The 57671-nt window shown below is 60.3% G+C and carries 50 protein-coding genes, 2 pseudogenes and 1 riboswitch (1 of these 53 running past the window's edge); of the genes and pseudogenes, 32 read left to right on the top strand and 20 right to left on the bottom strand.

The window, feature by feature from the left end; all coding sequences use genetic code 11:
* The 4 genes from VF672_RS18225 to VF672_RS18240 form a co-directional block, all read left to right on the top strand.
* The coding region (locus tag VF672_RS18225; RefSeq protein ID WP_331106005.1) for a carbamoyltransferase C-terminal domain-containing protein at positions 1-163 on the top strand (163 nt) is incomplete at its 5' end.
* Positions 147-1277, top strand: coding sequence for a glycosyltransferase (locus VF672_RS18230; protein ID WP_331105953.1), 1131 nt, complete (start codon positions 147-149; stop codon positions 1275-1277). The genes VF672_RS18225 and VF672_RS18230, both read left to right, overlap by 17 nt.
* A gap of 78 nt (positions 1278-1355) precedes the next feature.
* Complete coding sequence (locus tag VF672_RS18235; protein WP_331105954.1) at positions 1356-2564, top strand: O-antigen ligase family protein; 1209 nt, start codon at positions 1356-1358, stop codon at positions 2562-2564.
* Positions 2551-3444 (top strand): lipopolysaccharide core biosynthesis protein, encoded by an 894-nt coding sequence (locus VF672_RS18240; protein ID WP_331105955.1) that lies wholly within the window; start codon positions 2551-2553, stop codon positions 3442-3444. Before VF672_RS18235 ends, VF672_RS18240 begins: the two co-directional genes overlap by 14 nt.
* Here the strand turns inward: VF672_RS18240 and VF672_RS18245 are convergent.
* Positions 3413-4054: a lipopolysaccharide kinase InaA family protein gene (locus VF672_RS18245; protein WP_331105956.1), complete on the bottom strand. Its 642-nt coding sequence runs from the start codon at positions 4052-4054 to the stop codon at positions 3413-3415. The two genes, VF672_RS18240 and VF672_RS18245, sit on opposite strands and share 32 nt — an antisense overlap.
* A gap of 121 nt (positions 4055-4175) precedes the next feature.
* On the opposite strand from VF672_RS18245, the gene msbA reads away from it, so the two are divergent.
* The 7 genes from msbA to VF672_RS18280 all read left to right on the top strand — a co-directional run bounded on the left by msbA (position 4176) and on the right by VF672_RS18280 (position 12460).
* On the top strand, positions 4176-5996 hold the full coding sequence (gene msbA, locus VF672_RS18250) for a lipid A export permease/ATP-binding protein MsbA (protein ID WP_331105957.1): 1821 nt from the start codon (positions 4176-4178) through the stop codon (positions 5994-5996).
* Positions 5990-6886: a GNAT family N-acetyltransferase gene (locus VF672_RS18255; RefSeq protein WP_331105958.1), complete on the top strand. Its 897-nt coding sequence runs from the start codon at positions 5990-5992 to the stop codon at positions 6884-6886. The genes msbA and VF672_RS18255 overlap by 7 nt, the downstream gene beginning before the upstream one ends.
* Before the next feature lies 1 nt (position 6887).
* Positions 6888-8291: a PIG-L deacetylase family protein gene (locus VF672_RS18260; protein WP_331105959.1), complete on the top strand. Its 1404-nt coding sequence runs from the start codon at positions 6888-6890 to the stop codon at positions 8289-8291.
* Between the two features lie 103 nt (positions 8292-8394).
* Complete coding sequence (hldE, locus tag VF672_RS18265; protein WP_331105960.1) at positions 8395-9819, top strand: bifunctional D-glycero-beta-D-manno-heptose-7-phosphate kinase/D-glycero-beta-D-manno-heptose 1-phosphate adenylyltransferase HldE; 1425 nt, start codon at positions 8395-8397, stop codon at positions 9817-9819.
* 75 nt (positions 9820-9894) lie between these two features.
* Complete coding sequence (locus VF672_RS18270) at positions 9895-10869, top strand: glycosyltransferase family protein (RefSeq protein WP_331105961.1); 975 nt, start codon at positions 9895-9897, stop codon at positions 10867-10869.
* Positions 10869-11579 (top strand): hypothetical protein, encoded by a 711-nt coding sequence (locus VF672_RS18275; RefSeq protein WP_331105962.1) that lies wholly within the window; start codon positions 10869-10871, stop codon positions 11577-11579. Before VF672_RS18270 ends, VF672_RS18275 begins: the two co-directional genes overlap by 1 nt.
* A 68-nt stretch (positions 11580-11647) precedes the next feature.
* Positions 11648-12460: a hypothetical protein gene (locus tag VF672_RS18280; protein ID WP_331105963.1), complete on the top strand. Its 813-nt coding sequence runs from the start codon at positions 11648-11650 to the stop codon at positions 12458-12460.
* Between the two features lie 7 nt (positions 12461-12467).
* Here the strand turns inward: VF672_RS18280 and VF672_RS18285 are convergent, their stop codons facing one another.
* The 4 genes from VF672_RS18285 to VF672_RS18300 all read right to left on the bottom strand — a co-directional run bounded on the left by VF672_RS18285 (position 12468) and on the right by VF672_RS18300 (position 15859).
* Positions 12468-13445, bottom strand: coding sequence for a metal ABC transporter ATPase (locus VF672_RS18285; RefSeq protein ID WP_331105964.1), 978 nt, complete (start codon positions 13443-13445; stop codon positions 12468-12470).
* Positions 13446-13481: 36 nt separating this feature from the next.
* Entirely contained in the window at positions 13482-14291 is an 810-nt protein-coding gene (locus VF672_RS18290; RefSeq protein ID WP_331105965.1) for an aldo/keto reductase, read from the bottom strand.
* Positions 14288-15463 (bottom strand): NAD(P)/FAD-dependent oxidoreductase, encoded by a 1176-nt coding sequence (locus tag VF672_RS18295; RefSeq protein ID WP_331105966.1) that lies wholly within the window; start codon positions 15461-15463, stop codon positions 14288-14290. The genes VF672_RS18290 and VF672_RS18295 overlap by 4 nt, the downstream gene beginning before the upstream one ends.
* Before the next feature lie 63 nt (positions 15464-15526).
* Positions 15527-15859: a DMT family transporter gene (locus VF672_RS18300; RefSeq protein ID WP_133774590.1), complete on the bottom strand. Its 333-nt coding sequence runs from the start codon at positions 15857-15859 to the stop codon at positions 15527-15529.
* A 164-nt stretch (positions 15860-16023) separates the two neighbouring features.
* Here VF672_RS18300 and waaA point away from each other — a divergent pair, with 164 nt between their 5' ends.
* Entirely contained in the window at positions 16024-17298 is a 1275-nt protein-coding gene (gene waaA / locus VF672_RS18305) for a lipid IV(A) 3-deoxy-D-manno-octulosonic acid transferase (protein WP_331105967.1), read from the top strand.
* A gap of 264 nt (positions 17299-17562) precedes the next feature.
* Here the strand turns inward: waaA and VF672_RS18310 are convergent, their stop codons facing one another.
* Entirely contained in the window at positions 17563-19002 is a 1440-nt protein-coding gene (locus VF672_RS18310) for a TolC family outer membrane protein (protein ID WP_331105968.1), read from the bottom strand.
* A gap of 182 nt (positions 19003-19184) precedes the next feature.
* Positions 19185-19289: riboswitch (TPP riboswitch) on the top strand.
* 170 nt (positions 19290-19459) lie between these two features.
* On the opposite strand from VF672_RS18310, the gene thiC reads away from it, so the two are divergent.
* Positions 19460-21370: a phosphomethylpyrimidine synthase ThiC gene (gene thiC, locus VF672_RS18315; RefSeq protein ID WP_331105969.1), complete on the top strand. Its 1911-nt coding sequence runs from the start codon at positions 19460-19462 to the stop codon at positions 21368-21370.
* Positions 21371-21518: 148 nt separating this feature from the next.
* On the top strand, positions 21519-22811 hold the full coding sequence (gene cytX / locus VF672_RS18320; protein WP_331105970.1) for a putative hydroxymethylpyrimidine transporter CytX: 1293 nt from the start codon (positions 21519-21521) through the stop codon (positions 22809-22811).
* Between the two features lie 53 nt (positions 22812-22864).
* On the opposite strand, the gene VF672_RS18325 is transcribed toward cytX, so the two are convergent.
* From VF672_RS18325 to VF672_RS18340, 4 genes are all read right to left on the bottom strand, one after another.
* The gene (locus tag VF672_RS18325; RefSeq protein ID WP_331105971.1) at positions 22865-23431 is read right to left on the bottom strand and encodes a GAD-like domain-containing protein; all 567 of its coding nucleotides are present in this window, start codon (positions 23429-23431) and stop codon (positions 22865-22867) included.
* A 135-nt stretch (positions 23432-23566) separates the two neighbouring features.
* Positions 23567-24193 (bottom strand): GAD-like domain-containing protein, encoded by a 627-nt coding sequence (locus VF672_RS18330; protein WP_331105972.1) that lies wholly within the window; start codon positions 24191-24193, stop codon positions 23567-23569.
* Positions 24194-24201: 8 nt separating this feature from the next.
* Positions 24202-25560: a DUF6861 domain-containing protein gene (locus VF672_RS18335; protein WP_331105973.1), complete on the bottom strand. Its 1359-nt coding sequence runs from the start codon at positions 25558-25560 to the stop codon at positions 24202-24204.
* Between the two features lie 234 nt (positions 25561-25794).
* Entirely contained in the window at positions 25795-26541 is a 747-nt protein-coding gene (locus VF672_RS18340) for an RsiV family protein (RefSeq protein ID WP_331105974.1), read from the bottom strand.
* Positions 26542-26760: 219 nt separating this feature from the next.
* Here VF672_RS18340 and VF672_RS18345 point away from each other — a divergent pair, with 219 nt between their 5' ends.
* From VF672_RS18345 to VF672_RS18385, 9 genes are all read left to right on the top strand, one after another.
* The gene (locus VF672_RS18345) at positions 26761-27378 is read left to right on the top strand and encodes an NUDIX domain-containing protein (RefSeq protein ID WP_331105975.1); all 618 of its coding nucleotides are present in this window, start codon (positions 26761-26763) and stop codon (positions 27376-27378) included.
* Positions 27369-27821 (top strand): DUF1249 domain-containing protein, encoded by a 453-nt coding sequence (locus tag VF672_RS18350; RefSeq protein WP_065987826.1) that lies wholly within the window; start codon positions 27369-27371, stop codon positions 27819-27821. Before VF672_RS18345 ends, VF672_RS18350 begins: the two co-directional genes overlap by 10 nt.
* A gap of 178 nt (positions 27822-27999) precedes the next feature.
* Complete coding sequence (gene cpdA, locus VF672_RS18355) at positions 28000-28809, top strand: 3',5'-cyclic-AMP phosphodiesterase (RefSeq protein ID WP_331105976.1); 810 nt, start codon at positions 28000-28002, stop codon at positions 28807-28809.
* A gap of 142 nt (positions 28810-28951) precedes the next feature.
* Positions 28952-29569: a YqiA/YcfP family alpha/beta fold hydrolase gene (locus tag VF672_RS18360; protein ID WP_331105977.1), complete on the top strand. Its 618-nt coding sequence runs from the start codon at positions 28952-28954 to the stop codon at positions 29567-29569.
* A gap of 101 nt (positions 29570-29670) precedes the next feature.
* A complete protein-coding gene (parE, locus tag VF672_RS18365) occupies positions 29671-31575 on the top strand; it encodes a DNA topoisomerase IV subunit B (RefSeq protein WP_331105978.1) in 1905 nt (634 codons plus the stop codon).
* A complete protein-coding gene (locus VF672_RS18370; protein ID WP_331105979.1) occupies positions 31575-32552 on the top strand; it encodes an esterase-like activity of phytase family protein in 978 nt (325 codons plus the stop codon). The genes parE and VF672_RS18370 overlap by 1 nt, the downstream gene beginning before the upstream one ends.
* Before the next feature lie 35 nt (positions 32553-32587).
* On the top strand, positions 32588-33070 hold the full coding sequence (locus VF672_RS18375; RefSeq protein WP_414705630.1) for a retropepsin-like aspartic protease family protein: 483 nt from the start codon (positions 32588-32590) through the stop codon (positions 33068-33070).
* 10 nt (positions 33071-33080) lie between these two features.
* Positions 33081-35339, top strand: a complete 2259-nt coding sequence (gene parC / locus VF672_RS18380) for a DNA topoisomerase IV subunit A (RefSeq protein ID WP_331105981.1) — start codon at positions 33081-33083, stop codon at positions 35337-35339.
* Between the two features lie 180 nt (positions 35340-35519).
* Positions 35520-36227, top strand: a complete 708-nt coding sequence (locus tag VF672_RS18385; protein WP_331105982.1) for a PqiC family protein — start codon at positions 35520-35522, stop codon at positions 36225-36227.
* A 54-nt stretch (positions 36228-36281) separates the two neighbouring features.
* Here VF672_RS18385 and VF672_RS24695 read toward each other — a convergent pair.
* Positions 36282-36986 (bottom strand): annotated as a pseudogene (locus tag VF672_RS24695) (histidine kinase); the annotation flags it as partial.
* Between the two features lie 98 nt (positions 36987-37084).
* Positions 37085-37811: pseudogene (locus VF672_RS24700) on the bottom strand (AhpA/YtjB family protein); the annotation flags it as partial.
* Between the two features lie 130 nt (positions 37812-37941).
* Here VF672_RS24700 and serB point away from each other — a divergent pair.
* Complete coding sequence (serB, locus tag VF672_RS18395) at positions 37942-39159, top strand: phosphoserine phosphatase SerB (protein WP_331105984.1); 1218 nt, start codon at positions 37942-37944, stop codon at positions 39157-39159.
* A gap of 42 nt (positions 39160-39201) precedes the next feature.
* On the opposite strand, the gene VF672_RS18400 is transcribed toward serB, so the two are convergent.
* From VF672_RS18400 to VF672_RS18415, 4 genes are all read right to left on the bottom strand, one after another.
* Positions 39202-40986, bottom strand: coding sequence for a molecular chaperone (locus VF672_RS18400; protein ID WP_331105985.1), 1785 nt, complete (start codon positions 40984-40986; stop codon positions 39202-39204).
* 277 nt (positions 40987-41263) lie between these two features.
* On the bottom strand, positions 41264-42133 hold the full coding sequence (gene asd, locus VF672_RS18405) for an archaetidylserine decarboxylase (RefSeq protein ID WP_331106006.1): 870 nt from the start codon (positions 42131-42133) through the stop codon (positions 41264-41266).
* A 54-nt stretch (positions 42134-42187) separates the two neighbouring features.
* Positions 42188-43003, bottom strand: a complete 816-nt coding sequence (locus tag VF672_RS18410; protein ID WP_331105986.1) for a rhodanese-like domain-containing protein — start codon at positions 43001-43003, stop codon at positions 42188-42190.
* A 46-nt stretch (positions 43004-43049) separates the two neighbouring features.
* Complete coding sequence (locus VF672_RS18415; RefSeq protein WP_331105987.1) at positions 43050-44585, bottom strand: HDOD domain-containing protein; 1536 nt, start codon at positions 44583-44585, stop codon at positions 43050-43052.
* Positions 44586-44798: 213 nt separating this feature from the next.
* Between VF672_RS18415 and motA the strand changes: the two genes are divergently transcribed.
* The gene (motA, locus tag VF672_RS18420) at positions 44799-45650 is read left to right on the top strand and encodes a flagellar motor stator protein MotA (RefSeq protein WP_037015764.1); all 852 of its coding nucleotides are present in this window, start codon (positions 44799-44801) and stop codon (positions 45648-45650) included.
* 3 nt (positions 45651-45653) lie between these two features.
* Entirely contained in the window at positions 45654-46709 is a 1056-nt protein-coding gene (motB, locus tag VF672_RS18425) for a flagellar motor protein MotB (RefSeq protein WP_331105988.1), read from the top strand.
* A gap of 106 nt (positions 46710-46815) precedes the next feature.
* Here the strand turns inward: motB and VF672_RS18430 are convergent, their stop codons facing one another.
* The 3 genes from VF672_RS18430 to rsgA all read right to left on the bottom strand — a co-directional run bounded on the left by VF672_RS18430 (position 46816) and on the right by rsgA (position 50334).
* Entirely contained in the window at positions 46816-47070 is a 255-nt protein-coding gene (locus tag VF672_RS18430) for a bacteriocin immunity protein (RefSeq protein WP_331105989.1), read from the bottom strand.
* A gap of 9 nt (positions 47071-47079) precedes the next feature.
* On the bottom strand, positions 47080-49011 hold the full coding sequence (locus VF672_RS18435; protein ID WP_331105990.1) for an S-type pyocin domain-containing protein: 1932 nt from the start codon (positions 49009-49011) through the stop codon (positions 47080-47082).
* A gap of 291 nt (positions 49012-49302) precedes the next feature.
* Positions 49303-50334, bottom strand: coding sequence for a small ribosomal subunit biogenesis GTPase RsgA (gene rsgA / locus VF672_RS18440; protein ID WP_331105991.1), 1032 nt, complete (start codon positions 50332-50334; stop codon positions 49303-49305).
* A gap of 110 nt (positions 50335-50444) precedes the next feature.
* On the opposite strand from rsgA, the gene orn reads away from it, so the two are divergent.
* Together orn and VF672_RS18450 are read left to right on the top strand one after the other, a co-directional pair.
* Positions 50445-50981 (top strand): oligoribonuclease, encoded by a 537-nt coding sequence (gene orn, locus VF672_RS18445; RefSeq protein ID WP_331105992.1) that lies wholly within the window; start codon positions 50445-50447, stop codon positions 50979-50981.
* A gap of 117 nt (positions 50982-51098) precedes the next feature.
* Positions 51099-51710 carry a trimeric intracellular cation channel family protein gene (locus VF672_RS18450; protein WP_331105993.1) on the top strand — a complete coding sequence of 204 codons (612 nt, stop codon included), beginning with the start codon at positions 51099-51101 and terminating at the stop codon, positions 51708-51710.
* Between the two features lie 11 nt (positions 51711-51721).
* On the opposite strand, the gene queG is transcribed toward VF672_RS18450, so the two are convergent.
* Entirely contained in the window at positions 51722-52840 is a 1119-nt protein-coding gene (gene queG, locus VF672_RS18455; protein WP_331105994.1) for a tRNA epoxyqueuosine(34) reductase QueG, read from the bottom strand.
* A 62-nt stretch (positions 52841-52902) separates the two neighbouring features.
* Between queG and VF672_RS18460 the strand changes: the two genes are divergently transcribed.
* The 4 genes in view from VF672_RS18460 to mutL are tightly spaced (at most 34 nt apart) and all read left to right on the top strand, a layout consistent with a single transcriptional unit that may run on beyond the window.
* Positions 52903-54399 carry an NAD(P)H-hydrate dehydratase gene (locus VF672_RS18460; RefSeq protein ID WP_331105995.1) on the top strand — a complete coding sequence of 499 codons (1497 nt, stop codon included), beginning with the start codon at positions 52903-52905 and terminating at the stop codon, positions 54397-54399.
* On the top strand, positions 54387-54848 hold the full coding sequence (gene tsaE / locus VF672_RS18465; RefSeq protein ID WP_331105996.1) for a tRNA (adenosine(37)-N6)-threonylcarbamoyltransferase complex ATPase subunit type 1 TsaE: 462 nt from the start codon (positions 54387-54389) through the stop codon (positions 54846-54848). The genes VF672_RS18460 and tsaE overlap by 13 nt, the downstream gene beginning before the upstream one ends.
* Positions 54849-54882: 34 nt before the next feature.
* Complete coding sequence (locus VF672_RS18470) at positions 54883-56322, top strand: N-acetylmuramoyl-L-alanine amidase (protein WP_331105997.1); 1440 nt, start codon at positions 54883-54885, stop codon at positions 56320-56322.
* Positions 56323-56348: 26 nt separating this feature from the next.
* Positions 56349-57671: the 5' portion of a DNA mismatch repair endonuclease MutL gene (gene mutL / locus VF672_RS18475; RefSeq protein ID WP_331106007.1), read on the top strand. It continues 633 nt past the right edge of the window; 1323 of the gene's 1956 nt are visible here — the first part of the coding sequence; the start codon lies at positions 56349-56351; the stop codon falls past the right edge of the window.

Below are 57671 nucleotides of genomic sequence, written 5' to 3' on the forward strand. Positions count from 1 at the left end.
CGGCGTTTCGCTCAACACCTCGCTCAACCGTCGTGGCGAGCCGATGATCTGCTCGCCTACCGATGCGCTGAACATGTTCTTCGGCTCCGACCTGGAGTACCTGATCATGGAAGACATTCTGGTGGTCAAAGACGGCGTGGACACTCATGACACGCTCAGCTGAGCGTCATGTTTTACAGTTCTGCCACGGCTATGACGGGCCGTTCCTCGACTGCGCCCGTCAATATGCCAGCCTGTTCGTGGGCAGGGGATACCGCGTCACAACGGTATTCCTGACCGGCGCCGCCGATGCCGAGGTCGCAGCCATCTGCGCATCGGACGAAGTGTTATTCATGGAGTACAGCTCCAAGGCGATCGGCGGCATGAAGCTGGCGGCGATCCGCGATCTGCGCAAGATCGTGGCTTCGCGCAGCTTTCAATTCTGCATCGCCCACCGTTTCAAGCCGACGTACATTGCATTGGTCGCGACTCGATTGCCGGTGATCGGTGTCCATCATGCGTTTGGTGATTATCGACGCCGCAGCCGCAAAGTACTGGCTAATCTGTTCCGCTCCCGTCTGAGCCTGCTGGGCGTGTCCGATGCGGTGCGCGACGACATTCGCGCGTGCCTGCCGAAATGGCCGGCCGACCGTATCCAAACCCTTTATAACCGTATCGATGTCGATCAACTGAGCGCCACGCTGCTGTCCCGAGAGGAGGCCCGCGACGCGCTGGGTTTGCCCCAGGATGCCTGGGTGGTCGGCAATGTTGGCCGGCTGCATCCCGACAAGGACCAGTCGACGCTGCTCCGCGGATTCGCCCAGGCATTGCCCGGCCTGCCCGCCGATAGCCAACTGGTGATTCTCGGTCAAGGCCGGCTGGAGCGGGACCTCAAGCACCTGGCGGCCGAGTTGGGAATCGGCCACGAGGTCATGCTGGCCGGCCAGGTAATTCAGGCCAGCCGTTACTTCAAGGCCTTCGACGTGTTCGCCCTGAGTTCCGACCACGAGCCCTTCGGCATGGTGCTGCTGGAAGCCATGGTGGCTGGCGTGCCCTTGTTGGCGACCGCCTGTGGCGGGGCGAAAGAAGTCGTTGAAGACGTAGGAATATTGTTCCCTCTGGGCGGTGCCGAGCCTTTGGCCCAAGGGCTGATACACCTTTCGCGGATGGACCGCGAGCTGCGTCAGGCTTGCGCCGATGCAATGTTGCAGCGTCTTAACGAACGCTTCAGCGACCAGGCGGTGCAAGCTGTGTTCTGGCAATTGCCGCAGGTTGTCGCGCTCACTTCGCAAACCTGATTTGATACGAACTGCTGACAGCCATTGGCCTCTGATAGCAATGAATACCCGGCTGCATAGCACAGGATATGGATTGGAATGGCTGTAAAAAATTTGCCGGCGCGTGCGCAGTACATTGCAGGTTTACTGCTTGCAGTGGTGATGGTGATTCTTTTTCTGGGGCCGTTCTGGTGGCCCGGTGAGTCAAGTTCATGGGCGGCGTTCATTCGCGCAGCGCTGGTGATTGCCTTGCTCTGCGCAGCCCCGGCGCTCAGCCGGCACTCATTTTCCCTCAGTCCGCTGACGTATACCGTCCTGCTGTTGTTTGCTTATTTGCTGATCAATAGCGTCATGGCAGACGACGCCATGAAATCCCTGCGGCGGATCCTTCTCATCATTGTCTTTTTCATCGCGGTTGGCCTGATCAGGGGGCGCGGCAACTTCGACTGGGAAAAAATTCTCAAGATATCGGTGGTCGTCGTTGCGCTGTTCGCGGCGTTTTCCATGCTCAATCTGGCGCTCCATGGCGCGTTCGTCCTGGGCTATCGCCGGATGTTGCTGGCGAGCTCGGGCGTGACTGATGTCGCCGACTTCGGCAATACCATCGTGGCCGGCATGAACTACGGATTGTTTCTATTGGTCGGGGTCTGGCTGACGCTGCGTGCCAGGCGTCGCGCCGAGATTGCCCTATGGATGGTGTGCTGCGCTCTGGTGGCCACCTACATCTACTTCACGTTTGCACGAAGTGCCTGGCTGGCGTCAGTGGTCGGCGGGCTGGTGCTGATCGGTACGATGACCCACGGCAAGCTGCGTCGAAATATCCTGATCCCGACTGCCGTCATCGTGGCGCTCGTGCTTCTGTTTGGTTTCAGCGAGCTGGCTTACGAAGTCCAGACCCGTGGCGTGACGGGGCGCAATGAAGTCTGGCTCGCCGTGTTCGAACGGCTGGCAGGCCATTGGTGGTTCGGGGTTGGCGCGGGCACGCCGCTTGGCGAGGTTCAGCTCTCAACGGGCCAGATCGTGCGCAACACCCATGGGCTGTATTTTGAAGTGCTTTATCAGTTTGGCATCGTCGGTCTGGTCCTGTTGCTTGCGACCATGCTGCACGCCGGCGCGTGCCTGTTCCGCGCGCGCCAGACGTCTGAGATCGCCCGGCTCTGGCTTGCGATTCTCTGTTCCGTCGGCGTGGTGATGACCGTCGAGCTGCACACCTTCGTCGGGTCGCCCAATCTGATCTGGGAGTGGCTATGGCTGCCGCTGGCCGGCGCGGTGGCGATCTCGCGGGAGGCGCGGCGTGCTGAAGGTTGAAGCGCGGGGCGAGCAGCGCTGGCTGATAGCGCAGGATCTGGAGGTCTGCCTTCAGGACTTTGCGCAATCGCGGCGCACTGTCTCCGGGCCTGTATTGTTGCTGGCCTCCGGGCCCTCGGCGAATGAATTCCCGCTTGAACGTTACCGGAGCCTACCAATCGTCGCCATGAACGGCTCGATTGTCCGCTGTGTCGACGAGGGCATACGGCCGTTCTACTACCTGTGTGACGACCCGAACTTCGTCATCGGCCGGCCCGCGCTGGCGCTGATGGGCGTCAGCCACGCCGAGCATCTGGCGATGAGTCTGGATGTGCTGCAGGCGATTCACTCCGCTGACGCCACGGCCCTCAACGGCAAGAACATTTATCTGCTGGAGCGGGTCAATCGCCAGGATGGCAAGGCAGTGATGTCGGACCGAGCCTATGCGTGGTCTATCCGCAACGACGACGAGCTGATCTCCAACTTTTCCCTGCTGCGACGTAAGCCAAACCGCATCGGCTTCAGCCTTAACCTTCAACGAGGCTATTTCGGCAGCCGGACCATCCCTTTCGGCGCCTTGCAGCTGGCCTGCCACTTGGGATTTGGTCAGGTGTTCGTGGTCGGTATGGACCTGCGCCAGAGCGGTGGGCGCTTTTACGAAAAAGGAGAAGCGGCATTACCCAGCAGCCTCGACGAAGATTTCGAGCGATACATCCTCCCTAGCTTCGAGCTGATGGCCCGCAAGGTCCTGCCCAGAACCGCCATGCAGGTCTTCAATCTATCCAGCGTGAGCCGCATGCCGGAGCGGGTCATTCCCAAAATCACGCTGGAACGCCTTGATGAGCTGTTGGGCGTTCATCATGACGCGCCTACGCAAACAGCGCCTTCAAGCGCGCAGTGAAGCGGGCAGTCTGGCCTCGGGTATAAGCCGAAACAAAGGCTGCGCCCGCATCGCTGTCCACCAGCCAGGCGCGATCTTCTTTGTAGCGCAGCAGGTGCTGGAAATTGCGCAATCGCTTCGAGTCGCTCAGCGCGCGGCGTTGACACTTCATGTCAGAGATATCGATCAGCCCCAGTTTTGACGCCGGGGTAAGAATGACGTTTCCTAGATGGAGCGAGCGGAAGTAAACGCCGCGATCATGCAACTTAGCGATAAACGTACCCAGCTCAGCCCGCAGTGGCGCACTTTCACCGTGTTCTTTAAGCACTTGGCGAATGGTCAGGCCTGGCAACGGTGTGTAGCGCACGGCGTCGCGGCTGATGCTGGCAATGCGGTAGGTGGCGATGACGTCGGGGCAGGGAATGTCGCGCTTCTTCAGGGCGTCGATGTTGTCGGCGAAGCGTTGCGCGTAGGGGAACAGCAAGGCCGAGCTGATCAGGCGCTTGCGGCGGAACAGTTTGAGAATGGTGCCGTCCTCAAGCAACAGAACCTTGTCCCCGGATCCGTCCGCTTCGAGCACGGTGGCGTTTTCTCGCAAGGCCAGATAGGCGCTGTGTTCCATTGGGTGCATCGGCATACTTACCTGAACAAATGCGGCATGTTACCCGAGTCGGCCCGGCTTGGGTCGCAGCAGGGGTCGACAAATATGGGTTGTGCTAACATGCCCGCCTAATTTTTTCGTGCGGATTCCCATGAGCAGTCCTGATCCTCAAGCTAAAACGACCCTGGCGATTTACTTCCGCCTGCTGACCTATGTGCGGCCGTATATAGGCCTTTTCTGCTTGAGCATTGTCGGCTTTCTTATCTTTGCCTCCACCCAGCCGATGCTCGCCTACATCCTCAAGTACTTCGTTGACGGATTGGCCAATCCCGAAGCCAGTCTGTTCCCTGGCAATCCGTATATTGGTCACCTGCAATTGCTGCAGGCCGTGCCGCTGATGATCGTGTTGATCGCAGCCTGGCAAGGCGCCGGCTCGTACCTGGGCAACTTCTTCCTGGCCCGCGTTTCCCTTGGGCTGGTGCATGACCTGCGTGTCGTGCTGTTCAACAAATTGCTCACCCTGCCCAACCGCTTTTTCGACAACAGCAACTCCGGGCATCTGATTTCGCGCATCACGTTCAACGTAACCATGGTCACGGGCGCTGCCACCGACGCGATCAAGGTCGTCATCCGCGAGGGCATGACGGTCATCTTCCTGTTCGGCGCACTGCTATGGATGAACTGGAAACTGACCCTGGTGATGCTGGCGATACTCCCGCTCATCGCGGTCATGGTGAACAGCACCAGCAAGAAGTTTCGCAAGCAGAGCAAGAAAATTCAGGTGGCCATGGGCGACGTCACCCACGTTGCGTCTGAAACCATCCACGGTTACCGCGTCGTCCGCAGCTTCGGCGGCGAAGACTATGAAAAGGCCCGCTTCGAAAAGGCCAGCCGCAGCAACACCAAAAAGCAGCTGGCGATGACCAAGACCGGCGCCGTATACACGCCGATGCTGCAATTGGTGACCTACAGCGGCATGGCCATCGTGATGTTCCTCGTGCTTTATCTGCGCGGCGATTCTTCGGCGGGCGATCTGGTGGCTTACATCACCATGGCCGGCCTGCTGCCCAAGCCGATCCGCCAGTTGTCCGAGGTCAGTTCCACTATCCAGAAAGGCGTCGCCGGTGCGGAAAGCATTTTCGAACAGCTGGACGAGCCGACCGAGCAGGATCTTGGCAGCGTAGAGCGCGACAAGGTCTCGGGCCGACTGGAGGTCAAAAACCTCACGTTCACTTATCCGGGCACGGAAAAGCGCGTGCTGGATGACGTGAGTTTTGTTGCCGAGGCCGGTCAGATGGTGGCGCTGGTAGGCCGCTCCGGCAGTGGCAAATCGACCTTGGCGAGCCTGATTCCGCGTTTCTACGATCACGTGCAGGGCCAGATTCTGCTCGATGGGGTCGAGACTCAGGACTACACCCTGCGCAGCCTGCGTCGCCAGATCGCACTGGTGAACCAGAATGTCACGCTGTTCAACGACACCATCGCCAACAACATCGCTTACGGCGATCTGGCGGGCGTGCCGCTGGAAGAAATCAAGAAAGCCTCGGCCGACGCTTATTCGGACGAATTCATCGACAAGCTGCCTCAGCAGTACCAGACTCTGGTCGGGGAGAACGGCGTGCTGCTGTCCGGCGGCCAGCGCCAGCGTTTGGCAATTGCCCGCGCGCTGCTGAAAAACGCGCCGCTGCTGATCCTCGACGAAGCGACCTCGGCGCTGGATACCGAATCCGAACGCCATATCCAGAAGGCGCTGGAGAAGGTCATGCAGGGCCGTACGACGTTGGTGATCGCCCACCGGCTGACCACCATCGAAAAAGCCGATGTCATCCTTGTGATGGACGAAGGCCGTATCGTGGAAAGCGGTTCCCATGCCGAGTTGCTGGCCAAAAACGGCTACTACACGCGTTTGCATGCCAAACAGTTCGAAGAAGACGAGCCTGCCGAAATCAACCGGGCAGTCGATGCATGCTGAGTCACTTGCGCGCATGGCGTGAGCGAGGCTGGACCCCGATCGATGTACAGACTTACGCCATGACGTGGCAGCGGTTCGGCGGCAGCGTTGCCACGCACCCGCAAGTGGTCGAACGTCTGGCTGAGCTGGCAGGTATTCCGGTTCGTTACCTGGGTTGGCTGCAAGACGGCAACGTCGTCGCTGCGGTGGCCTGTTGGGGCCCGGATCTGGCATTGGCTAAGAAGGTGCTCAAACAGCGTGATCGACGCGTGTTCGACTTGGGCAACGCTGAGATTATCCTGCCGATTGCGCCCGGTGTGACGGTGCCGGTGCGCCAGCGCATGAGCTACGTGTCTGAGCTGAACGCCAGCCAGATCGACACCCTCAAGCCACAGGCCGAAAGCCTGGCGATTGCCCGCGCGCCCGAGGACTATTCCAAGAAGTTTCGCTACAACCAGCGCCGAGAGCAGCGTTTGCTTGAAGAGGCGGGCGGGGTGGTGCAGCCCATGCTGGATTTCACGGCCCAAGAGCAGGCCCGCATCTATGCCGCCCTGTTTCATGCCCGCTGGGGCTTCGACGTGCCGGGCAAGGACCACTTGGCGAGGGTGTTCGAGCTGATGCGCGAGTTCATGACCGGCTCGATGATTCTTCTTGATGGCAAACCCATCGCGGCTCAGGTGCTGTACAGGGTCGAGTCGCCACACTGGGTGTCCGTGGAATATATCAATGGCGGTGTCGATCCGGCCCATCAGGCCTTGAGCGCCGGCAGCGTGTTGAGCTTCGTCAATACTCAGAACGCCTGGGCCGATGCCAGGGCAGTGAACAAGCCTTTGCGCTATTCCTTCGGCCGCTCTGATCGCGAATACAAAGACCGCTGGTGCCAGACGGTGCCTGTCTACAAGGTTGGATGACATGTCCGGGCGCAAGCAGCAGCTTCTAAAACGACATCGGCGCAACAAGCGTCTGGCGCTGATCATCGGTCTGGTGCTGCTTGTCGGCATCGGCATTTGGGTCGCGTGGTGGCTGGTGCCGTTGCTGATCGTTGCGGGCTGGGTGGCCCACGAAGCCTGGTTCTCCGACCATTTGTTTTATTCGCCAAAAAGCGATTACAACTATCAGTTCTCCGAGGCGGCCCAGGTTCAGGCTGTTTCGGTCGTCAACGGCATGCTCCAACTGAGCGAGCCGCTGGGCGAGGGTGAAACGCTGCTGCTTGAACTCGATCTGCGCAGCACCTGGCTGGGTCGCTGGCTGGATCCGTACGTATTGGCAGGCGACGACCGCCAGGATTTCGAACGAGGGTTTGCGGGTCGCCGCTACGTCAATCTGACCGGGCAGCGGGACGTTGTGGCCGACAGTACGCTGCGCCTCAAAGGCGGATTCTGCCGCATTGGCAATGCCGCCCGTTTGTACGTGCTGAGCAACCCGGATTATCGCCAGCAACGGCTGATGATCCTCGCGCCCCACGCCGACGACGCCGAGCTGGCCGCGTTCGGCCTGTACAGCCAAGCGGCCGATTGCAGCATCGTCACGCTGACTCAGGGCGAAATCGAGGCCGAACGCTACGAGCAGCTTGGACTGAGCCGTGCCGACGCGGCGCGACTCAAAGGCCGCCTGCGCACATGGGACAGCCTAGCCATTCCGTTGTGGGGCGGTGTGCCGCAGAGTCAGTGCGTGCAGTTGGGCTACTACTGCCTGCAACTACCGGCGATGGCGCAGTCCCCGGATCAGCCATTCGGCTCCCGCGACGCTTCAGAAACCGACATCCGCAGTGCGCGACGGCACAACCCCTTGGCGCTGCCGGGGGATCAGGACGGGGCGCCGACCTGGAACAATCTGGTGGCTGATCTCGCGGCATTGCTCGACGCCTTTCGCCCGGATGTCATCGTCATGCCGCACCCGGAACTCGACCCTCACGCTGACCACATTGCCACGACCCAGGCCTTGTACCAGGCCGTGAGCAAAAGCGCGCACACCCCCGAGGTGGCGCTCTTCTACGCCAATCATCTTCACGACAACGACCGCTGGCCCATGGGCCTGGCCGGTAAAGGCGTCGCGCTGCCACCGTTTGTTGAAGCACCGTCGGTTGATCCACTTTGGAGCACGTCCCTCAGTTCAGACGCGCAACTTGATAAGGCGATGGCGCTGGGGATGCAGCATGACCTCCAGGGGCCGCTGCCACTGAAGAAGCGCCTGCGCCGACAGATTCAGCGCTGGCTGGCCGGTCGCGAATGGCCGTTGACGGGAGACGACGAATTCTTTCGCAAGGCCGTTCGTCGTCATGAGGTGTTCTGGGTCCGCCGCTTTCCGCGCCCGTAGTTGCAACATCTGATGCGCCATTCGATTCAAGGCCAACCGGCCAGCCAGCGCTGATCGCTGTGCTAAGATTCCGTCCTTGTCCATTTCTGCCACGGGTTGTTCGATGAAGTTGTCCATGCCGCGTTTTGATCAGGCTCAAGTGTTAGTTGTCGGCGATGTCATGCTCGACCGCTACTGGCACGGTGGCACTTCAAGAATCTCCCCTGAAGCGCCGGTTCCGGTGGTCAAAGTTGACCAGATCGAAGACCGTCCGGGCGGCGCTGCCAACGTGGCTCTCAACATTGCAGCACTGGGCGCCAAGGCGTCCCTCGTCGGTGTCACCGGCATGGACGAAGCCGCCGACAGCTTGAGCAACAGCCTGGAGGCCGCCGGGGTCATTGCCTGTTTCCAGCGCATCGCCGATCAGCCCACCATCGTCAAATTGCGCGTCATGAGCCGGCACCAGCAGCTGTTGCGTATCGACTTCGAAGAGCCCTTCGCCACTGACCCCGTGGCGCTGAGCCGCGAAGTCGATGCCTTGCTCGACGGCGTCAAAGTGCTGGTCCTTTCCGACTACGGCAAAGGCGCGCTGAAGAATCACCAGGTCCTGATCAACGCTGCCCGGGATCGTGGCATCCCCGTGCTGGCCGACCCGAAAGGCAAAGACTTCGCGATCTATCGCGGCGCCAGCCTGATCACCCCCAACCTCAGTGAGTTCGAGGCCATCGTCGGTCATTGTGTCGACGAAGCAGAACTGGTCGCCAAAGGCGCGTCGCTGATGGCGGACCTTGATCTGGGCGCGTTGCTGGTCACCCGTGGCGAGCATGGCATGACCCTGCTGCGCCCGGATCAACCGACGCTCCACCTTCCGGCCCGCGCCCGGGAAGTTTTCGACGTCACGGGCGCTGGCGATACGGTCATCTCCACGCTGGCGGCGGCGATAGCGGCGGGCGAAGAGTTGCCTCACGCCGTCGCGCTGGCCAACCTGGCAGCGGGCATCGTCGTGGGCAAGCTCGGTACCGCCGCGATCAGCGCGCCCGAATTGCGCCGTGCCATTCAGCGCGCTGAAGGTTCCGAGCGTGGGGTGCTGACACTCGATCAGTTGTTGCTGGCGATCGGCGACGCCCGTGCGCACAAAGAGAAGATCGTGTTCACCAATGGCTGCTTCGACATTCTGCATGCCGGCCATGTCACGTACCTGGAGCAGGCCCGCGCGCAGGGTGATCGACTGATCGTGGCGGTCAACGATGACGCGTCGGTCAGTCGCCTCAAAGGCCCGGGCCGCCCGATCAACAGCGTTGATCGACGCATGGCCGTGCTGGCGGGTCTGGGCGCAGTGGACTGGGTCATCAGCTTCTCGGAAGGCACCCCGGAAAACCTCTTGTCCCATGTGCATCCCGACGTGCTGGTAAAGGGTGGGGACTATTCGGTCGATCAGGTGGTCGGCGCGGACATCGTGGCCTCTTATGGTGGCACCGTGAAAGTGCTGGGGCTCGTCGCCAACAGTTCGACAACTGCCATTGTCGAGAAGATTCGCGGCCAGGACTGATCAGACGCCCGCAGCGCAGAGTGGCACTCCCATTGCCGCTGCCATTTATGTATTTGCAGTTCGGTATATGAACGAATGAAAGTCATGTTACTGGTGATGGATGAACAGCGCGTCATACTGGACGGTTTGTACGAAACCGTGCGGCAGCATTGTGACGACTGCGACATCTTTCGCCTGAGCAAGCAACAGCAGCTCAATCTAGGGCCGTTTCTGGCCTCGGTCGGCTATGAGAACTACGACCGGGTGGTGATCTTCTCACGGGTCAAGCGGCTTGCTCGTCAGCGCGCGGTACTCAAGTGCATCCCGGGGCTGGTCTTTCTTGAGCACGATGCGTATCAGAACTACATGGACGCCAGCAAATACCACGGCATGTACTCACGCTTGTACCGGCAGTTGCCCTGGAGCCGTGCGCTGGTCTCGGGCGCGGTGGTCGCACGGCGCATGCGCAGCGAAGGCCTCGATGCGGTGTTCGTGTCCAAAGGTTACGACCAGGAACTGCTGCGCAATCTCGGCCAGCCTCGGGACCTGCCCGTGGGCTTTCTGGGCAGCCTGAAGAGCCGCGAGTACTCGCAGCGCAAACAGCTGGTGGAAAACCTCGCGAAGCGGGCTGGCATGCTGGTAACCCGCACAGCCTCTGGCGCCGAATACCTTGAAACCCTCAATCGCATCAAGATTTTCGTCAGTGCCGACATCGGCATGGGCGAGTTCATGATCAAGAACTTTGAAGCCATGGCCTGCGGTTGCGTGCTGCTCGCATGGAGCCAGGGCGAAGAGGACGATCTGCTGGGTTTCGAGGAGGGGCGCAACGTCATGTTCTACCGCTCCGAAGACGAAGCTGTCGAAAAGATCCGCCTGCTGCAGAGCGACCCCGAACTGTCGGCACGCATCGCGGGCGAGGGGCAGGCCTTCGCTGAAGAGCGTTATGCATTTGCCCGAGTGGGCCGCGACCTGGCCGAGGAAATCCAGCGTCCGATGCGTCCATGGCAGCGTCCGTCTGCGCTCACCCGTGCCTGGGTCAAACTGCGCCACGGCATGCAGGTGCCCGCCTGATGCCGCTGCCGCCAGAGCCGGCCAGCACCGCGCCGATCGGACCCCTTGCCTTGCCCGGCGCCGATCAGGACGTGTTCGGCGCGCTCCCTGTTGAACTGCGCCAGTGCCTTGCAAGCGCAGCACGTGTGATCCTGATCGCCAACAATCCTGCCATCAGCCACGCCGATTTCGACTCACTGGGCGTAGGCCCGGACGATGTGGTCGTGAGCTTCAATTTGTGTACGAAAGCAGCGCTTCTCACGACTGAAAGCGTCAACCTGTTCGTCCACGGGTTCAATGCGCCGGATTGTTATTTCTTCGGGCTTCCTGCTTCGACGGAAGTGACGCAGCTCGCGGCCCGGCCCGGCTCGCGCTGCTTCACGCTGCTGGTGGGGTGCGCGGTGCCGCTATGCCCGCTGCCTGACGTTGCGCTCTATTGGGACCGCATCCCGCTGCCCGCGCTGGCGGAGCACTACCCCGTTGACCGCCCCAATGGCAAACGCTTCGTCGGGCCTTCAACGGGTTTCAACGTGCTGGTGCTCCTGGACTGGCTGCGCGCCCATGGCGGTTACCGCTACAGGCTCATGACCCTGGGGTTTTCCAACGAAGCCGGCAAACTCTGGGGCGGCCATGCCTGGGACTACGAGCGCAACTGGCTGCTGGGCGCAGACGTCGAAGTGATCGCCCTCAAGCCTCGAAGTTGGTGGCGCAAGCTGCTGTCTCGTCAATGAGCGAGCAGATCCGTCGCCTGGGCATGCGAGCCCAGGCGTATCACCATTGATCCCGGAGAATTTTGTCAGTGCTGAACATTGCGGTCGCGTTTTTTGGTATCCCGCGAAACTCGGAAATCTGTTTCCCTTCGATCGAGCAAAACGTCCTTGATCAGTTGCCTGAGGGCAGTAACGTCAAATGCTTTTATCATCTGTACAAGATCGACGAAGTGCAAAATCAACGATCGGCGGAGAAGGGCGAGCTGAAGGCGCAGAACTACGACGTGTTCCAGCCGATGACAGGGGTTCTGGAGACCACCGACGGCGTGCTTGAGCGCTGGGACTTCGAGCGCGTCAAGGCGATGGGTGACACATGGGGCGACGAGCACGTTTCCCTGAGAAACCTGATCTATCAGCTCAATTCACTGCATACGGTCACGGGCATGATGGAGTCGTTTAACCCGGACTTCGTGGTGTTTGTGCGCCCGGACAACTTCTTCCATTCGCCGCTGCCGCGTTACATCTTTCATTCGCCGCAGGCACGTCGGCTGAATGCCTACGTGCCGGACTGGCAGTGGTGGGGCGGTTTGAACGATCGTTTCGCCATCTGTGGCCGCGACGTCTACCGCGCCTACGGCAAACGGATCGAGCGCATTTTTGAATTCTGCGAAGCGACGGGCCGCAAGTTGCACTCCGAGCGCTTGCTCAAGTACGCGCTGCTCAAGGCCGATGCCCGAGTGTGCACCCTGCCGACGACTGCCTCGCGGGTGCGCATCACCGGCGCCTTCGCCGAGGAGTCGTTTTCACCCAAGCGCGGGATGGGCAAACGGGAAAACCGCTACTTCCACTTTTTTGCCCGGCTGCGCACCTGGCGCGACCGACGCCTGGGCGCAAAGGGCTGAGTGCGGCCTACTTGTGCAGGCCGCCGCGAACCATTCTGACCAGCCGCCGCGCCTTGATCCGTGCCTTGATACGCAGCTTGGTGAGCCCGGACTTAGGCTTCTTCTTCGGTGTCAGGCCCTGCTGCGCCAGCCAGTCTTTCCAGCGAATCCGCTCCTCGCGCACCACCCAGCCGTCCTGTGGCGCAAAGCTTTCGGCCAGATACAGGCCGCGGGTGCCGGCCGGCGATAGCTTGTCGTTTTTCAGCGTGTACAGCTCGGGCAGGGGCGAGCCGTTTTCCAGCGGCATCAGGTACAGATCCGGTTTGCTGCGATTGAGGCGCGCGACCAGCTCGTTGTTCTCCAGACTTTCATCGACGTGAAACAGGCTCAGCGGGCGAGCCTCTTTTGGCACTTCCAGGCGCATGTCGTAAATCAGCTGCAGTGACGCAGTCGGCAAATGCACGTAAGCCCGGGGCCGCTCGATCAAGGTCAGGCTGCCGCAGCGCACGGGGAGCGCTGCGCCTGAAAGCGGTGTGAGACGAAAGGGCATCGCCTCGCGGTAATGCAGCGCTGCTGCGTAAGGCGCTGGCAGCCACGTGTCGTTGAAGCGCCCGCCCAGCCAGCCTTGCGGCGTCTCGATCAGGCATTCTTCGGCGACTTCCTGCACTGCCGTGTGCAAAGGCAGGTTCAGCTCGTGGGCCGGTACGTAGCCGGAAATCAGCTTAAGCACCACATCACCACGGTCCTGGCGGCGCTGGCGAACGAGTACCCAGTAATCGCGGTTTTGCCAGCACAGGGTCAGACGCACCGAGACACCCAGATTGGCCAATTCGGTGGAAAACCGCTCGCTGTCCTCTACGTCGATCTTGCGACGCCGCGCCAGGGTCTGGGTAAAATTCAGCGGCATCCCGATGCTCTGGTAGGTCAGGCTTTCCGGGGTGGCTTCGACAAATAACGGCAGGGTCTTGAAATTGCTGGGATTCTTTCGGATCAGGGTTCGCGGCATATCGGCTCCTTCTTGCGTTGGGGTCGGCCGTTCGTCTCAGGGCTGACGACGGATCACGGCAGCGGCGGTTGCCACGTTATGGGCCAGATGCAGCGGGTTAATGGTGCCGACGATAGCACCCGTGACGCCGGGATGCTCAAACAGCAACTCGAAACTGGCACGCACAGGATCGACACCGGGACTCAGGCAAACGTGCCCGCTGGCCAGTGCTTTTTTAACCAGTACCCCTTTGCCGTGTGCAGCAGCGTAGTCGAGGACCGGCTTTTCGCCCTGTTCGTTGAGGTTGTACGTGACCATCGCGCAATCGCCGTCCTGCAAGGCCAGCAGCCCGCCTTCTACGGTTTTGCCCGAGAACCCGAACCCGCGGATCTTCCCCTCGCGCTTGAGTTCGATCAGCGTCTGGTACACGTCGCATTCATTGAGTACACGCAAGTCGTTGCCGTCGGAGTGCACCAGCACCAGATCGATGAAATCCGTTTCCAGCCGCTGCAGGCTGCGTTCCACCGAAAGACGCGTATGCACGGCGCTGAAATCATGCCGCGACTGGCCCGCTTCAAACTCCTCGCCGACCTTGCTGACGATCACCCATTGCTCGCGTTGGCCGCGCAGCAGGGGACCGAGGCGCTCCTCGCTGCGACCATAAGCCGGGGCCGTATCGATCAGATTGATGCCCAGATCCCGCGCCAGCTTCAGCAGCATCTTCGCCTCGACATCGTCGGGAATCGTAAAGCCGTTGGGGTACTTCACGCCCTGATCGCGGCCCAGCTTTACCGTGCCCAGGCCCAAGGGGGAAACGTTGATGCCGAGGGTGCCGAGCGGTCGATGCAGATCGTGCAGGGTGTTCATGGCAGCAATTGATCCCAGACAGGTATCGCGAGGGGCGGCTTGGGAAAGTCGGTGTGCGGCGGTTGCGGAATGGGGTGAATGTCATCGCGCGACAGCGACGCAAGCACCCGATCGGCAAAGTCCGGCGCCAGCGCCAGCTTGGTGGGCCAGCCCACCATCAGCCGGCCCTGCACGTCGAGGAAAGCGTTGTCGGGGCGAACCAGTCCACTTTGCTGCGGCTCGGCGCGGTCGACGCGCAAGGTGGCGAACTGCGCCTGGCTGAGATCGACCCAGGGCAGGAGCTGGGCGAGCTCTTTTTTGGCGGCGGCGATCTGTTCGGCGGGGTCGCGGGCGACGCCTTCGGCTTCGGCGATTTCGCCGCCCAGGTACCAGACCCACTGTCCATCGGCCGCCGGGTGCGTCGTGACGGTGATCCGAGGTTTTGGCCCACCGCCCAGGCAATGGGCATACAGCGGTTTGAGCGTCGGGCCCTTGACCAGCACCATGTGCAGCGGACGGCGTTGCATGGCGGGCTGGCTTACGTTCAGCGCCTTGAGCAGATCAGCCATGCCCTCGCCGGCGCTGAGCACGACGCGCTGGGCATGGATGTCTCGGCCGTCGACGCGCAGGCCGACCAGCTCGCCGTCGCGGCGCAGCGGTTCGATGTCCTGGCCTGCGAGCAGACTGTCGCCGGCCAGCTCCGCCAGTTTTTTCACCAGGCTGGGGATGTCGATGACCAGCTCGGCCAGACGGTACACCTTGCCCTTGAAACGAGGGTCCTGAAGCGCAGGGGGGAGGTCGCTGCCCTTGACCTGATCAACGCGGCCGCGCACGGCCTTGCTGGCGAAAAAACTGGTGAGATTGCCGGCAATGGTGCCCGGCGACCATAAATAGTGGGCTTCCGAGAGCAGGCGTACGCCCGACAGATTCAGCTCGCCTTTGCCGGCCAGCGCTTCACGCCAGCGACGAGGCATGTCGGCAATGGCTTCGGACGCACCCGACAGTGCGCCATGCAATGCGTATTTGGCGCCACCGTGAATGATTCCCTGAGATTTGAGCGTCTGGCCGCCACCCAGGCTGGCCTTCTCCACCACCACCGTCGAGAAACCCTGGTGTCGTAGCCGCGCGTTGAGCCAGAGACCGGCAACGCCCGCGCCGACAATCAGAACGTCAGTGGAAATAGCAGATGACATGGGCACCTCAAATGGCGAAACGAATGGCGGCATTATAGGGGAACGCTGTTTTCAGTAATCCCCTTAATGACCCGCCGTTTTCGAGAACAGCTGGATGACTACGACGCCTGCGACGATCAGCCCCATGCCGGCGATGGCCGGCAAGTCCAGTTTCTGGCCATAAATGAACAGCGCGGCGATGCTGACCATGACAATACCCATGCCTGCCCACACGGCGTATGCCACGCCGACCGGGATGGTGCGCACCACCAGCGTGAGCATCCAGAACGCAATGGCGTAACCGACGATCACCAGCAGCAGCGGGATCGGCGTGCTGAGGCCTTTGACGGCTTTCATGGACACGGTGCCGATGACTTCGGCACAGATGGCGATGGCCAGCAGGTAATACGCAGACATGATCCGACTCCTTTTTGAATGGCGGTCATTAAAGCGGCTATCCCGCCAAGGGACAACCGAGCCCTTTAGCGGGCAGGACAGTGGCTGGTTGAATGCTAGCTGCATGATCGGCAAGTGAATCTCGATGAGAATCTGACAGCATTTGGCTGATAAACTCCGCGCCCATGAATAGAACCCTCTACAGCATTCTGTTTCACCTGGGCCTCCCATTGATCGCTTTGCGGCTCTGGCTGCGTTCGCGCAAGGCCCCGGCCTACGCGCAACGTGTCGGTGAGCGCTTCGCCATAGGCTTGCCTGCCATGCAGCGCGGCGGTATCTGGGTTCATGCGGTGTCAGTGGGCGAGAGCATCGCCGCCGCGCCGATGATCCGCGCCTTGCTGGCCCGTTATCCTCAGCTGCCGATCACCATCACCTGCATGACGCCGACCGGGTCGGAGCGCATCCAGTCGCTGTTCGGCAACGAGCCTCGCGTCCAGCATTGTTACCTGCCCTACGACTTTCCGTGGGCGGCGGGGCGGTTTCTCGATCACGTCCAGCCGAAGATCGGCGTGATCATGGAAACCGAGTTGTGGCCCAACCACATTCATCAGTGTGCGAAGCGCGGCATTCCGACGGTGCTGGCCAATGCGCGGCTGTCAGAGCGTTCCGCTCGCGGTTACGGACGCTTCGCCGGGTTGACGCGGCCGATGCTCGCCGAGATGAGTCTGATCGCCGTGCAGACCGAAACCGAGGCCCAGCGCTTCCGTGACCTTGGAGCCCGGCCCGAATGCGTCACGGTGACGGGCTCGATCAAATTTGACCTCACCATCGACTTGCAACTCCTGGAGCGTGCCGCTCAGCAGCGCGAGCAATGGCAGGCCTTGCAGCGTCCCGTGTGGATCGCCGCCAGCACCCACGCTGGCGAAGATGAAGTGATTCTGGCGGCTCACCGCGCCGTCATGGAAACGCGTCCCGATGCGCTGCTGATCCTGGTGCCCCGTCATCCCGAGCGTTTCAATAGTGTGTTTGAGCTTAGCCAGCAGCAGGGTTTTACCAGTGTGCGCCGCTCGACCGGCGAGCCGGTTACCCCAGGCATTGCTGTTCTGGTGGGCGACACGATGGGCGAGTTGCTGTTTCTGTACGCGCTGGCCGACATCGCCTTCGTCGGCGGCAGCCTGGTGCCTAATGGCGGCCATAACCTGCTGGAGCCTGCGGCGCTGGATAAGCCTGTTCTGAGCGGCCCCCACCTGTTTAACTTCCTCGAAATCGCCGCGATGCTGCGCAGTGCCGGCGCTTTGGAAGAGGTGAGTGATTCAGCCGCATTGGCCGCCGCGGTACGGGGACTGATCGACCAGCCGGAGAAAGCAAAGGCGATGGCCGATGCCGGATTGGCCGTGATGAAAGCCAATCAGGGTGCGTTGCAAAGGCTGCTTGACGGCATCGGACGGCTCTTGCACTGATCGCTGGGCTGCGTTGACGAATCCGTACAAGACTGTAGAACCCTTGCCAGCCAGCCAGCCAGCCAGCCAGCTGGCGAACGCGATCTCTCAGCCGCAAGATTAATTGTGGGACCGAGCTTGCTCGGGAAGATGCCGCTACAGTCGCTAAATCTCTATCGCCTGAAATGCCGTCTTCCTGAGCAAGCTCAGTCCCACAGAAAATGAGCTTGCAACGCGACAATGCGCGTCTGGACGCCGGCCAGCCTCCCGCAGCTAAACCCCTATTTACCGCTCGGTCGGCCGCTCGAAGTTCTTCGCCGCCTCTTTCGCCAGATCCGGCGGCAGGAAGTCTTTGTCAGGGTTGTAATCGGCTTTCAGGAAGCGCGACAGGTCCTGCAAATCCCCCGGGCTCAGCGTGCCGGCCGCTTGTTTAAGACGCAGGTTGTCGAGGATGTAGTCATAGCGGGTGTTGTTGTAGTCGCGCACCGATGCGTACAGCTGGCGCTGTGCATCAAGCACGTCGACGATGTTGCGCGTCCCGACCTGATAGCCGATTTCAGTCGCTTCCAGCGCGCTTTGATTGGAGATGATCGACTGTTTGCGTGCCTGCACCTGCTCGACATCGGTGTTCACCGCGCGGTGCAGGTTGCGGGTGTTTTCCACCACTTGCCGACGCAGACCTTCACGTTGCTGCTCGCTTTGGCCGAGGCGGGCGTAAGCTTCGCGTACCTGTGAACTGGTGAGCCCGCCACTGTAAATCGGGATGTTCACTTGCAGGCCGATGGTGCGTTGCTCGACGCTGCCGTGAAAACTCTGACCGGTGTAGTTGGGGTTAGTGAAGCCCAGCGGATCGTTGTCGCCTTTCTCGTACTGCGCCACTGCGTCCACAGTAGGCGCATGCCCTGCCTTGCGCTGACGCAGGGTCTCTTCTGCAGCGCTGACGGCGTAATTGCTGGCCAGCAAATTGAGGTTCTGCTGCGTCGCGGTGTCGACCCAGGCTTTCGCGTCATTGGGCGTCGGCGCGAGCACCGGCAGGGTGTGCACGATGCCTTCGATGGAATTGTAATCGCGGTTGGTCAGGGTGATCAGCGCCTGAAAGGCGTCGTCCACCTGGCGCTTGGCAACGATCCGCGCAGCCCGCGCCGTGTCATAGCTGGCCTGTGCCTGAAGCACATCGGTCTTGTCTGACAGGCCGACGTCGAAGCGTTCGTTGGCCTGATCGAGTTGGCGTTTGAACGCCGCTTCTTCCGCCTTGGTCGAGGCCAGGTTGTCTTGCGCACGCAGCACCGCGAAATAATCTTCAGCACTTTGCAGAATCAGATTTTGCTCAGTGGCCGAGAGCTGCAGGATCGCCTGCTCGTTGACGTCCTTCGCGGCCTTCAACTGGAACCAGCGGTCAGCGCGGAAGATCGGCTGACTCAAGGTCGCGCGGTAGACTGTCCCGCTGCGGCTGATAACGGCGGAGGGTTGGTCAATCGAGGTGCGAGTGTCATTGATGTCGGCGCCACCTGAGATGTTGGGCAGCAGGCCGGCCCGTGCCTGAGGCACGATTTCCTTCTGCGCGTCATAGCTGGCGCGGGCCGCCGCAAGATCGGCGTTATTGTTGACGGCTTCCTGATACACGCTGACCAACCCGGTCCTGGTTGGCAGCGGCATGTCTGCTGCCCCAGCCATCGCACTCAAAGCACACGACACGGCAATGGCCAGTGAAAGTTTGCGCAGCATAGACATTCCCTAGTAATTCAAGCGGTATTGAAACGTTGACGTTGCGTCTGATCCAGATGGCTTTGGCGACGCGTAGCGAGTGTAGTTCCAGCGGGTAGGGACAACAATCGGGCAAATCAGCCATTTAACGCGCGTTTGAATTTCGCGCTTGGCGTTCGGCCTGCGCCGCGACTAGACTGACGCCGTTCTTGTCGGGGTGCCTTGATATGAGGCTGAGATCGGATAATCCGGATCCCGTTGAACCTGATCAGGTTAGCGCCTGCGTAGGGAACAAGATTTCTCGTCTCCCGGCGAGTCCTCTTGAGTGTCGTCCGGGGTCGTCTTTGTTCATTTTCTGAACAGTCAACGCCATTCGATTCTCAGCATCCATGCCGTCTCAGGGTGCCTCCGTCCGTCTTCATCAGGCTCAAGCTCCGACAATTCATTCCGCCGCTGGATGATGTCTGGAGAGCCCGTGATGAGTACAACACTAAAAAACGCCAATCTGAGTGAATCCGCCCAAGTCGATTCGGGGTCGGTTCAACCGTTCACCCGCTCGCAGAAAATCTACGTTCAGGGCTCGCGCCCGGACATTCGCGTGCCCATGCGCGAGATCAGTCTGGACGTCACGCCGACCGAGTTCTCCGCAGCTTCTGGAACGAAGAGTGGCGGCGAGATCAACGCGCCGGTTTGCGTGTACGACACCTCCGGCCCTTACACCGACCCCAACGTCATCATCGACGTGCGCAAAGGGCTGGCTGACGTGCGTTCGCCGTGGATCGAGTTCCGCGCCGACACCGAACGCCTGCCAGGGCTCACCTCGAACTTCGGCCAGCAGCGCCTCGCCGATGCCGAGCTGACCCGGCTGCGATTCGCCCACGTGCGCAATCCGCGCAGGGCCAAGGCGGGCGCCAACGTCAGCCAGATGCACTACGCGCGGCAGGGCATCATCACTGCGGAGATGGAATACGTCGCCATCCGGGAGAACATGAAGCTGCAGGAAGCCCGTGCTGCCGGCCTGCTCACGCAACAGCATCCCGGCCACAGCTTCGGTGCGAGCATTCCGAAAGAGATCACGCCCGAGTTCGTGCGCGAGGAAATCGCCCGCGGTCGCGCGATCATTCCTGCCAACATCAACCACGTTGAGCTCGAACCGATGATCATCGGGCGCAACTTTCTCGTGAAGATCAACGGCAACATTGGCAACAGCGCGCTGGGTTCGTCCATCGAAGAAGAAGTGGCGAAACTGACGTGGGGCATTCGTTGGGGGTCGGACACGGTCATGGACCTGTCCACCGGCAAGCACATTCATGAAACCCGCGAGTGGATCATCCGCAATTCGCCAGTGCCCATCGGCACCGTGCCGATTTATCAGGCGCTGGAAAAGGTCGGTGGCGCGGCCGAAGACCTGACGTGGGAGTTGTTCCGCGACACGTTGATCGAGCAGGCGGAGCAGGGCGTCGACTACTTCACCATTCACGCCGGTGTGCTGCTGCGATATGTACCGCTGACTGCCAAACGGGTGACCGGGATCGTCAGCCGTGGCGGCTCGATCATGGCCAAGTGGTGCCTGGCTCATCACAAGGAGAACTTCCTCTACACCCACTTCGACGACATCTGCGAAATCATGAAGGCCTATGACGTCAGCTTCTCGCTGGGCGATGGCTTGCGTCCGGGTTCGATCGCCGATGCCAACGACGAAGCGCAGTTCGGTGAGCTTGAGACCCTCGGCGAGCTGACCAAAATCGCCTGGAAGCACGACGTGCAATGCATGATCGAAGGCCCCGGCCATGTGCCGATGCAGTTGATCAAGGAGAACATGGACAAGCAGCTTGAGTGCTGCGACGAGGCGCCGTTCTACACCCTCGGCCCACTGACCACCGACATCGCACCGGGTTACGACCACATCACGTCAGGCATTGGCGCGGCCATGATCGGCTGGTTCGGCTGCGCGATGCTTTGCTACGTCACCCCCAAGGAGCACTTGGGATTGCCGAACAAGGACGACGTGAAGACCGGGATCATTACTTACAAGATCGCCGCCCACGCCGCGGACCTCGCGAAAGGTCATCCGGGCGCGCAGATTCGGGACAATGCGCTGAGCAAGGCGCGGTTTGAATTTCGCTGGGAAGACCAGTTCAACCTCGGGCTGGATCCGGACACTGCGCGCGCCTACCACGATGAGACCTTGCCCAAAGACTCGGCCAAGGTCGCGCATTTCTGCTCCATGTGCGGCCCGAAATTCTGCTCGATGAAAATCACCCAGGAAGTCCGCGAATACGCCGCCAACCAGAAGATCAACGCGGTGGACGTGTCCGTGGATCAAGGCATGCGCGAACAGGCGCAGCGGTTCAGGCAGGAAGGCAGCCAGCTTTATAAAAAAGTCTGAGCGGCAAGCGGCAAGTTGTGATCGTTCCCACGCTCCGCGTGGTAATGCCGCCTCTGACGCTCTGCGTCAATCAGGGCGCAGCGTCCAGGTATGCATGCCCATGCAGAGCGTGGGAACGATCAATTATGAACATCTTCGAGACAACGATGTGAACACTCCCGGCACCTATTCACCCGACGCCCCCATACCTGCCGCCAAGCGGGTTTTTGGCGGGCGCGATCTGTTCTCTCTGTGGTTTTCCCTCGGCATCGGCCTCATGGTCCTGCAGACCGGCGCATTGCTCGCGCCGGGGCTGGGCATGTCCGGTTCGATGCTGGCGATCCTGCTCGGCACAGTGGTCGGCGTTTTGCTGCTCGCTGCTGTCGGCGTCATTGGCAGCGACACCGGGCTGTCTTCAATGGCCGCGCTCAAGCTCAGCCTGGGCGGCAAAGGCGCGGCCGTTCCGGCGATTCTTAATCTGCTGCAACTGGTGGGCTGGGGTTCGTTCGAGATCATCGTCATGCGCGACGCCGCCAGCCTGCTGGGCGCGGGCGCTTTCTCAGAGGGCAGCCTCTGGGCCAGTCCGATGCTCTGGACAATCGTATTCGGCGCCCTCGCCACGCTGCTGGCAGTCAGCGGTCCTCTGACGTTCGTCAGGCAAATCCTGCGCAAATGGGGCATCTGGCTGCTTCTGGCCGCCTGCGCCTGGCTCACCTTCAACCTGTTCAGCAAGGCCGATTTGCCCGTCCTTTGGGCGCGCGCGGGAGATGGCTCGATGCCGTTCGCCGTCGGCTTCGACATTGCCATCGCCATGCCGCTGTCGTGGCTGCCGCTGATTGCCGACTATTCCCGATTCGGCAAACGTGCCACTGGCGTGTTCGGCGGCACAGTGCTGGGTTTCTTCATCGGTAACTTCTGGCTGATGTCTCTTGGGGTGGCGTACACCCTGGCCTTCGCGCCGAGCGGGGAAGCCAACGCACTGTTGCTGGCTTTGGCTGGCGCGGGGATGGGTATTCCGCTGCTGCTCATCCTGCTGGACGAATCGGAAAACGCCTTCGCTGACATCCACTCCGCTGCAGTGTCGAGCGGGATCCTGCTGAAAGCCAAAGTCGAGCACCTGGCGCTGGCTATTGGCGTCATCTGCACACTCATAGCCTGCTTCGCGCCGCTCGCCCAATACCAGAACTTCCTGCTGCTGATCGGCTCGGTGTTCGCGCCCTTGTTCGGCGTGGTGCTGGTGGACCACTTCATCCTGCGCCGCCGGCGCCACGGCGTCGCGATGACCGGCTTGCGCTGGATGACGATAGTGGCGTGGATCGGCGGGATCCTCACCTACCATCTGTTGGCGAACCTGTATCCGGACATCGGTGCAACGCTGCCAGCGCTCGTCGTTGCGGGTGCGTTGCAATGGGTGTTGGCGCGCGGACGGGCGCCTGCGTTTGAGGCTGATGTGCGGCATTAACTCAGCGGGCCGGGCCTGGAACAGAAAAACCAGGCTCAATGCCGGCGGGCGACTCAAAGCGAGTCGAGGTCCGGGAATCCCCAATCGGTCAGCGGTGCGAGCTGGGACAGGAAAGTCAGGTGCTCGATTGTCTTGACCTTCTGTAGATGCTTTAGATCGACCGGGCCGCCGAGGGCGAGCGCTGGGACGAAGCCGTACATTTCGTCGGGCTCCAGTGGCCCGAGTTCTTTTTGAGCTTGTTGGAATAGGTCTTCAAGATCGTTGGACTCCCGATCTCGACTTGCAAAAAATAGCGCGATTTCGTCGTCGAACTCATCGCTTCGCACTACCTCTTTGGTTTTGTGAAAGCGTGCGTAAGGGGCCGTTACGTCCAGCCAATTCCCTGTTTTTTCATGCCAAAGATAAAGGTCGCCGAAAGCACTTCTGGCGATCGTGTGATAAAAACCGGAATCGGGTATTCCCGAATCATCCAGCCATGCCCGAACCAGTTCCTGGTACTCAGCAGGATTAACGGTCCAGAAAAGCCCCTCGGCATAGCCACTCCAGCCATATTCGCTCCACTGTTTCAGTAGCTGTTCGGGGAGCTTCTCTGCGTACTCGTTCAGCGAATAGAGAGGCACCTCTCTCTCTGCCCCGTAGCTGGCCCCAGCTTCTCGAGGAAATACTCGTAATATTCTTCCATTCGACCTCTCCTTTATTACTCGTCCCCACCTGCTCTTGTTGCCGTCTCACCAAGTAATGCTTCCTGAGATCAGTCAGAGCGAGTCGAGGTCCGGGAATCCCCAGTCCGTCAGCAGCGCGAGTTGTGACAGAAACGTCAGGTGCTCAATGGTTTTCAGCTTCTGCAGATGCTTCAGATCGGCTGGACCGCCAAGTGCGAGGGCGGGTACGAAGCCGTACATTTCGTCGGGTTGTAGTGGACCAAGTGTTTTCAGTGCCCCCTGGAAAAGCCCTTCAAAATCGTTGTTCTCTGGCTTTTTTGCCGCGAAGAAGGATTCCACGCTGATGTCTGGGTCGCGAGTTTGCGAATTAGCTTTGCTATACAAATAACGTGCGTACGCTGCGCAAATCGTCAGTCGGCTCCCTGTCTTCTCTTGCCACAAATACAAGTCACCAAAAGCGCTTCTCGCGATAACGTGAAATGTACAAGGCTCTTCAATACCCGAATGCTCCAGCCAATCGGCGATCAGCGTAGCGTACTCGGAAGGGTTAACCGTCCAGAATATGCCGTCACCGTAACCGCTCCAACCGTACCTTGCCCAATGAGAAATCAACATTGATGGAAGTTTGTTTTTGTATTTTTCAACGGTAGAGGGAGGCACTTCTCTTCGGTGGGTAGAGGGTCCCATTCTTTTTAGAAAGTAAGCAAAGTAATCTTCCATATGACCTCCTATTTACAGCGAATTAGCGTCGCGTTTACTTTAATAGTGTGTCGATTCGCCGCGCTAACACTCATCACAGCTTGGTCTAATCTGTCTATGCGACCACGCCACTGGGCTCCGATACTTGAATTTACTCCCCTATCTCCGAAGTCCGATATGACGTCCTTTCCACCTGCGAACAAATCCGGGTTGTGAAGAGCTGCTAGCGTGCGCATTTTTTCTTTGGCCAGTCTCTCTGCTTCGCTGCTTGCTTGTTCGAGGGGCATTCCTTGAGCTCTCAGCTCGTTCATCAGATCGTCTATAAGCCTGTCACTCAGTTGCATGCGCGCCTGTTTCCCCACCCTCGGATCCCTAACCTTATCCCCGGCCTTGAACGCCTCTCGCCCCCGCAAATATTCATCCACGGTCAAATCATTCAACCCTTTTTCCTGTCCGCCCAGTTGCCTATCGAACTCCGGGATTTTGCTGTAGTGCATGTTGCTCGCGTTAAAGCATGGCACCTTGTATTCCCGCATGCCCAACGGTTTTTTGCCACCGGGGCGATCGGTTTCCCGAGAGCTGTCGGGCTTAGGCTCCGGTGTGAGCGAGCTACCCGTTCGAGCCCCGGCAGGCTGTAGATCAGGCCGCCCTTTAAGGCCCTCTTCATGCTTGAGCATCCACTGTGCCAGCCGCGCGCCTTTGGCGCTGGCGCGCATCTGGCCGGCCAGTAGCGCCATGTTGCCGCGCCCTCGGGTCAAATACTCAACGACGGCGCCAAGCAGCAGGATCACCACTTCCGTATGCCCGCGGGCGATGTGGTGTGCTGCTTGGTCGACAACCCACGGGGCGTCCTGTGAAATCGGGTTTAGCCCATCGTTGCCTCTGGCCCCGTCCCAAGCGACCTGGATACCGCGCACATAATGTTCCAGGAGCGCGGGCAATCCTTTCACGAAAAACTCGGCGACCGACGCCAGCCCCAGCACGCCCAGAATCCAGCTGCTGGCTTGCAACCCGACAGCCATACCCGCGAACGCGCCGGGTCCCGCGCCTATGCCACCCGCCAGGGCGCCCACCCCCGCACCCAACGCGCCACCGGCCAGGACGCTCCCCGCAATGATCATGGCCATGTCGCCGACGACGCCCATCAGATCAAAGAGCACGTCGGATATGTCGATGTCTGCGAATCGCTGCCGCAGCAACGAACTGGCTTCGAATTCGGCGCGGTAAAACGCGGTTCTGATGTTATCGACCCGACGCAGAACAAGTTCGACAGAGGGCGCCTGTTCATTCAGGTAACTTCGAAAGTCACCTAGGCCGCTGCTTTGAACTTCAAGCCTCAATCGATCTTCAATTTCAAACCATGACGGCAGGACATTCCATAAGCGCATCCCGTTTCCTGACTGTCCTAAAAAGTTCAGGGCGGAACTTAATGATTAAGCCAGTGAAGCGTCAATAAACAAGGAGTTTAATAAGGGCGGAAGTTTGAGGGTGTTAATGTTTAAAGTTTGGAAGGTGTGTATGAAGATGTATGTAGGAACTGAATACAGGAAGGGGGATATTGGAGGAGGGAATATTACGAGCCAAGCCGGCGCTTTCTCAGCAACCGGCTTAGGTTCAGGCGATCAGCTCCGGCCAGGGAACAGCTCAGGCTTGATAATGCCGTTCAACTGTGGATACGGGATCTTCAGTTCGATGTGGCCCATGGCATAGGGCGCGATGGTCGAAACCGGGTATTTGAGGATCACGGCACCGTACGTCAGGGCGACGTTGGAAGTTTGCTTGAACGCCCACATGTTCTGGAACTCGGTGTCCTTGTCCAGCTTGCTGCTGATCAGCCAGGCCTGATGAGCCAGACGGGCTTTGTCCCAGAATGCAGCCTCCTGACCCGGGATCAGCATGTCGGCGAGTGTCAGCACGCGCTGCTGCTGGCGGGAATAGTTGATGAATGCGCGGCCGGGATTACCCTGGCCAGTGCCGGAATCAACGTAGCTGGACAGCTCGACGACCACGATTCCGTCATGCTGCTCACGTACTTTGGCCTGCAAGTAGCTGCTGTTGCGCGCCGGCGCCCGGCTCAGGTATTGCTCCTGATACGCTTTCAGCGTTGGCGGTACCGGGCCGTCGCTGTCGCTGCGGGTCAATTGCAGCAATGTGCGCTGGACGATCCCTTCCAGTTTCGGCTCATCGGGGAAATGCACCGTGTCGATGTTCACCAGCGGGCAATCATCGGTCGTGCAGCCGGGCTTGATCAGCTCGGAGGCGTCACGCTGAACGGTCAGCGGACTGCGCAGGTTAGGTTGAAACAGGCTTTGGCAGGCGCCCAAAATCAGGGCCACGCAGGCCAGTGAAATGATCTTCAGAAAAGACATGTTGATCCTTGGCATCGACATAAAAGGGGCGTCACGTCGCAGGTAACGGCAACGTCCTTCGACTGTAGGTGGCGCAATCAGTTCGCCATCGGGCCGATTAGAGTGCTTTCACCGCCAGCCGTCTATTCTGGCAGCTGGCTTTACGAACTCAAAGGGCTGCATCCCGCACCACAGCGCGTTAGGATGGGCCGAACACAGCGCTCAAGCAGTGAGAAATGTATGACGGATAGCAACAGATCCACACCGACGAAGCACGAAATCACACACCGCGAAACCTGCTTCAAAGGGTTTTACCAACTCGACCGTCTTCAACTGCGCCACGAATTGTTCGATGGCGGCATGAGCCCGGAAATCAAGCGCGAGCTGTTCGTTCGCCATGATGCGGTCTGTGTGCTGCCCTACGACGCCAAACGCGATGAAGTCGTGCTCATCGAGCAGTTCCGCGTCGGCGTCATCGGCAAGCATGACAACCCCTGGCTGATTGAAATGGTTGCCGGCCTGATCGATAAAAAAGAGGAACCCGAAGAGGTTGCTCACCGTGAGGGACAGGAGGAAGCTGGGCTGACGTTCAACGCCCTCTGGCCGATAACCAAGTACTTTCCATCGCCGGGCGGCAGCAACGAGTTCGTGCATCTGTACCTGGGCAAGTGCGACAGCGACGGGGCAGGCGGGCTGCACGGGCTGGAAGAAGAGGCCGAGGACATCCGGGTTTCGGTCTGGTCATTCGACGACGCGATGCAAGCCGTCAAGGATGGGCGCATCGTGAATGCGGCAACTATCATCGCAATGCAATGGCTGGCGCTCAATCGCGCCGAAGTAAGGGGGCTATGGTCGTGAATCTTCTGCGCGAGCGCTATCGTGTCGACCTCGCCGGGCTGCAGGCTGCCTGCGAGGCGAACTACGCTCGCTTGATGCGTTTGTTGCCCGATATGCGCAACCAGCAACGCTCGCGCCGGGTCGCCGTGACCCAGGGCGACCAGATGCTGGGCGTGCTGGCGGTCGAGGTCATCCTCGATTGCCCGTACACCACCACCCTGCAAGTGCGTCAGGAACACAGCCTGCCTTGGCTGCCGGTGCCTGTCCTCGAAGTGCAGGTCTACCATGACGCGCGCATGGCCGAGGTCATCGGCGCCGAACATGCTCGTCGCTTTCAGGGCATCTACCCCTATCCCAACGCCGACATGCATCAGCCCGATGAAAAGGCCCAGCTCAACGTGTTTCTGGGTGAATGGCTGAGCCATTGCCTGGCGTGCGGGCATGAGTTTGAGGCGGTGCGCTGAGCGCTACGGTGGGCATGTTTGCCGGGGGCTTCGGTCTTGGCAGGGTGTTCAAATCGCGGCTCAAGCACTGACGCAGTCTGATCGAATGCTCCAAGTGGTATCCACGACTCATTTCCAGGTTTGCCGCCGCACCGATCTCACACCATAATCCGGCCACATCCGCTCAAGGAGATGGCCATTGTCGAGCCCATCCTCTCAATCCTCATCCGTGTTGGTGGTTCAACTCACCGACAGTCACCTGTTCGCCGAAGCGGACGGCACGCTGTTGGGCATGCCCACGCGCGCCAGTCTGGATGCGGTGGTCGAGCGTGTGCTTATCGAGCAGCCGGCGATCGACTTGGTGCTGGCGACGGGCGACTTGTCTCAGGACGGCTCGGTCGAGTCGTATCAGGCGTTCCGCGACGCGAGTGACCGCCTGAATGCGCCCGCGCGCTGGATTCCGGGGAATCACGACGAGCCGAGGGAAATGTCGATTGCCGCGCAGGACAGCGACTTTCTCGAACCTGTCATCGACATTGGCAACTGGCGCATTACCCTTCTCGATTCCGCTGTTTCCGGCGCTGTTCCCGGTTTTCTGCAAGACGGCCAGCTTCAGTTGCTCGCCCAAGCCTTGAGCGAAGCGCCGCAACGGCATCATCTGGTGTGTTTGCATCATCATCCGGTGCCTATCGGCGCTGCGTGGATGGCGCCCATCGGGTTACGCAATCCCGAGGCGCTGTTTGAAGTGCTGGAGCGTTTTCCTCACGTGCGCGGGCTGCTATGGGGGCACGTGCATCAGGCGTTCGACCAGACCGTGAACGGCTTGCGGCTGCTGGCCTCGCCGTCGACCTGCATTCAGTTTGCGCCAGACAGCGTCGATTTCGGTCTCGACGCTGTTGCCCCTGGTTACCGTTGGCTGCGCCTTCATGAGGACGGGCAGCTCGAAACCGGTGTTTCGCGCATCGACCCCGACCTGTTCGACGTCGACATCAACGGCGCGGGCTACTGACAGAAAATTCCTTAATTTGCAGCGATTCATCAACGGGCGAGTCATCGTGCAGTTGACCCTGTAAACTGCGCGGCTTTGCCCTGATGAGCGCCGGCAGACCTGTTCGTCGGGATACATCGATTGCCGTTTGGGAGGCAACAGCGTGAACGAGCATCAATCGACGCTTCTTTATATTCATGGCCTGAACAGCTCGGCCAAGTCGCAGAAAGCCACGCAGCTGTCGACGGTGATGACCCGTTTGGGTTTGAGTGAATGCCTGCGCGTGCCTGAGTTGCATCATCATCCGCGTCAGGCGCTGGCTCAGCTGGAGAGCGCGATCGAGGAACTCGGTCGGCCGCTGCTGGTCGGCAGCTCGCTCGGCGGCTACTATGCGACTCACTTGGCTGAACGCCACGGCCTCAAAGCTGTGCTGATCAATCCGGCGGTCAACCCGCATCAGCTCTTCGATGGTTTTCTCGGCACCCAACACAACCTTTATACCGGCGAGAGCTGGGAGCTGACGCACGACCACGTGACGGCACTGGCCGAGCTGGAAGTGCCTGCCCCACAGGATCCGCAGCGTATTCAGGTGTGGCTGCAAACAGGCGACGAGACGCTGGATTACCGCCGGGCCCAGACTTTCTATCGGGCGTGTGCATTGCGCATCGAAGCAGGCGGTGACCACGGCTTTCAGAGCTTCGCTGCAAAAATACCCACGCTGCTGAGCTTCGCCGGGTTCGCCTCCGCGCTGCTGCAGGGCGTCGATTTGAGTGGGCTCTGAGCCAGGCCATTGCTGCAACAATATGTAGAGCATTCTTGTAAAACAATCTTGTTAAACAGAACCACTCCGAAATTTCATGAACGACTTGATGACGAGACCCCATGGCCAATCCCAGCGCTAGCTCTTATAACGCAGACGCCATCGAAGTCCTCTCGGGCCTCGACCCGGTCCGCAAACGGCCGGGCATGTACACCGACACCTCACGCCCCAATCACCTGGCGCAGGAAGTCATCGACAACAGCGTCGACGAAGCGCTGGCTGGCCACGCCCGATCCGTGCAGGTCATTCTTCACGCCGACAACTCGCTGGAAGTGTCCGACGACGGTCGCGGCATGCCGGTGGACATTCACCCGGAAGAGGGCGTGTCGGGCGTCGAGCTGATCCTTACCAAGCTCCATGCCGGCGGCAAGTTTTCCAACAAAAACTATCAGTTCTCCGGCGGCTTGCACGGCGTCGGGATCTCCGTGGTCAATGCGCTCTCGACTCAGGTACGGGTCCGGGTCAAGCGCGATGGCAACGAATATGAAATGACCTTCGCCGACGGCTACAAGGCCAGCGAACTGGCCGTGATTGGCACCGTCGGCAAGCGCAATACCGGCACCAGCGTCTACTTCGCGCCGGACCCCAAATACTTCGATACCCCAAAGTTCTCGGTCAGCCGTCTCAAGCACGTGCTCAAGGCCAAGGCGGTGCTGTGCCCGGGCCTGCTGGTCAGCTTCGAGGACAAAGGCACCGGGGAGAAAGTCGAGTGGCATTACGAGGACGGGCTGCGCTCTTACCTGCAGGATTCGGTGGCAGACTTTCTGCGTCTGCCGGATGAGCCGTTCTGCGGCGTATTCGCGGGCAATAAAGAGGCCGTCGACTGGGCGCTGCTGTGGCTGCCCGAAGGCGGCGACAGCGTTCAGGAAAGCTACGTTAACCTGATCCCTACCGCCCAGGGCGGCACCCACGTCAACGGCCTGCGTCAGGGCCTGCTGGATGCGATGCGTGACTTCTGCGAATTCCGTAATCTGCTGCCGCGTGGCGTGAAGCTGGCGCCGGAAGACGTCTGGGAGCGCATCGCTTTCGTGCTGTCGATGAAAATGCAGGAACCCCAGTTTTCCGGCCAGACCAAGGAGCGGCTGTCATCCCGCGAGGCGGCAGCTTTTGTATCCGGTGTGGTCAAGGATGCGTTCAGTCTTTGGCTCAACGCGCACCCCGAACTGGGCATGCAACTGGCGGAGCTGGCGATCAGCAACGCGGGTCGTCGCCTCAAGGCGAGCAAGAAGGTCGAGCGCAAGCGCATCACCTCAGGTCCCGCACTGCCGGGCAAGCTGGCAGACTGCGCGGGGCAGGACCCGATGCGCTCCGAGCTGTTTCTGGTCGAGGGTGACTCTGCCGGCGGCTCTGCCAAGCAGGCACGTGACAAGGAATTTCAGGCCATCCTGCCCTTGCGCGGGAAGATTCTGAACACGTGGGAAGTCGACGGCGGTGAAGTCCTTGCCAGCCAGGAAGTACACAACATTGCCGTGGCGATCGGTGTAGATCCGGGTGCTGCGGACATGAGCCAGTTACGCTACGGCAAAATCTGCATTCTGGCGGATGCCGACTCCGACGGGCTGCACATCGCGACACTGCTGTGCGCCTTGTTCGTCCAGCATTTCCGCCCGTTGGTGGATGCCGGTCATGTCTACGTCGCCATGCCGCCCCTGTACCGCATCGACTTGGGCAAGGACATCTACTACGCACTGGACGAAGCCGAGCGCGACGGTATTCTCGACCGGCTCGTGGCCGAGAAGAAACGCGGCAAGCCGCAGGTGACGCGATTCAAAGGTCTGGGTGAAATGAACCCGCCGCAACTGCGCGAAACCACCATGGACCCGAACACCCGTCGACTGGTGCAACTGACCCTGGATGACTTCGCCGCTACGTCGGAAATGATGGACATGCTGCTGGCCAAGAAACGTGCGGGCGACCGCAAGAGCTGGCTTGAGTCCAAAGGCAATCTGGCCGAGGTGCTGGTTTGATGCGGGGCTGGCTTGCAGCACTGGTACTGATCGCCACCCCTGTTTTCGCCGCGCCATTGCCGGAGCTCAAGCTGCTGTCGGAGCACCCGGTCGACGACATGGTCGGCGGCAACCTGTCCGGGCTCGCCTCCTGCAACGGTGTGTTGTGGACCGTCTCGGATCGCGACGACACCCTGCTTTACAGCCTCGACACTGAGGCTACGGTCTGGAAAGCCAAAGCGCAGACGCTGGAAATCCCGCCGATCCCGGACAGCGGCTTGTCTGCGACCCTGCGCGGGATGGCTAAAGCCTCGGCGCTGATACGTGGCGGCGACCTGGATTTTGAAGGCGTGAGCTGCGACGCGGCGGGCAATCGTTATCTCGTGAGCGAAGCCTACGCCTCAGTGCTAAAAGTGCCGGTTGAAGGCGCGCCTGTCTGGCTGGATTTACCCCGAAAAGTCGTCGAGCAAGCGCAGGCGGCCGGGATGCTTCAGCATTTCAATGCCATCTTCGAGGGCATCGCAGTCAACCCGGCAGGTGATCAATTGTGGCTCGCCGCCGAGCGTGACAAGCGCGGGCTGCTGACGGCGAAGCTTGGCAAGGAGGGCTGGGCATGCGACGCGAGTTGCATCCTGCGAGTCGAGTCGGGTGATGAAATTTTACCGCCCGAGCTGGGTGGCAAGGCAGTGTCCCAGGACTTCTCCGACATCTCGCTGTACAAGGGCAAGCTGTTCACTCTGGAGCGCGCGGCGTACAGAATCTGCCGCCGCACCCTGGCCACAGGTCAGCTGGAAACCTGCTGGTCGTTCGCCAAGGAAGCGTTGAAGCCCAACCGGCTGTATGACCAGAAGTACGGCCTGACCGAAGCGCTGGTCGTCGACGAAAAAGGCGCATGGGTGGGTACGGACAACAACTTTGGTGCCCGCGCCGACGGCGAAAAGCGTCCCGTCGTCTGGCGCTTTGCCGCGCCCGAGGGTGGCTGGGGCGGCAAGCCTTGACCCAGGCACCTCCCGGCAAACGCGCCGGGCGGGTGATGATGATCATCGCCTGGGCGGCGGCGCTGTTTCTGGCGACGCGGTTTTTCGGCGAATGGGAGCAGCGGCAGGAAAATCCGAATACCATCGTTGCCTCCGAGCATGGAGATGGCTATGTCGAGGTGAAACTGGCGAGCAATCGTGACGGGCATTTCGTCATGACCGGGCAGATCAATAGTCGACCCGTGCAGTTCATGCTCGACACGGGCGCGACCAATGTCGCCGTGCCGGAAGGCGTCGCGAAGCTACTGCGCCTTGAGCGCGGCGAGCGCGTCCAGGTAAGCACCGCCAACGGACGCACCGATGCCTTCCGGACCACGCTGCAACGGTTGCAGATTGGCGACATCGTCCTGAACAACGTGCGTGCCCTGGTGGTGCCCGGCCTGGACGGTGATCAGGTGCTGCTGGGCATGAGCGCCGTAAAGCAACTCGAATTCACACAGCGCGGCGGCACATTGCTGCTGCGCCAGACGACAAAATGATGAGGCCCGCATGAGCGACTCCCTTGACCTCAGCCTGGATGGCGTAGAACGCCGATCACTGGCTGACTTCACCGAACAGGCCTATCTCAACTACTCCATGTACGTGATCATGGACCGGGCCTTGCCGCACATCGGCGACGGTCTGAAGCCCGTACAGAGGCGCATCGTCTACGCGATGAGCGAGCTGGGCCTGGACGCCGACGCCAAGCACAAGAAGTCGGCGCGTACGGTCGGCGACGTGCTCGGCAAGTTTCATCCGCACGGCGACTCGGCCTGCTACGAAGCCATGGTGCTGATGGCGCAACCCTTCAGCTATCGCTACACATTGGTGGACGGTCAAGGTAACTGGGGTGCGCCGGACGATCCCAAATCGTTCGCGGCCATGCGGTATACCGAAGCGCGTCTGTCGCGTTATTCCGAAGTACTGCTTAGCGAGTTGGGGCAGGGCACGGCGGACTGGGTGCCGAACTTCGACGGCACGCTGGACGAGCCCGCTGTTTTGCCCGCACGCCTGCCGAACATCCTGCTCAACGGCACCACCGGCATTGCCGTCGGCATGGCCACGGACGTGCCGCCGCACAACCTGCGGGAAGTCGCGTCGGCGTGCGTGCGCCTGCTGGATGAGCCGAAGGCCACCATCGAGCAGCTGTGCGAACACATTCAGGGCCCGGACTACCCCACCGAAGCGGAGATCATCACCCCGCGCGCCGACCTGCTGAAAATCTACGAAACAGGCCGTGGCTCTGTCCGCATGCGTGCGGTGTACCGGGTTGAGGACGGCGACATCGTCGTGACTGCGCTGCCGCATCAGGTTTCCGGTGCCAAGGTGCTGGAACAGATTGCCGCGCAAATGCAGGCCAAGAAGCTGCCGATGGTGGCTGACCTGCGTGACGAGTCGGACCACGAGCACCCGTGCCGTATCGTCATCATCCCGCGTTCCAACCGTGTCGACCCTGAAGAGCTGATGCAGCACCTGTTTGCCACCACGGAGCTGGAATCCAGCTACCGGGTGAACGTCAACATCATTGGTCTGGACGGCAAGCCGCAGCTCAAGAACCTGAAGGCGCTGCTCTCGGAATGGCTCACGTTCCGCATCAACACCGTGCGCCGTCGGCTGCAGTTTCGTCTGGACAAGGTCGAACGTCGCCTGCACCTGTTGGAAGGCTTGCTGACCGCGTATCTGAACCTGGATGAAGTGATCCACATCATCCGCACCGCCGAGCATCCTAAAGCAGAGCTGATCGCGCGCTTTGCCCTGTCCGAGATTCAGGCCGACTACATCCTCGACACCCGGTTGCGTCAATTGGCGCGCCTGGAAGAAATGAAGCTGCGCGGCGAACAGGACGAATTGCTCAAGGAACAAGCCAAGTTGCTGGCCCTGCTGGGCAGTGAAACGAAGTTGCGCAAGCTGGTGCGTACTGAATTGATTGCTGACGCCGAAACCTACGGCGACAACCGCCGTTCGCCTATCGTCGAGCGCGCAGAAGCCAAGGCGCTGTCCGAAAACGAGTTGATGCCGACCGAACCGGTCACCGTGGTGCTGTCGGAAAAAGGCTGGGTGCGTTGTGCCAAAGGCCACGACATCGACGCGACCGGGCTATCGTACAAAGCGGGCGACGGATTCAAGGCCGCGGCAGCGGGGCGCTCCAATCAGTTTGCAGTCTTCATCGACTCGACCGGTCGCAGCTATTCGCTGGCGGCGCATACGTTGCCGTCCGCCCGAGGCCAGGGCGATCCGTTGACCGGACGCCTGACACCGCCGCCGGCCGCGACCTTTGAATGCGTGCTGCTTCCTGAGGATGACGCGCTCTATGTGGTCGCGTCCGACGCCGGCTACGGTTTTGTGGTCAAGGGTGAAGACCTGCAAGCCAAAAACAAGGCGGGCAAGGCGTTGCTGAGTCTGCCGGCTGGCGCGAAGGTGATCCTGCCGCGTCCGATCCCTGATCGGGAGCATAACTGGCTGGCTGCTGTGACCACCGAAGGCCGCTTGCTGGTGTTCAAGATCAGCGACCTTCCGCAACTGGGCAAAGGCAAAGGGAACAAGATCATCGGCATCCCCGGCGAGCGCGTTGCCAGTCGGGAAGAGTACGTGACCGATTTGGCGGTGATTCCCGATGGCGCCACGCTGGTGCTGCAGGCGGGCAAACGCAACCTGTCGCTCAAGCCAGACGATCTGGAGCACTACAAGGGCGAGCGCGGACGACGCGGCAACAAGCTGCCGCGCGGATTCCAACGCGTCGATGCACTGTTGGTGGAAAGCGCCAGCTAAAGCGGTCCGTTCGGGGGTCGCTCTTCGTTTCGTCACGAGAGCGACGCAGAATCGCTGGAGTCAACGCGCATATTCACGGATGATATGACGTCCTCTGGCGCCGCTATGGCGGAATGCCTTCAAGTTTCCAAAGTATTCAACATTGTGAACGCGCCATACGGCGTTCACCTGGACGGGATGATGAATTTTCTACGTGCTCCCTGTGTTCTGTTGTTGACCGGCGTGCTGGGTTTGGCCGGGTGCAGCGTTCATCAGCCCACGTCGCTCTATCAGCTGGACAGCGGCGAGCCTGGGCAACCGAAACACAATGGCGGGGTGGCCGTGCTACTGGGCCCTGTGTCGATTGCCGACTATCTGCAACGCGAAACATTACTGCAGCGTCAACCGGATGGCAGCCTCAAGGCGGCCACCGACGGCCGCTGGGCAGGCAGTCTGTCTTCTGATATCGATCAGCTGCTGCTGCGCCAACTGGCCTGGAAGCTCGACAGTCAACGCGTGGTCATGGCCCCCGCGGCCTCCAACTTCGCGCCAGATGTACAAGTGGTGCTGTCGATCACCCGCCTTGATTCGGGGGAAAAGCAGCCAGCGGTACTGGACGCCCAGTGGCGTTTGCTGGACCGGCGCGGCAATGTTCGCGACAGCAAGCTGATTCACCTGGAAGAGCCGCACGCAGGTTCTTCAGCTGCACAGGTCAAGGCGCAGGGGATCTTGCTGCAGCGCCTTGCGGACAAGCTGAGCGTCGCGGTCAAGCCGATCGCCAGCCAGCCTCTGATTGCGGACGAGCCGAAGAAAGCCGCAGCGCCAGCGAAAACCCGTACTGATCAAGACAAGCCAAAGATTCCGATGGCATCACCGATTCGCACCGATCTGGAAGTGTTCCGCTTCTAGAATCGGCGCCCACAAAAAAGCCCGCAGCGATGCGGGCTTTTTTGTGTGTGACGCTTAGACCTTGCGCGCCTCATGCATGCGCGCCAGTTGACGCTCCAGCATCGACGGGTACGGCTCCATCAGGCGCTCAACGCAGCTGGCACCCTCTGGGCTCGCAATCGGACGAATGCGTGCGCGCTGACGGATGGTGGCGTCTTCGCTGATCTTGCGCTCCACCAACAACAGATTGCGGCTGTGTTGCGACAGGGCCAGGGCGTCCTGGGCCGTTTCGGTGAGCAGCAGATCGATCTGGTTCATGCCGTGCAGCCCTTCGCCCAGTGTCAGGCCCAGCTGCAATTGCAGGGTGATGCCGCTGTCTGCGACTTCGATCTGCAGCGCGTGGCTCAATGCGCGCAGCAACTCACCGCAGCAAATCGCGTTGGTCAGGTAATCATCGCCGCTGTCCTGGGTGCTGAAAACCATCAGCGAACTGCCGTCGTTCAGCGTGTGCAGTTCGCTGTCGTAGAGCGATGCTGCCTGGTCGATGCAGTCACGGTAACGTTCAAGCAGCTCGGTCAGGCGCGTGCGCGGTAGCCGACGCAGTTGCTCCTGAGAACCCAGCTGTACGGCCAGCACGGCGCTGTATTGAGGTTGCAATGGCACGACCGGAAGGATCGGGCGCGGCGCGGGTTTTGGCGCAGCGGGAGAATGATCACGCAGGTCGGCGAACGGATCCTCTTCGTCTTCCTCGTCCTCCTCGGCAGCGATACGCCGCGTGGGAATAACTGTGGCACGCGGTTTGGGCCCGTCGTCGAAGTCAGGGTCGTTCAGGTCGCTGCTGTCGAACTCGGGCGAAGCGTCCTCGTCGTCTTCGGACTTTACAGGCTCGGGGACGGGCGCCGGTTCCGGCTCGGGCGGCGCATAGGACGTCTTGAGTTGGCGTGCCAGATCGCCGATCTCGTCCTGACGATCAGTGGCCGGCGTGTAGGGGTCGATGTAGCGCAACCACATGCGCAGTTGCAGCATCGGCGTGGAAATATGACGACCCAAACGCAGGCTCAATGCCAGGGCCAGGGCCAGCAGGATACCGGCCAGAATGGCCATGCTCTGCAAACTGATGGTCAGCGGCTGTTGGAACTGGGCCATGTCCAGGCTGATGCGCAGCGTGCCGGCCACCACGTCCTGGAAGGTGATCTTGATCTCGTACAGGCCTTCCGCTTCACCCAATAAGCCGTTTTTCGGACGCTGCCCGGCTTCGGCAAGAATGCGGTTGTCGGGGCTATAGATAGCAGCGTGGGCCACCAGCGGATTTTTAACCAGATTGCCCAACAGCACGTTGAGGCTGAGGATATCGTTGGACACCAGCAGCTCGGTGGCGGAGGTGGCGGTCTGCGTGGTCAGGGCTTGCCCCAATGCGTCAGCCTGTTCGTGCATGGCTTGCTTGAACTGCAAACCCATGACGCAGGCGTAGATCACCAGGGCCAGCGCGACGAGGATCACGTTGTGGCTGGCGATACGCAAAGCAATCGGTACACGTCGATGACGCAATGCCCGGAAGATCAGCAAGAAGAAATTATCGGTTTTTACTGGCGTGGGCCGGTTCACTGAGCACGGCTCTCGTGGTGAAGTTGGGGCGCAGTATAGCGAGCGACCCTGTGGCGGCAAAGCGCTGGCTGTGCCCGGCGGTCACTGAAAGTGCGTAGAATGCGGTTTTTTTCCACTGCGGGGGTGCGCCTTGCGCGAAATCGTCCTGATAAACATTACTGGTGAAGACCGTCCGGGTCTCACCGCGGCCATTACCGGTGTGCTGGCCCAAGGCGGCGTCAACATTCTCGACATCGGTCAGGCGGTGATCCACGACGCGCTGTCGTTCGGCCTTCTGGTCGAAATCCCCGCCACAGAGGCAGGCGCGTCGGTGCGCCAGAATGTTCAGGCAACGGTTGACGAACTGGGGCAGCAAGTACGCTTCACCCAGGTCGGCGAAGCTGACTATCAGCACTGGGTCGACGGCCAGGGCAAGGCCCGGCACATCGTCACGCTGCTGACCCGCAAGGTCACCGCCGAGCAACTGCAGACGGTCAGCGCGATCACTGCCAAATATGGCTTGAACATCGACCGCATCGACCGCCTCTCGGGGCGCATGCCGCTGGACATGCCCACGGAGAAGAGCAAAGGCTGCATCGAATTTTCGGTGCGCGGCGAACCGGTCGATCCCCAGCAGATGCAGGCCGAGTTCCTCCATGTGGCTCAGGAGCTGAACGTCGATATCGCGTTCCAGCAGGATTCACTGTTCCGTCGCAACCGTCGCCTGGCGGTATTCGATATGGATTCGACGCTGATCGAAGCCGAAGTGATCGACGAGCTGGCCAAAGCCCACGGCGTGGGCGATCGGGTTTCGGAGATCACCGAGCGCGCCATGCGCGGCGAACTGGACTTCCGCGCCAGTTTCAAAGAGCGACTGGCGCTGCTCAAGGGCCTGGACGTCAAAGTGCTGGACGAGATCGGCGCCTCGTTGCGCTTGACCGAAGGCGCAGAGACCCTGTTTGCCGAACTCAAACGGCTGGGCTACAAGACCGCCATCCTGTCGGGCGGCTTCACCTACTTTGCTCGGCAACTGCAGGCCAGGTTGGGCATCGACTACATCTTCGCCAACGAGCTGGAAGTGGTTGACGGCAAATGCACGGGCAACGCGGTCGAGCCGATCGTCGACGCCCAGCGCAAGGCCGATCTGCTGCGGGAACTGGCAAGCAAGGAAGGGTTAAGCCTGGAGCAAACCATTGCGGTGGGTGATGGGGCCAATGACCTGCCGATGCTTGCCATCGCGGGGCTGGGAGTGGCGTTCCGCGCCAAACCGCTGGTCAAGCAGTCGGCGAAGCAGGCGATCTCGACGCTGGGTCTGGACGGTGTGCTGTATTTGCTGGGTTTGCGCGACCGGGAAGGTCGCAGCGCTTAAAGGCGTGAACGCTGAGGCATCTGCAAGGGATGCCTCGCGGGCTTACAGCACCGTCCACAGCGAGTCGAATTCCTGTTCCGGGCCGTTGCCGTCAGGCGTTGCCGCTTTCTTCGGCCCTTCGAGAATCTGATATTCAAACTGGTTGTAACTGCCCGTGGTGGCACGACGATTACTCAGACTGGCACGCCGTTGTTCGCCGCTGGTGTTGATCATTACCTTGGAGCCGTCTTCGAACGGCAACCGAGGTGCAATGACCGTCGCGGGCACGTCGATGGCGCGAACTTCCGGCAACAGCAGGGCGCGTAGAAACTGACTGCTCTGCTCGGCGCGAGTCAGTTGCATGCCGCACGCCTGCGCAAAGGGCGCGATCAACTCAACGCCCATCTGCATGCCGCCGCCGCGAACCTGCCGCACCCAGCGCACCACCGCAATACTCCAGCCGTGGCCATGGTCCTGAATGCCGATCATCTCACCGGCCTGCAACTGGTCGGGTACTTCCTTGGGCCAGGCGAGGCAGTAACCCCCCGGGCTGTGATTGACGATGTGCAGCGCATACGTAGGGAAGCTTTTTTGCCCGTCGGAGGCCGCATTGCCTTCAGCGTCATCGCGCTTGTACTCGATTTCCTCGAATGGAAGCATTCGGTCGGACGTGCCATCGCGTTGCACGTCGGCTGTATGCGCCCACGGATCGTGCTTCACCGGCTGCAAGGGTTGTAGCGAGAATTCGGCGACTTTGGAGAGGGTCGACATTTGAAGCAGGTCGCTGAACGATTGCTGACCGCCGACGTAATAGTGCAACGCACTCATGCCCACGCAGACGGTCAATGTGCCTTGCCCCGGCGTGCGTTGAAACGCACGTTCCGACACGTCGCCCCAGGCCGCTGCCAGGTGCTGCAGGACGTCGATGGATAATCCAGGCGGCATTTTGAGTGCAGATTTCGAGCGTTCTTCGACGGGGGTCAGGGTGTAGCGCTCCAGAGCCCTCGACAGAGGTCGGGGATCGATGCCGAGCAAATTCGGGCGTTGATCGTCGTCGTACAGCGCGGCATAGCGCGGCGCCGTGTCCGTGCCCGGCGAAACTGCGTACAGGCTGTTGCCGTCCAGCGGCTGTTGCAGCGTGACCATCGCGCTCCACGCGTCCAGCGCTTCGGCCAGCTTGCCGATGTTGTGCTGGCGCATCTGGTTGCAGCGCGAGCAGCCCATCAGCAGCGCAACGATGTAAGTCTGTTCGACGCTCATCGCCTGCGTGTTATGAGCGAGGCTGTCGGCAACGGGTACGTTATGCAGTTGATGCTGACGGGCGATCTGATAGATCTGGTTCAGCTCCAGCCACAAGCCGTCCTGCACCGGACAGTAAAGCTGGTTGGCACGGATCAGAGGGCCGTTCAGGCAGCTGAGCGCGCGTTGAAGCGCAGTCGTCAGCAGGCCAATCCGGTCCCTGCTGAGTTTGACGGCGACCCGGGCGATGATCTGCTTGTAGCCAATCGCCAGATGGTTTTGCAGGGCCTGGCAGAGGTTGGCAACCTTGCGCGGACGTTCTTCTAGAACGACCGACTGGTTGAGAAAATGGCGCTCCAGGTGCTTGCACACGAAAAAGACTTCCGGGCGAAGCAGTTCGAGGAGCTGCATGCGATTGTCACTGGGTGTGAGCAGCTGGTTCAGCTCGCCGAGCCCTTGATAGAGCTGACGTGCCATTTCACCGAGATTGGCCTTGGGCAGCGTGGCGATCCAGCGCTTCAGGTCTTTGGGGGTTGCGTCACAGAACGACAGGCTCGACTGCGTCGGCACAGGTGCGCGCAACAACAGAGGGAGACTTAAATTACTCATGTGACAAGCAAACTCCAACAACTACAGGCCTGAACGGCGGCGTCAAACTCCGGGGTCAAGCACCCTCGCCGAGCGAAAAGAGCACGTTTACGTCCACTGAAAGTGAAGTTTCCTACAGCACTGACAAAGAACTCTAGCAGCATCCAGCGACAGCCGCAGCTTGGGCAGCCGTGCGGCCAGACCCGGCATCCTCAAGGTCGTGACGCCAGCGCGGCGACGGAAACAGTTCGCGCCAGAAAACCAGCATCACGCGTTCAGGGAAAAGCTAACGCAAGAATCAAGCCTGCAATGGCAACGCGAGCCCTTGGCCCATCTGCACAGGCGAACCCGCCGCCAGCAGTTCGGACCACTTCACCTGGTTTGGCCCAAACAGCACGATAGCCGTGGAGCCCAGCTTGAAGCGACCCAGCTCTGCACCTTTTTCCAGATGAATGGGGGCACGCGCTGCTTCGTCGTAACGGAAGGTTTTGAGCTCGCGCTTGGGTGGCGTGACCAGGCCAGCCCAGACGGTTTCGATAGAGGCAACAATCATCGCCCCCACCAGCACGACGGCCATCGGGCCGCGCTCGGTGTCGAACAGGCACACCACGCGCTCGTTACGCGCGAACAGCTCCGGTACGTTTTCTGCTGTGGTCTGGTTTACGGAGAACAACCGGCCCGGCACATAAACCATTTCGCGCAGCGTGCCAGCGAGCGGCATGTGAACGCGGTGGTAGTCCTTCGGCGAAAGATAGACGGTCGCGAAATCGCCACCCATGAATGGCGCGGACAGGCGAGCATCGCCGCCGAGCAGTTCCAGCACGCTGTAGCTGTGGCCCTTAGCCTGGAAAATCCGGCCGTGTTCGATTGGGCCCAGTTGGCTGACCGCACCGTCCGCAGGGCTGAGGATCGCACCCGGCGTTGGGTCCAGCGGGCGAGCACCCGGCTTGAGCGCACGGGTGAAGAAGTCATTGAAGTGCGGGTAGGCGGTGATGTCCTCGACCTGGGCCTGAGACATGTCCACCTGATAGCGGCGCGCAAACCATTGGGTGAAAGCATTCTTGAACCAGCGCACGCGGCATTCGGCCACGCTGCCTGCCAGTTGCGACAGCAAATGATGGGGAAGCAGATACTGGAAAAGGATAAACAGACGCTGTTTCATCAAGATTCCTAAAACGTTTGAATAGGGGAATGCGGGTCGACGCCACATTGGGCGCCGATTTTATTTCTCGATCGGGGTGTCCGGATGGTTGCCCCACTCGCCCCACGAGCCGGCGTAGCCCTTGACCCGCGGGTAGCCCAGCGCCTTGGCCACCAGATAGGTGAAGCCTGAGCGATGGTGGGTCTGGCAGTGGGTGATGACTTCTTTGTCCGGGGTAATCCCCAGGCCCTCGAGGATCTGTGGCATGTCTTTGCGGATGCGCAGGTCGCGGGCCTGATCCATGCCTGCCGTCCATTCGAAGTTCACGGCGCCGGGAATGTGACCTCCCTTGGCGGCGACAACTTTTTCGCCGGAGTACTCGGTTGGCGCGCGTGCGTCCCAGACCGCCAGATCAGCGGCGCCCAGGCGGCTTTGGACGTATTCCCGAGTCGCCGTGGGTTCGTCGTGCAAAGTCAGTGAAACCGGACCGCCGACGGCTCTCGGTACATCCGTCGACAGCGCGAGGCCTTCGGCTTGCCAGGCGAGCAGGCCACCGTCGATATAGTGATACTTTTTGTGTCCGATGACGTCGAGCAGCCAGATGAAACGGCCGGCCCAGCCACCCCCTTCGTCGTCATACACCACGTAGACCGCGTCGGGGTTGTGGCCCAGCTCGCCGAATAGCGTTTCGAGATGCGCGTGCGTTGGCAACAGCCCTGGCGCGGGTGGCAGCCCCAGCTGCGTGCGTTTCGGGTCGACGAATCGAGCGCCGGGGATGTGGCCGGCCTCGTAGCGGGCCGGGCTGGTCAGGTCGACCAAAATGAGCTCTGGCGCGCTGAGGCGTGCTTGCAGGTCGGCGGGTTCGATGACCAGCGGCAAGCTTGAAAAGGCAGCCATGTAGCGTCTCCGGATCGCGAAAAGGTTGCGAATTGTAGCTCAGCCTTCAGCCATTGCGACGGCTAAAGGTGGTAAGGGCTTTCTCGATGCACTGACCGGTTTTGCCGAAAGCTTGCACAGAGACTTCGGAAAACATTCCTCCACCCTGGTCGGCGACCACCATCATCACGACACGGCCATTGCTGGCGAGCGAGCGAATCAGCAGGTTGTCTCCACTGAAAAGATTGCGTAACTGCGCCGGCAGCAGCGCCGAAAACTGGGCGTTGTTGGCCGGCGTGAGGCGCAGTTGCGTAGGCTGGGCGAGCAGGCGTTGCAGCACCGTGCTGTCTTTATAAGGAATCAGCAGCGCAGCGGCCGACTTATCCACACCTGCGATCTGATGCACGCGCAGGCTGTCGGTCTTGCGATCAGTCATCAACAGCACCACTCGCTGCATGCCCGCTGCTACCAGCGCATCGCGGGCACACGTGGTCAGGTGCATGGCGTTGATAAAGATGCCGGGTTCCTTCAGCAGGTCGGCGCAGTGTTTGCGCCATAGCTGCAAGGCGTCGGGCGAGGGCGGTGGGGCAGGCAGCAACCCTTTGTGTACCCGACGGGTCTTCCATGGCCAAAGCAATGCCTGCGCCGGGTGCCAGATATCCGGACCGCCATGCTGCCGGGCGCTGGCCGCCGCGTTCTGGTGAACCTGCTGCTGAAGGTCGTCCAGTGATTGCTGCAGATACAGGCTGGTCAGTAGCTGCCAGCGCAGGTTGTGCGGCGTGTCCCAAGCCTGGTGTGCCGACAGCGCGAGACCGTTGGCCAGCAAGATTGTGTTGGCAGGCTGGTTCAGCCAGCGCCGCAGCGGCTGGTCCGCGTCGAGTTGTTGTTGCTGCTTGAGCGGGTCGTCGTTGCTGTGCGCGATGCGTAGCACGCTGACTAGGTTGCGTTGCTGTGAAGTCAGCAGCTCGTAGCCCTGCGTCACCCAGACAGGCAGCCGCCAGTGGTGAGCCAGCGCCTGACACAGATGCACCAGCCGCACGCCGAACAACGCGTTCTCCACCGTCTTGGCGCACTCGCCCTTGTGAATCACCCGCAACTCCCATTCTTCGAGCAGGGTGGGGTGCGCCAGGGCCATGGGCCAGAGGGGCGAGAGAAACAGCAGGCTTCCCAGATGGATGTCTTGCCACAGCCGTGCCAGTTGGTTGGCAAACAAGCCGTAAGCCTGCTGCATGGCGTGCTGACTGATCATCTGTATTTGACGCAGCGCCACCGGAATATCGCGTGCATCGACGCTCGGCAGTCGCGCCAGCAGCGCTTCGGTGCGCGCCAGGCCCAACCTGTTGATAGCGACCTCGAGACTTTCCGCAGGCTGCGCCAGCGCGCCGCTGTTCAGGTTGGCCTCGCGCAGTACGTTGAGCACCAGCGCGGGGCTGTCTTGCATGAGATCGGCGATGTCGCGCAGCGAGCGACGGCTGTCGGTCAATGCCGCCTGCACGCGCTGATGCGCCACCGCCGGCACCGGCAAGGCAATGCTGTCGAGCTGCTTTATCCAGTTATCCAGGGTGCGCGGAACAGGGAGCGAAGAAGCTTTATCTGATTGCATTCACAACACCCGTACGGCTGGGAGATTTTGATCGATGTCGGATACTGGCATCATGCTGGCCCTCGCGGCGCAACGTCCCGCGCCATGCATCGGTCAGCATTTTCCTGCGATCTGACTATAGTCTGGCGCATTCATGCCGATAAGCAGGACAAGAGTATCAAGCGCTTCTCGCACAATGACCATGAACCCGACTCAGTAAAGTATTTTCTACCTATGGCAAAAATTATCGGCATCATCGTCGTTTTCGCGAGCGTTCTCGGCGGATACGTACTGTCCCACGGTCAGATCGCTGCGTTGATTCAGCCTTTCGAGGTCATGATCATCGGCGGCGCGGCGCTGGGTGCATTCCTGCAAGCGAACCCGGGCTATATGACCATGCTGGTCATCAAGAAGTCCTTGAAGATGTTCAGCACCCGGTTCACCCACGGCTACTACCTGGAAGTGCTGGGGCTGGTGTACGAGATCCTCAACAAGAGTCGTCGCGAAGGCATGATGGCCATCGAGGGCGATATCGAAGAGCCCGAAAACAGCCCGATCTTCGCGAAATACCCAGGCGTGCTCAAAGACACTCGCATGATCGCGTTCATCTGCGATTACCTGCGCATCATGTCCTCCGGCAACATGGCGCCCCACGAGCTGGAAGGCTTGTTCGACATGGAACTGCTGAGCATGAAAGAAGAGCTCGAGCACCCGTCCCACGCAGTGACCGGTGTCGCCGACGCCATGCCGGGTTTCGGTATCGTTGCGGCGGTACTGGGTATCGTGGTGACCATGGCCTCGCTCGGTTCCGGCGACAAGGCGGCGATCGGCATGCACGTGGGTGCGGCACTGGTCGGGACCTTCTTCGGTATTCTCGCGGCCTATGGTTTCTTCGGCCCGCTGGCGACTTCCCTGGCCCACGATGCCAAGGAAGAAATGAACGTCTATGAATCGATCAAGGCCTCGCTGGTGGCTTCGGCCTCGGGCGTACCGCCTTCGCTGGCCGTTGAGTTCGGCCGCAAAGTTCTTTATCCCGCCCATCGCCCCAGCTTCAGCGAGCTGGAACAAGCTGTTCGCGGTCGTTGATCCATGGAAAATAATCAGCCGATCATCATAAAGCGCGTCAAGCGCTACGGCGGAGGGCATCACGGCGGCGCCTGGAAAATCGCGTTTGCCGACTTCGCGACGGCAATGATGGCGTTCTTTCTGGTGCTCTGGCTGATGTCGTCCGCGACGCCTGAGCAGTTGATCGCTATTGCCGGCTATTTCAAGGACCCGGTGGGTTTCTCCGACAGCGGCTCGCCTTACGTGATTGATCTGGGCGGTTCGCCGGAGATGTCTCCGGACCAGACGCTCAATCCGGAGGTAAAATCCACGCCTGCGCCGGATCGCGTGCCGGTCGATGCTGACCAGCAGGATGCTGCCGCCGAGCAGGTCGAGCAGGATCGTCTGGAAATGCTGTTGCAGGAATTGCAGACCAAGGTGAACGAGAACCCGCAACTGGCGAAGTTCAAGGACCAGATTCTGTTCGAGATCACCCAGGACGGTTTGCGCATTCAGATCATGGACGCCGAAAACCGTCCGATGTTTGATATCGGCAGTGCGAAGCTCAAACCGTATTTCGAAGACATCTTGCTGGCGATGGCTGACACAATTAAAGCCGTGCCAAACAAAGTCAGCATCAGCGGTCACACTGACGCGACGCCCTTTGTCGGCAACAATGGCTTCGGTAACTGGGAGCTGTCCGCCGGAAGGGCCAACGCTGCACGGCGTGCGCTGCTTGCCGGTGGTTATCCTGATCAGCAAGTGGCGCGTGTGGTGGGTTACGCCTCTTCCGCGCTGTACGACAAGGAGCACCCGCAGAACCCCATTAACCGCCGCATCGATATCGTGGTGATGACCAAGAAAGCGCAGCAGCGTATCGAAGGCGCACAGAACTCCGGCGAAGCACCGCAAACGCCGGATGCACCAGGAGCCGCTGCGCCATTGCCAACACCTAGCGCTACCGCACCGGCCAATCAGCCGGGGACGTCGATTTCCTCGCCCGCAGTTGATCCACAGGCTTACGCCCAACCCCACGAGATTCGGCAGAAGCTGAACATCTTCGATCAGGGCCAGCTGAAGATCGACGAAACCAAGAACTGAAACCTGTGTAGCAGACGCAAAAACGCCGCGATGATCGCGGCGTTTTTGTTTTGTTGCATAGAGTCTTATATGAGGCCAGAAACCTTACTTTGGAGTGGGTACCGCATTATTCTTGCTTAAAGCCGGATTTGCCGTTGGCAGCACGCCACTCTTTGACTTCCTGAACAACAGCCTCTGAACTGTCTTCGCGTCCTTCTTTAGGGTAGAACAGTAGATCTGATCCATCTGGGTGCTCGGTAAGAGCTTCAAATTTCTGCACGTTTTTTATATCTTCCTCTTCGGTATGGTCACCGTTACAAATGCTATCTACGAATTCAAGAAATTCTTTTTCAGTGTAATCAGAGATAAGGCTCTTAGACATTATGTTCTCCTATTTATGAATGCTTATATGTAGCTTTGGTGTGGTAATGGTCATGTTGTCAATATCGTAAACTTTCCCGCCCGCAGCAATCGGTATTTTGTGATGAATTTCAAATTTTTCTCGAGCGCCTACCTTTTCTTTTTTGGGAGTAAAAGGTGATTTTCCGTATTGGAGGTTTATTTTGTTTCTCCTGTTGAACTGAACAGATAGCGTCGGACTGCTAGCTACAGCCTCCCAGAATGCCTTGCGAAAATCTCCAAAGTTACGGAAATGACGCCCTCTAAGCTGGTTTGCAATTTCTATAGGGAGAGCAACCCCCTCTCCAGTCGAAGCTCCGCTCAACCATCTCTCTCCAGCCTGCTCTCCGTTACCTGTTACGGTCCCTGGTTCCTCCCTCCGATCTTTAAACATTACGTAGATCGGGGAGAGTCCCGAGTCTATGGGGAAGACAATGATCAAATCGTTGAAGCTTGTATCTGCCAATTGCGGGTATGTATCAATTCTTCCTTCAGCCGGGGTTATGCTTGGGCCAAGGATCATCGATGGCGCTGGTTCCTCAGTTGGAAGGGTAGTCGAACTGTTCTCGGGCGTTTCTGCTGGCGTCCAGATTAGAGTCCTAGGCGGGCTATCTGCGGTTGTGAGGCTGTAAGTGTTGGTCTCTTGGTGATGCGTAGCTGCGACGACCTTCACTAATGTTGGCAAGCTTGACGCAGTCGCATGAATCACAATGACCTCTGAATTGCCTTCCTCGTGGGGTTTCGAGCTGATTCGAAATGGCAATTCAACAGCACCCCCGTCGGCTGCAACAGTGTGTAGGTCCTGCCTTTCCTCAGGAGCCATTTCTGACAAGGGAAGGCTGAAAAAGTAATCTTCCGGCAGTTCACCATCAGCAAGCTTGGGCGAGTATATCAATGCCGAAACGCCCACAAAAAGCCCGGCAGCCACACTTGAAACTGTTGTGGTCAGAGTTGCTATTGCCGCCCGGATGACTGCATGCAAGGTGAGGGCGCCGGTTTCAACGAGCGCGATAGCACCCGACGCTGTTACCAGCGAGGGCTGAGTAACGCCGATGGATCCTCTTATGTGATAAATGTTGGCCACTGCACTTGCGTCAGCCTCCGGCCCATTGCTCTCATGAGATAGTTTTTGTGCTTCGCTTGCGGCCCGCTCTTGTTCAATTGCTATGCGCTGTGCTTCCGCTTCCGCCTGTGCAGCCAGCTGCGCTTGCTCTTCGGCGTGCCGCCGTGCTTCCGCTTCCGCCTGTGCAGCCAGCTGCGCTTGCTCTTCGGCATGCCGCCGTGCTTCCGCTTCTGCTATAGCTTGTTGCGCTCGAACCACCTCTATTTCGGCGTCTAGAGAGGCAGCTTGTTCATTGAGGATTCTGATCGTCGCTGTGAGAAGCGTGACTCCGTGAGCAGCGCTGTAAGATTCAATCCAGGCTTTAAATACCTCATCAGGGCTCTTTGAGCGTATGCGTGGAAAAAATGCATTTACGAAGTCGACAGGGTTTCGATTTAGAGGACTGCTTCCATAGAATGCGTTGGCAGTCTCATTGCTTCGGTGAAGCTCGTCACTTTTCGAGTTGATCAGCATGTCAATTGCTGCTCTCCTTCGCGTCAGCTTCTCGATCACAGAAAGTGCGGCGCTCCCTACAACTAAATTGATTTCGTCTTCGGTGGCTGCAAAGAGCTGCTGCAGATTCGTCGAATAGTCGTTGTCAACGGCATTTGCAGTGGTGCGTGTAAGTACATAGATTGCGATGCTTGCCCTAGGGTGTCGAATGTTTATTTTCTTGCCAAGCTCTGCCATCGAAGATAAGCCGGAAAATCGTTCACTCCACGGCAGAGGCCGGGCTATATGGCCTGGTAATGTAATTGGAGGCGGAGGTGGTGGTGGCGAGGGCGTAATGATGAGTGGTGGTAATTCAATTTGATTGGGCATGGTGAAGCTCCTTGTTTTTTTTGTCTTCCATTCATCAGTTGAGAGATAAAGCTTAAGTTTGGAAGTTCGCGAAACTGATGTAATGCATCTCCACGTTGCATAGTTTGAGTGTGTTCGGCAAGTGCAATTTTCATTAAGGGATAATAGATAGGTGTGCGAGCTTAGTCGCTTGCCGCTCTGGGGCGGGTGTTTGAAGGTCGTTTACAGTGCGTAAAAAAACGCCGCGATGATCGCGGCGTTTTGGTTCGTTCGTTTAAGCGCTGTCCCTGCGCTCAGGAGCTTGCTTGCGAGTCAGTAACTGCTTTCCGGCAAACTAGCGATGATCGAGCGATAGCTGTTCATTCGCTGCTGCTGAACGCGGCCATCTGCAAGGCCCTGCAACAAGGCACAACCCGGCTCGCGGTCATGCTTGCAGTCACGGAAGCGGCATCGACCGAGCAGGTCATTGAACTCGATGAAGCCCGCTTCGACGTCGGCACGGCTGACATGGCCGAGGCCGAATTCACGAATGCCCGGAGAGTCGATCAGGTCGCCGCCGCGCGGGAAGTGGAACAGGCGCGCGGTGGTCGTGGTGTGCGTGCCTTGGCCCGAATACTCAGACAGCGGCCCGACCCGTGTACCTACTTCCGGCAGCAGGCTGTTGACCAGCGAAGATTTGCCCACGCCGGACTGACCGACGAACACACTGATGTGGCCATCCAGTTGATCCTGCAGTTGCTGCATGCCATCGCCGTGGTGGGCCGAGACTTCCAGCACCGGATAACCCAGCGTGCGGTATACCGCCAGCAGCGCATTGAGCGCAGGGGCATTTTGGTCGTCGATCAAGTCAAACTTGTTCAGCAGCAACAGAGGCCGAATGCCTGCGTGTTCGGCAGCCACCAGGTAGCGATCGATCAGGTTGGCGTGAGGCTCGGGCGCAGGTGCGAATACGATCACGATCAGGTCAACGTTGGCGGCGACCGGCTTGAGCTGGCCTCGGCTGTCCGGGCGGCTCAGCTCGGTGTCGCGGGGCAGTTGCGCAACGATGACGCCGATGCCCTGGTTGCCTGCGCGCCAGACGACTCGATCCCCAGTCACCAGCGCTGGCAGGTTGGCGCGCAAGTGGCAGCGGAATACCTGACCTTGCAGTTCGCCGTCCTGCGCCTCGACTTCTACCTGCACGCCGAAATGCGCGATCACCAGCCCCGTCTGCTCCGGGCCCAGATCGCCGCCTTCCAGCGTTTCGAGGGCGGTTGACTCACGCTTGGCGGCACGCGCGGCGCGCTCGCCCTGAATCTTTTCGATGCGCCAGTTCTGGCGGCGATTGAGTTGGCGTTTGGCCATGGGTGTTCAGTGTCTCGTTTTATGACGCATAAAGCTGCTGAGGTGTGAAACGCGGGGAGTCTAGCACGCCTAATACGCTAAACTGCGCGCCTGAGCTGAGGAGCCGACATATGCAGAACAAACAGAATCTGATCTGGATCGACCTGGAAATGACCGGTCTGGACCCTGATAACGACGTCATCATCGAGATGGCAACGATCATCACCGACAGCGAACTCAACACGCTGGCCGAGGGCCCGGTCATCGCGGTTCATCAAAGCGACGAGCTCCTGGACGGCATGGACGAATGGAACACTCGTCAGCACGGCGGTTCCGGCCTGACCCAGCGCGTGCGCGAGAGCATCATTTCCACCGCCGAAGCTGAAGCCATGACCTTGGAGTTTATCAAGCAGTGGGTGCCAGAGCGCAGTTCGCCGATCTGTGGCAACAGCATCTGCCAGGATCGACGCTTCCTTTATAAGCGCATGCCAACCCTGGAAAATTACTTCCATTACCGCAACCTTGACGTCTCGACCCTCAAGGAGCTGGCCGCGCGCTGGTCGCCTGATCTCAAGTTCAAGAAGGGCAGTACCCACTTGGCGCTGGACGATATCCGTGAGTCGATTGCCGAGCTGCGTTTTTACCGCGAGCACTTCATCAAGTCCTGATGACAGAGCACTGGTCGCCATGCCCGCTCGCCAACGGAGCCGGCCAAGGCGAGTGCTCTCTGTTGGTGCGTCGGTCGAGTGGTTAGACTGCGCTCATTTCTCGCAGGGACTGCCGCCATGTTGTTGATGCTCTACCTCATCGCCATTACTGCCGAAGCCATGACCGGCGCGCTGTCCGCAGGTCGTCGCGGCATGGACTGGTTCGGTGTGGTGCTGATCGCGTGTATCACGGCGTTGGGCGGCGGGTCGGTTCGCGACGTGTTGCTGGGCCATTACCCGCTGACGTGGGTCAAGCACCCCGAGTACCTGATTCTGACCAGTCTCGCGGCGCTGGTGACCATTTTCATCGCTCCGCTGATGCGCCATCTGCGCTCGCTATTTCTGGTGCTCGACGCCTTGGGGTTGGTGGCGTTTACCCTGATTGGCTGCATGACCGCCCTGGACATGGGCCTGAGCATGACCGTCGCCGCTGTAAGCGGGGTCATCACGGGCGTGTTTGGCGGGATCCTGCGGGACATCTTCTGCAACGACATTCCCCTGATATTCCGCCGCGAGCTGTACGCCAGCGTGTCGTTCGCCGCCGCGTGGTGTTTTTTGCTGTGTCAGTACGCCGGGTTGCCGGTGGAGCAGGGGACGCTGATCACTCTGTTTGGTGGGCTGCTGCTGCGGCTGCTGGCGATCAGGTTTCGCTGGGAGATGCCCAAGTTTGTTTACAAGGACGGGCATTGAGCATCGCTCTATCAGAGCAGGCGCCCTGCCGCCCTGGTTTCATGCTGCCGCAGCGCCCATTCCACGTGCTCACGCACCATCTCTGACGGATGCTCCCGCCGCGCCTTCAGCGCTTCGATCACTGGAATGGTGGACGGCGCATTGCCCAGACCCACTGCCAGATTCCTCAGCCAGCGCTCATACCCGGCGCGCCGCAGCGGCGAGCCCTCGGTATTACTCAGAAATGTCGTTTCATCCCACAAAAACAGCGTTGCCAGTTCGGCGTTATCCAGGCCGTGGCGGGGTTTGAAGTCGGCCTGATCGGTCGGCCGGGCGAAGCGATTCCATGGGCACACGATCTGACAGTCATCACAGCCGAACACCCGATTGCCGATCAGTGAGCGCAGCTCTTCGGGGATCGACGACTTCAGTTCAATGGTCAGGTAGGAAATGCATTTGCGCGCATCCAGCACGTAGGGCCCGACAAACGCATTGGTTGGACACACATCCAGGCACGCCGTGCAGCGCCCGCAATGCTCGGTGGCGTGGGGCGCGTCCACCGGCAGCGGCAGGTCGACGAACAGCTCGCTCAGGAAAAAATAACTGCCGGCCTTGCGATTGAGCACCAAGGTGTTCTTGCCGATCCAGCCCAGCCCCGCCTGTTCAGCGATCGCCTTCTCCAGCACGGGCGCGCTGTCCACGAACGCGCGGAACCCGAAGGGTCCGATTGCCTGCTGAATGCGCTCCGCCAGTTGCTGCACGCGCTTGCGAATCAGCTTGTGGTAATCACGCCCCAGCGCGTAACGGGACACGTAGGCTTTCTCGGGCTGCCCCAGCAACTGGGCCATCTGCGTGTCGCCGGGCAAGTAATCCATGCGCAGCGACACCACGCGAAGCGTGCCCGGTACCAGCTCGTCGGGATGCGAACGTTTGCTCCCATGCGCTGCCATATAGTCCATCTCGCCGTGGTACCCGGCGTCGAGCCAGCGCTCCAAGTGTTGCTCGTGCTCGGCCAGGTCCAGCCCCGAGATCCCGACTTGCTGAAAGCCGAGCTCGCGCGCCCATTCCCTGATCGATTGGGCAAGATCAGCCAGCCCGGTTGCCGAGAGGGGCGCTGAGGCTGTGGATGGATCTACAGTTATCGCGGACATGCAAGGAGGACACCGGGGCGCAGGTGCGTATAATTCTGCCAGACATCGGAGCTCAAAGACGCATGTTGCACAGCAAACCGCCATTTCCCGACGCACTGTACAGCGCTGCTCAGGTGCGCGACCTCGACGCGCACCTGATTGCCGCCGGCACTCCCGGCTTCGAGCTGATGCAGCGCGCCGCCCACGCTGCGTGGCGTGCGATACGCCGTCGCTGGCCCGAGGGCAGACAACTAACGGTCATGGCAGGTCGCGGCAACAACGCCGGCGACGGTTATCTCATTGCTGCACTGGCCCGGCGCGCCGGCTGGCAGGTTGGCGTGCTGGCCGTGGGCGAATGCGATGCGCTGGCTGGCGATGCCTTGTTCGCTTATGAAGAAGCCGTTGCGGCAAACGTCGATATTCAGCCCTGGCAGCAGCAAGCGCTGGCCGGGATCATCGTCGATGCGCTGCTGGGTACCGGGCTGACAGGTGAGGTGCGCGCGCCTTACGCTGCGGCCATTCAAGCCATCAACGACAGTGAGTTGCCCGTCGTGGCCGTCGACCTCCCTTCGGGGCTGTGCGCTGACACAGGGCGAACATTGGGCGTCGCGGTCCGGGCTGAGCTGACCGTCACCTTCATCGGTCTCAAGGTCGGGCTGTTCACCGGCGACGCGCCCGATCTGGTGGGTGAGTTGATGTTCGATGACCTGCAGGCGGATGCCGAAATCGTTCGGCAAACCCCGGTCAGCGTCAGACGGCTGGACACCTTCAATCTGCCAACGCTGGCCCCTCGTTCACGCACCGCGCACAAGGGCATGTTCGGCCGCGTGCTGGTCGTGGGCGGCGATCTGGGTTTCGGCGGCGCCGCGTTGCTGGCGACTGAAAGCACACTGCGCACCGGCGCTGGCATGGTCACGCTGGCAACGCGTTCGGAACACATCAGCGCGGCGCTGACGCGATTCCCCGAAGTCATGAGCGCCGGCATCAGCTCGGCCAACCAGCTTCGTGCCTTGATCGAGCCCGCTTCGGTGCTGGTGGTCGGGCCGGGCCTTGGCCAGCACAGTTGGGGGAAAAGCCTGCTGTCCGCAGCGGCCAACGCGTCGTTGCCGCAGGTCTGGGATGCCGACGCGCTGAATGAGTTGGCAACCGGAACAGTGCAGCTCCCGGAGGGCAGCGTGATCACTCCGCACCCTGGCGAAGCCGCGCGTCTGCTCGGGACGGACACTCGACGGGTTCAGGCCGATCGTCCGGCCGCGGCCCTGGCGCTGGCTAAAAAATTTAATGCAGTGTGTGTCCTGAAAGGCAGCGGCAGTCTGATCGCCAACCCTGCCGGTGATCTTTCGCTGGCCAATCATGGCCACCCGGCGATGGCAACGGGCGGGCTGGGTGATGTGCTGTCGGGTGTCATCGGCGCATTGATGGCGCAAAAGATGAGCGCTTACGATGCTGCTTGTCTGGGCGTCTGGCTGCACGCCCTTGCCGGTGAGCAATGCGGCGCCAGCGGACGAGGGCTGGCTGCCGCTGATCTGATTCCTGTTATTCGTGAGCTTCTGGAGGAGCACCAACCGTGTCTGATTTAACCCTGGACCTTATAGGGGAAGAGGCCATGACTCACTTCGGCGCCCGTATCGCCCAAGTGACTGAATCCAATGGAATTATCTTTCTGGAGGGCGATCTGGGGGCGGGCAAGACCACGCTCTCACGAGGCATCATTCGGGGCCTTGGGCATACCGGCGCGGTTAAAAGTCCGACTTTCACGCTGGTAGAACCTTACGAAATGGGGAGAAACCGCGCGTATCACTTTGATCTCTACCGACTTGTTGACCCAGAAGAGCTAGAATTCCTCGGCATTCGGGACTACTTCGAAGGCGACGCCCTGTGTCTCATCGAATGGCCCAATCTTGGTGCAGGCTTTTTGCCAAAGCCCGACCTGATCATTACCATAAGGCCGCTCGATGAAGGTCGAGCACTGACGCTGAGCCCGAAAAGCCCGCGCGGTGAGAAGTGGTGCGCCGCTTTGGCGACGTAGTCCAAACAGAAATTCACATAGAAATTCATCAGATATGGGGTTTGGTATGCGCATGCGCGCGCTGGTTACTGTGATTGGACTGCTGCTGGCGACACTGGCTGTCGACGCGTTAGCCGCTTCACAGGTACGAAGTGTCCGCTTATGGCGTGCTCCGGATAACACGCGGCTGGTTTTCGACCTGTCCGGTCCCGTTCAGCACAGCGTTTTTACGCTGCAGTCCCCTGATCGTCTGGTCATCGACATCAATGGCGCCACCCTCGGTGGCGCGCTGAACGTGCCCACGGCCAACACGCCGATCACCAGCATGCGCTCGGCGCAGCGCACACCTGACGACCTGCGGGTGGTTATCGACCTGAAAAAGGCCGTAACGCCGAAGAGCTTTACGCTTGCGCCAAACCAGCAGTACGGCAACCGTCTGGTGGTCGATCTGTATGACAACGCCGCCGATGCCAATCCGCCGCCATCGGTTGCCGATACCCCGGCTACTGCTGCTCCGGCAACCCCTGCGGTGCCGGTCAGCCCGTCCAAGCCGGAAATCAAGCTCACGCCTGTGCCGAATGGCAAGCGTGACATCGTGGTTGTTATCGACGCCGGTCACGGCGGTGAAGACCCGGGCGCGTCGGGCGGCCGTGGTGAGAAAGAAAAGAACGTCGTTCTTGCCATCGCCAAAGAGCTGCAGCGTCAGATCAATGGCGAAAAGGGCTACCGCGCCGAGCTGACGCGCACCGGCGATTATTTCATCCCGCTGCGTAAGCGGACCGAAATCGCACGCGCCAAAGGTGCTGACCTGTTCGTGTCCATTCACGCCGACGCGGCGCCTTCTTCAGCGGCTTTTGGGGCGTCGGTATTTGCCTTGTCCGAGCGCGGCGCGACTTCCGAGACGGCGCGCTGGCTGGCGGACAGTGAAAACCGTTCCGACTTGATCGGTGGCGCCGGGGCCGTGAGCCTTGATGACAAAGACCGCATGCTCGCCGGTGTGCTGCTCGATTTGTCGATGACCGCATCGCTGACTTCGAGCCTGAACGTTGGCCAGAAGGTCCTGACCAACATTGGCCGTGTGACGTCGTTGCACAAGTCACGCGTTGAGCAAGCGGGTTTCATGGTGCTCAAGTCGCCTGACATCCCGTCGATTCTGGTGGAGACCGGCTTCATCTCTAACGCGGCGGAAGCCAACAAGCTGGAAGGTGCGAGCCATCAGCAGGCGTTGGCGCGCTCAATCACGGCCGGCGTGAAGCAGTTCTTCCAGCAGAATCCACCGCAAGGGACGTACATCGCCTGGCTACGCGACAACGGCAAGCTTGCCATGGGCGCGCGCGAGCACACTGTGCGCCCCGGCGAATCCCTGAGCATGATTGCGGCGCGCTACGACATGACCACGCCGATGCTTCGCACTACCAATCATCTGAGCTCTGACGAACTGAAGGTCGGCCAGCAGTTGAGAATTCCCAGCGCCGAACTGGCAGGTGAGCCGTGACTGACCTGCTGCTCGATAATCAGGAACTGGATGTCAGCGTAAGCGTTGAGGGCCCGGCGGTTGACGCCGCGCGTATCCAGCTGCTCAGCCCTCGACTCGCCAACCAGATTGCCGCGGGCGAGGTCGTCGAACGGCCGGCGTCGGTGATCAAGGAGCTGCTCGAGAACAGCCTCGATTCCGGCGCGCGCCGCATTGATGTCGATGTTGAACAGGCCGGCATCAAGCTGCTGCGTGTTCGTGACGACGGTGGCGGCATTTCTTCCGACGATCTTCCGCTGGCGCTGGCTCGACATGCCACCAGCAAGATTCGCGACCTTGAAGACCTTGAACGTGTCATGAGTCTTGGTTTCCGGGGCGAGGCGCTGGCGTCGATCAGCTCCGTGGCGCGCCTGACGCTGACGTCGCGCACCCGCGGTGCCGATCAGGCGTGGCAGGTCGAGACCGAGGGTCGCGACATGGCGTCGCGGGTTCAGCCCGCTGCGCACCCTGTCGGCACTTCCGTGGAAGTCCGGGACCTGTTCTTCAATACCCCGGCGCGCCGCAAGTTTCTCAAGGCCGAAAAAACCGAATTCGATCATCTCCAGGAAGTGATCAAGCGCATGGCTCTGGCGCGTTTTGACGTCGCCTTTCATTTGCGTCACAACGGCAAGACTGTGCTGAGCCTGCACGAAGCGCGCGATGATGTTTCGCGCGCACGAAGGGTGTCAGCCATTTGCGGCCCCGGGTTTCTGGAGCAGGCGCTGCCGATCGAGGTCGAGCGCAATGGCCTGAAATTATGGGGCTGGGTCGGTTTGCCGACGTTCTCCCGCAGTCAGGCCGATCTGCAATATTTCTTCGTCAACGGCCGTGCGGTGCGCGACAAACTGGTTGCCCATGCGGTCCGTCAGGCCTATCGCGACGTGCTGTTCAACGGCCGGCACCCGACCTTCGTGCTGTTTTTTGAAGTCGACCCTGCGGTCGTAGACGTCAACGTCCATCCCACCAAGCACGAAGTGCGGTTCCGCGACGGGCGCATGGTTCACGATTTTCTGTATGGCACGCTGCATCGAGCGCTCGGCGATGTACGGCCTGAAGATCAGCTTGCCGGTACGACCTCGGTGACCGCGCTGGTGCGCCCAAGCGGGCCGGATGCTGGCGAGTTCGGGCCGCAGGGCGAGATGCGCCTGGCCAATAACGTGCTGGAAACGCCGCAGGGCCAGGCCTGGAATACTCCGGCCGGCGCCGCACCCGGCTCCGGCAGCGGCGCAGGTTACCAGTATCAATACACGCCGCGGCCATCGTCGGTACTGCCCGCTGAAGAAGCGCGTGCCGCTTACAGCGAGTTCTTTGCGCCGTTGCCCGGCCCGCAG

The organism is Pseudomonas sp. (genome assembly GCF_036387035.1).
Classification (GTDB): Bacteria; Pseudomonadota; Gammaproteobacteria; order Pseudomonadales; family Pseudomonadaceae; genus Aquipseudomonas.

What these genes read in the sequence shown, in the direction of transcription:
- VF672_RS18230 (WP_331105953.1), top strand. Translation starts at nt 147, where the DNA reads ATGACACGCTCAGCTGAGCGTCATGTTTTACAGTTCTGCCACGGCTAT.
- VF672_RS18235 (WP_331105954.1), top strand. Translation starts at nt 1,356, where the DNA reads ATGGCTGTAAAAAATTTGCCGGCGCGTGCGCAGTACATTGCAGGTTTA.
- VF672_RS18245 (WP_331105956.1), bottom strand. Translation starts at nt 4,054, where the DNA reads ATGCACCCAATGGAACACAGCGCCTATCTGGCCTTGCGAGAAAACGCC.
- msbA (WP_331105957.1), top strand. Translation starts at nt 4,176, where the DNA reads ATGAGCAGTCCTGATCCTCAAGCTAAAACGACCCTGGCGATTTACTTC.
- VF672_RS18255 (WP_331105958.1), top strand. Translation starts at nt 5,990, where the DNA reads ATGCTGAGTCACTTGCGCGCATGGCGTGAGCGAGGCTGGACCCCGATC.
- VF672_RS18260 (WP_331105959.1), top strand. Translation starts at nt 6,888, where the DNA reads ATGTCCGGGCGCAAGCAGCAGCTTCTAAAACGACATCGGCGCAACAAG.
- hldE (WP_331105960.1), top strand. Translation starts at nt 8,395, where the DNA reads ATGAAGTTGTCCATGCCGCGTTTTGATCAGGCTCAAGTGTTAGTTGTC.
- VF672_RS18270 (WP_331105961.1), top strand. Translation starts at nt 9,895, where the DNA reads ATGAAAGTCATGTTACTGGTGATGGATGAACAGCGCGTCATACTGGAC.
- VF672_RS18275 (WP_331105962.1), top strand. Translation starts at nt 10,869, where the DNA reads ATGCCGCTGCCGCCAGAGCCGGCCAGCACCGCGCCGATCGGACCCCTT.
- VF672_RS18285 (WP_331105964.1), bottom strand. Translation starts at nt 13,445, where the DNA reads ATGCCGCGAACCCTGATCCGAAAGAATCCCAGCAATTTCAAGACCCTG.
- VF672_RS18290 (WP_331105965.1), bottom strand. Translation starts at nt 14,291, where the DNA reads ATGAACACCCTGCACGATCTGCATCGACCGCTCGGCACCCTCGGCATC.
- VF672_RS18295 (WP_331105966.1), bottom strand. Translation starts at nt 15,463, where the DNA reads ATGTCATCTGCTATTTCCACTGACGTTCTGATTGTCGGCGCGGGCGTT.
- VF672_RS18300 (WP_133774590.1), bottom strand. Translation starts at nt 15,859, where the DNA reads ATGTCTGCGTATTACCTGCTGGCCATCGCCATCTGTGCCGAAGTCATC.
- waaA (WP_331105967.1), top strand. Translation starts at nt 16,024, where the DNA reads ATGAATAGAACCCTCTACAGCATTCTGTTTCACCTGGGCCTCCCATTG.
- VF672_RS18310 (WP_331105968.1), bottom strand. Translation starts at nt 19,002, where the DNA reads ATGCTGCGCAAACTTTCACTGGCCATTGCCGTGTCGTGTGCTTTGAGT.
- thiC (WP_331105969.1), top strand. Translation starts at nt 19,460, where the DNA reads ATGAGTACAACACTAAAAAACGCCAATCTGAGTGAATCCGCCCAAGTC.
- VF672_RS18330 (WP_331105972.1), bottom strand. Translation starts at nt 24,193, where the DNA reads ATGGAAGATTACTTTGCTTACTTTCTAAAAAGAATGGGACCCTCTACC.
- VF672_RS18335 (WP_331105973.1), bottom strand. Translation starts at nt 25,560, where the DNA reads ATGCGCTTATGGAATGTCCTGCCGTCATGGTTTGAAATTGAAGATCGA.
- VF672_RS18340 (WP_331105974.1), bottom strand. Translation starts at nt 26,541, where the DNA reads ATGTCTTTTCTGAAGATCATTTCACTGGCCTGCGTGGCCCTGATTTTG.
- VF672_RS18345 (WP_331105975.1), top strand. Translation starts at nt 26,761, where the DNA reads ATGACGGATAGCAACAGATCCACACCGACGAAGCACGAAATCACACAC.
- VF672_RS18350 (WP_065987826.1), top strand. Translation starts at nt 27,369, where the DNA reads ATGGTCGTGAATCTTCTGCGCGAGCGCTATCGTGTCGACCTCGCCGGG.
- parE (WP_331105978.1), top strand. Translation starts at nt 29,671, where the DNA reads ATGGCCAATCCCAGCGCTAGCTCTTATAACGCAGACGCCATCGAAGTC.
- VF672_RS18370 (WP_331105979.1), top strand. Translation starts at nt 31,575, where the DNA reads ATGCGGGGCTGGCTTGCAGCACTGGTACTGATCGCCACCCCTGTTTTC.
- VF672_RS18375 (WP_414705630.1), top strand. Translation starts at nt 32,588, where the DNA reads ATGATGATCATCGCCTGGGCGGCGGCGCTGTTTCTGGCGACGCGGTTT.
- parC (WP_331105981.1), top strand. Translation starts at nt 33,081, where the DNA reads ATGAGCGACTCCCTTGACCTCAGCCTGGATGGCGTAGAACGCCGATCA.
- VF672_RS18385 (WP_331105982.1), top strand. Translation starts at nt 35,520, where the DNA reads ATGAATTTTCTACGTGCTCCCTGTGTTCTGTTGTTGACCGGCGTGCTG.
- VF672_RS18400 (WP_331105985.1), bottom strand. Translation starts at nt 40,986, where the DNA reads ATGAGTAATTTAAGTCTCCCTCTGTTGTTGCGCGCACCTGTGCCGACG.
- VF672_RS18410 (WP_331105986.1), bottom strand. Translation starts at nt 43,003, where the DNA reads ATGGCTGCCTTTTCAAGCTTGCCGCTGGTCATCGAACCCGCCGACCTG.
- VF672_RS18415 (WP_331105987.1), bottom strand. Translation starts at nt 44,585, where the DNA reads ATGCAATCAGATAAAGCTTCTTCGCTCCCTGTTCCGCGCACCCTGGAT.
- motA (WP_037015764.1), top strand. Translation starts at nt 44,799, where the DNA reads ATGGCAAAAATTATCGGCATCATCGTCGTTTTCGCGAGCGTTCTCGGC.
- motB (WP_331105988.1), top strand. Translation starts at nt 45,654, where the DNA reads ATGGAAAATAATCAGCCGATCATCATAAAGCGCGTCAAGCGCTACGGC.
- VF672_RS18430 (WP_331105989.1), bottom strand. Translation starts at nt 47,070, where the DNA reads ATGTCTAAGAGCCTTATCTCTGATTACACTGAAAAAGAATTTCTTGAA.
- VF672_RS18435 (WP_331105990.1), bottom strand. Translation starts at nt 49,011, where the DNA reads ATGCCCAATCAAATTGAATTACCACCACTCATCATTACGCCCTCGCCA.
- rsgA (WP_331105991.1), bottom strand. Translation starts at nt 50,334, where the DNA reads ATGGCCAAACGCCAACTCAATCGCCGCCAGAACTGGCGCATCGAAAAG.
- orn (WP_331105992.1), top strand. Translation starts at nt 50,445, where the DNA reads ATGCAGAACAAACAGAATCTGATCTGGATCGACCTGGAAATGACCGGT.
- VF672_RS18450 (WP_331105993.1), top strand. Translation starts at nt 51,099, where the DNA reads ATGTTGTTGATGCTCTACCTCATCGCCATTACTGCCGAAGCCATGACC.
- queG (WP_331105994.1), bottom strand. Translation starts at nt 52,840, where the DNA reads ATGTCCGCGATAACTGTAGATCCATCCACAGCCTCAGCGCCCCTCTCG.
- VF672_RS18460 (WP_331105995.1), top strand. Translation starts at nt 52,903, where the DNA reads ATGTTGCACAGCAAACCGCCATTTCCCGACGCACTGTACAGCGCTGCT.
- VF672_RS18470 (WP_331105997.1), top strand. Translation starts at nt 54,883, where the DNA reads ATGGGGTTTGGTATGCGCATGCGCGCGCTGGTTACTGTGATTGGACTG.